This is a genomic window from Streptomyces sp. NBC_00286, from assembly GCF_036173125.1.
Lineage (GTDB): Bacteria > Actinomycetota > Actinomycetes > Streptomycetales > Streptomycetaceae > Streptomyces.
In genome coordinates this window covers 1,827,106-1,884,262 of sequence record NZ_CP108054.1, presented here as the reverse complement: position 1 = coordinate 1,884,262, position 57,157 = coordinate 1,827,106, and the positions used below count along the sequence as shown (strand labels likewise).

Below are 57,157 nucleotides of genomic sequence, written 5' to 3'. Positions count from 1 at the left end.
ACATCGGCCCCGACAACGTCTTGGGGACGTCGCCCTGGAAGCCGATGGAGTAGCGGGTACTCGGGGGCGCGGACGGGTACGTACGATCTTCGGACGCCTGCCCGGCAGTGAGGAGTCGCCCGTGTTCACGACCCGTCCCACCCTCCAGGGCACCTTCGGCATGGTGTCCTCCACGCACTGGTTCGCCTCGCAGTCGGCGATGGCCGTGCTGGAGGACGGCGGCAACGCGTACGACGCCGCCGTCGCCGCGGGCTTCGTACTGCACGTCGTCGAGCCCCACCTGAACGGGCCGGCGGGTGAGGTGCCGATCATCCTGGCCCCGGCGGGCGGCGAGGTCCGGGTGCTGTGCGGGCAGGGCGTGGCGCCGGCCGGGGCGAAAATCGCCCACTACAGGGGACTCGGTTTGGATCTCGTACCCGGTACGGGACCGCTCGCCGCCGCCGTTCCCGGAGCCTTCGACGCGTGGATGGTGCTCCTGCGGGACCACGGCACGAAGACCTTGGCGGACGTCCTGAAGTACGCCATCGGGTACGCGGAGGACGGGCACCCGCCCGTGGAGCGCGTCGGCGAGACCGTCGAAACCGTACGGGAGCTCTTCGAGACCGAGTGGACCTCGTCGGCCGAGGTGTATCTGCCGGGCGGCCGGGCGCCGTGGCCGGGCGAGCTGTTCCGGAATCCGGCGCTGGCCGCGACCTGGCGGCGGCTGATCACGGAGGCCTCCCGGGCGGGCGGTGACCGGGTCGCGCAGATCGAGGCCGCGCGGCAGATCTGGCGCGAGGGCTTCATCGCCGAGGCCCTGGTACGGCAGGCGGCGCGGGCCACCATGGACACCAGTGGCGAACGCCACGCGGGCACGCTGACGGCAGCCGACCTGGCCTCCTGGTCTGCGTCCTACGAGGCTCCGGTGACGTACGACTGGCGCGGCTGGACCCTGTGCAAGGCGGGCCCCTGGAGCCAAGGGCCGGTCCTCCTCCAGCAGTTGGCCCTGCTGCCGCCCGAGCTGCCGCGATACGGCTCCGCGGAGTACGTCCATCTGCTGATCGAGGGCTGCAAGCTCGCGATGGCCGACCGGGAGGCCTGGTACGGGGACGCGGCCGGCGTACCGGTGGGGGAGCTGCTGTCGGAGGAGTACAACGCCGGGCGGCGGGCGCTCGTCGGGGAGAAGGCCTCGTACGAGCTGCGGCCCGGGAGCCCTGGGGGACGTACTCCGCGGCTGAGCGGGCACGCGCGCGTGGTGGCCAGCGGGGAGGCGGCGTTCGATCCGCTCGCGACGCCGGGGGCGGGGGAGCCGACCGTGGCCAAGAGCCCAGGGTCGTCGCCCGTTCCCGGGGAGCCGGACGTCTCGGGGGACGGCGGTACCCGAGGCGACACCTGCCATCTCGATGTCGTCGACCGCTGGGGCAACATGGTCGCCGCCACGCCCAGCGGCGGCTGGCTGCAGTCCAACCCGGTCGTGCCGGAGCTGGGCTTCCCGCTCGGCACCCGGCTTCAGATGGCCTGGCTGGAGGAGGGGTTGCCCAACTCCCTTACGCCCGGCCGCCGTCCGCGTACGACGCTCACGCCGTCACTCGCGCTGCGGGGCGGGGTGCCGGTCATGGCGTTCGGTACACCCGGCGGGGACCAGCAGGACCAGTGGCAACTGCACTTCTTCCTGGCGGTCGCGCTGCGCTCCGAGGTGCGCGGCGGACTCGACCTCCAAGGCGCGATCGACGCCCCGAACTGGCACAACGACAGCTTCCCCGGCTCCTTCTACCCACGCGGCATGCGCCCCGGCAGCGTCACCGTCGAGTCCCGTATGGACCCGGCCGTCGTCGAGGAGCTGCGGCGCCGGGGTCACGACGTGCAGCTCGGCGAGGCTTGGTCCGAGGGGCGGCTGTGCGCGGTCGCACGGGACCCGGAGAGCGGGGTGCTGTCGGCGGCGGCGAATCCGCGGGGGATGCAGGGGTACGCGGTCGGACGCTGACCGGATGGCTTAGTGGTTGGGGTGTTCATGGCGATTCCACCCGGAGTGCACCGGCCGGGTGAGGATTGTCAGTGCCGCGTGCTCTCATGGAGTGGTGATCGAAGACAGCGAAACCATCGAAGAGTTTCTCGCGCACGGCACGTCCGACGTAGAGGAAGCGGTCCGCAAGGCGGCGGCGACGGAAATCATGCCGCGCTTCCGGCAGCTCGCCGCGCACGAGGTAGACGAGAAGACCGGCCCGCACGACCTGGTGACGGACGCCGACCGCAAGGCCGAGGAGTACCTCACGGCCACGCTCGGCGCCCTGCTGCCCGGCTCGGTCGTGGTCGGCGAGGAAGCGGTGCACGCCAACCCGCTGACGTACGAGGCGATCCAGGGCGAGGCACCGGTGTGGATCGTCGACCCGGTGGACGGGACACGGCAGTTCGTGCACGGGAACCCCGGCTTCTGCACCCTGGTCGCGCTCGCACTGGGCGGCCAGGTGCTCGCTTCCTGGACGTACGCTCCGGCGCTCGACCTGTTCGCCACGGCGATACGGGGCGGGGGCGCCGCTCTCGACGGAGTGCCCCTGCGCTCCGGTTCGCCCGCGCCGGACCGCCCGCTCGAAGTGGCCACGTCCCACCCCGACTTCACGACCGACGAAGAGAAGCGCGCCCTGCTGGGCCTGCGCACGGAGGGCGTGCGGACCCGGCCCTGCGGCTCCGCCGGGCTCGAGTATCTGGCCATTGCCCGCGGGGAGTTGGACGCCACCGGCTTCTCCTGGGAAGCCGCCTGGGACCACGCGGCGGGCCTGTTGCTGGTCGAGGAGGCGGGCGGTGCGCATCTGACCCGCGCGGGCGAGCCGTTCCGTATAACCGGGGGCAACGTCCTGCCGTTCACCGCGGCACGGGACGCGGCCACGGCTCAGCGGGTGGCGGCGCTGCTGGCGGACGGGGCCTGATCAGCGGGCAGTCTGACTCCGGCGGCCGCTTGACCGGCGGGTGGCCTGGCCCAGCGGCCGCTTGACCTGCGGGCGGCCTGACTCGCGGGCTGACTGACTCACGGGCGATCTGGCCTGCGGTCGGACTGCCCCGCGGGCGGTTGCCTGTGCTCAGGCCGCTGCCCGTACTCGGGCCGCTGCCCGTACTCGGGCCGCCGCCGGTACTCGGGCCGCTGCCCGCGCTCGGGCCGCCGCCAAGCACCCGGGCCGCAGGTCGCGTCGGATGGCCGGAGAAGTCCACCCGCGCCGGGGCTGCCACGGCCCCGGTGGATGGCCGGAGAAGTCCACCCAGCCCGGGCACTGTCACGGACCCGTCGGATGGCCGGAGACGACCACCCGCGCCCAGGGGCTGTCACCGCCCCGGCATATCCTGATCCCGAATGGCCATCGGCTGACAAAGGAGTCCGAAGGTGCCGTCGATGCTCGATGCGGTCGTGGTGGGTGCGGGGCCGAACGGACTGACCGCTGCCGTGGAGCTGGCCCGTCGCGGCTTCAGCGTGGCCGTCTTCGAGGCATGTGAGACGGTCGGTGGCGGCGCCCGCACCGAGGAGCTGACGCTGCCCGGCTTCCGGCACGACCCGTGCTCGGCCGCGCACCCGCTGGGCGTCAACTCGCCCGCGTTCAAGGCGATGCCGCTCGGTCGGTACGGACTGGAGTGGCTGCACCATGACCTGCCCATGGCGCACCCCTTCCCGGACGGCACGGCGGCCGTGCTGTCACGGTCCGTCGCCGAGACGGCCGCCTCCTTCGGGCCGCGAGATGCGGGGACGTACCGCAGGCTGGTCGACCCCTTCACCGGCAGATGGGACACGCTCGTCCGGGACTTCATGTCCCTGCCGCTCACCGCGCTGCCCCGCGACCCGGTCACCCTCGCCCGCTTCGGTCTCGTCGGTCTGCCGCCCTCGACCTGGCTGACGCGCAGATTCCACGACGAGCGGGCCAGGACGCTGTTCGCCGGTCTGGTCGCGCATGTCATGGCCCCGCTCGACGGCTTCGCCACCGGCGCCGTCGGTCTTGTCTTCGCGTTGGCCGCGCACGCGGGCGGCTGGCCCGTGGCGCGCGGCGGCTCCCAGTCGATCTCCGACGCGCTCGCCGCGTATCTGAAGGACCTCGGCGGCACCGTCCACACCGACTACGAGGTCAAGCGCCTCGACGACCTGCCGCCCGCGCGCGCGTACGTCTTCGACACCTCGCCCTCCGCCCTCAGCCGGATCGCGGGCTTCGGCCGGTACTACGAGCGCTACCGCTACGGGCCCGGCGTCTTCAAGATCGACTACGCGCTGGACGGACCCGTGCCCTGGGCGGCGGAGGAGGCCCGCCGCGCCGGGACGGTGCAGATCGGTGCGAACACGGCCGAGATCGGCGCAGCCCTGCGCGCGGCCTCGCGGGACGGCCGGGCGCCGGACGCACCGTTCCTGATCACCGTGCAGCCCAGCGTCGTCGACCCCTCCCGGGCGCCGGACGGCAAGCAGGTCTTCTGGGCGTACGGCCATGTGCCGAACGGCTGGACCGGCGACCTCACCGACGCGATCGAGCGCCAGCTCGAGCGGTTCGCGCCGGGCTTCCGCGACCGCGTACTGGCCCGTGCCACGGCAGGCCCACCCGAGATCGCCGCCCGCAACGCGAACTACGTGGGCGGTGACATCGCCTGCGGCGCGGCCTCCGGACTTCAACTGATGCTGCGGCCCCGGCTGTCCCTGGCCCCGTACAGCACACCGCATCCGGCCGTGTTCATCTGTTCCTCGGCCTCCCCACCGGGTCCGGGCGTGCACGGCATGTCGGGACACAACGCCGCCAAGGCCGTATGGAGGAGGCTGCGCCAGTCATGACCGTATGGAGGAGGTTGCGCGAGTCATGACCGCCATCGAACTCGTCCAGGGAGACATCACGCAGCAGTCCGTCGACGCCATCGTGAACGCCGCGAACTCCTCGCTGCTCGGCGGCGGAGGCGTGGACGGAGCCATCCACCGGCGCGGCGGCCCCGCCATCCTGGACGAGTGCCGCAAGCTCCGCGCTTCCCAGTACGGCAAAGGCCTGCCGACGGGACAGGCGGTCGCCACGACCGCGGGCGAACTCGACGCACGCTGGGTGATCCACACAGTCGGCCCGGTGTACAGCCAGAGCGAGGGCCGCTCCGACCTGCTCGCCTCCTGCTACCGGGAGTCCCTGCGGGGCGCCGACGAACTCGGCGCCCGTACGATCGCGTTCCCCGCGATCTCCACCGGCATCTACGGCTGGCCGATCGACGACGGTGCCCGGATCGCCATCGAGACGGTGCGGGCCACGCCCACGTCGGTCGAGGAGGCCAGATTCGTCCTCTTCGACGAGCGGTCCTACGAGGCGTTCGCCGCGCAGCTCCGCTGACGTAACCGGGGTTCGGTTTCTTGCGAACCGTGACTCGTATTCCTGATACCCGTATTGTCGTAAATGCTGCGACATTTCGGAATGGTGGACGGTCAGGAACGGGAACGGCGACGGGAGCGAGGTGGCGCGTGGTTCGGTCCGACGGGGAATCGATGCGGACGTGGCGTGCGGCAGGCGGCACTGCGTCCGCCCGTTCTCGTGAGCGGTTTCTGCAGGGTGAGCCGGTCGATTCGGGCGTACGAAAGTCGATCTTGGATTCATGGCAGCGCTGCAGGTCCCTGGGTCTCTCACCGGACCAGGCAGACCTTCCCTTCCGAGAGGACTTCGACCGGGACGGTCGGCTCGTCCGCGCTGCAGGTCCAGTTCTCGACCGGCTGCAGTCCATGTTCGCGGGCAGCGCGATGAACATCTCCGTCGCGGATGCGAGTGGCACGGTCCTTCTGCGCCGTTTCGGAGAGGAGGCCTTGGCCAGGAGCCTCCCGGCGATCCAGCGCGTCCCGGGGTTCGTGTTCGCCGAGCAGTTCGCCGCCACCAACGGCATCGGTCTCGCGTTGGCGGAGCGGCAACTCATCCGGGTCCACGGTGCCGAGCACTTCGCCGAGCGCTCGCAGGGGAGCGCCTGCCGTGCGATTCCCGTCCGCGACCCGCTCAGCGGGCGCATCGAAGGCGTCCTGTGCCTCGGCTATCCGCGCAGCGCCGAGGACCCGGCGCTCGTCACCGTGATACGCAAGGCGGCCCAAGCCATCGAGCGCCGACTGCTGGAGCAGAGTTCCGCGCGTGAGCGCGCTCTGCTGGGGGCCTACCTGAGCACCTGCGGCGATGCCGCCGCCGGCGTTCACCAAGGCGTCGGAGTGGACGAACTGGCCCGTGAGCTGCGCCTCCGTGACCAGGCGGTCCTCATGGAGAAGGCCACCGAGCTGATCTCCGGCGGGCAGCGTGCCGCCGTCGACGTGTCCCTCTCCGACGGCCGGAGTGTGACGCTGGTGAGCCGTCCGATGACGAGCGCCTCCGGAGTGGAAGGCATCGCCATCGAGGCCCTCTTCCGGGGCCCTCCACCGCGACAGGCACTCCCCGTCCCGCTCCGGGTCGACGAGCTGCTCGGGCCGCTCGGCCCTCACGCCGAGCCTGCCGGCAGCGCTGTCGTCGCGCCGTCCGCCGCGTACACTCCCGTCGCCCCGGCGCCCGGGCAGTACTCCGCCACTCCGCTGTCCGGGCAACGCCCCGACGCCGCATCCGGCACTCCGCTCGTCGGGCACCTCCCCGCCGCCGCTTCCGGCCAGGGCCCCACGGGCGGTCTGGTCTCCACGAGCGGCCACGGCCCCACGGACGGCCAGGGCGTCATGGCCGCCGCTACCGCTGCGGACGCGACGGACGGCCACCCCGAGTCCCAACCCCCCGCGAGAGGGCTCGTGCTGGTGGGCGAGCCGCACGTGGGGACGTACGCCCTGGCGGCGCGACGCCGCCTGGAGCTGCTGTCCGAGGCCAGCGCCCGTATCGGGACCACCCTGGATGTGCGCCGTACCGCCCAGGAGCTCGCCGAGACGGTGGTTCCGGCGCTGGCCGACTTCGTCACGATCGACCTGCCCGATGCCGTACTGCGCGGCGAGGAGTCCGCCGACCCCAGCGGTGATCTGCGCCGTACGGTGGTCCACGGCATCCGCGACGACGTTCCTTTCAGGCCGCTCGACAAGCGCGTCGACTTCGGCCCGACCGCGCCCCAACTGCGTTGTCTGACCAGCGGGCAGGCAGTGCTGGAACCCGACCTGAAGGCCGCCGCGGGCTGGCTCACCCAGGACCCAGAGCACACCGAGCAACTGCTGACCCACGTCCACTCCCTCATCGCGGTCCCCCTGGTCGCCCGTGGCGTCGTCCTGGGCGTCGCCGCCTTTTACCGCTCGCACGGCTCCGCCCCCTTCGGGGACGACGACCGCGCGCTGGCCCACGAACTCGCCACCCGCGCCGCGCTTTCCATGGACAACGCCCGGCGCTACACACGCGAACGCAATATGGTCCTCGCCCTGCAGCGGAGCCTGCTCCCGCAGGGTCTGCCCGATCAGGAAGCCGTCGAGGTCGCCCATCGTTATCTGCCCGCCGAATCCGATGTGGGCGGGGACTGGTACGACGTGATCCCCCTCTCCGGCACCCGTATCGGCCTCTTCGTCGGCGACGTCGTCGGCCACGGCATGCACTCCGCCGCCACCATGGGACGGCTGCGCACCGCCGCACGCAGCTTCGCCGAACTCGACTTCCCCCCGGACGAAGTCCTCACCCACCTCGACAACGTCGTGGGGCGCCTGGACCGCGAGGATCCCGCCGCCGACGGCGTCGGCATCATCGGCGCGACCTGCCTGTACGCCATCTACGACCCGACCTCGCAGCAGTGCGTCCTGGCCCGTGCCGGTCACCCTCCGCCCGCCCTGGTCCGCCCCGACGGCACCGTGTCCTTCCCCGACCTGCCCGCCGGGCCGCCTCTCGGCCTCGGCGGTCTGCCCTTCGAAACCGCCGAGATCCACCTCCCCGAGCACAGCCAGCTGGTCCTCTACACCGACGGACTCATCGAGGACCGGAACCGTGACATCGACGAGTCCCTCGACCGACTGCGCAAAGCCCTGGCCCACCCGGAGCGCACACCCGAGGAGACCTGCGAGGCGGTCCTCGACCTCGTGGCACCCGCCCACCCCGCCGACGACCTCGCACTTCTCGTCGCCCGCACCCACGCGCTGGACCCCCACCGGATCGCCCACTGGGACCTGCCCGCCGACCCGGCCCTCGTCAGCGACGTCCGCGCCGCCGCCGTCCGGCAGCTGGCCGACTGGGGACTCGACGAGGCCGCGTTCGTCGCGGAACTCCTGCTCAGCGAGCTGATCACCAACGCCATCCGCCACGGTTCCGGACCCATCCGGGTACGGCTGCTCCACGGTCCGAGCCTGATCTGCGAGGTCTACGACACCAGCAGCACCGCCCCGCATCTGCGCCGTGCGGCCACCACCGACGAGGGCGGCCGCGGCCTGTTCCTCGTCGCGCAGCTGGCACAGAGCTGGGGGACCCGCTACACCCCCGAGGGCAAGGTCATCTGGGCCGAATGCGGGATCGACGGCGCCTGAGGGCGTGTGTGCGGCGCTCCGGCTCAGCCCGTCAAATGCCTGAAATGTTGCCATTTACCTCGTTAGCATGCCTGATGAAAGTCGGGAAGAACCCGTCAGGCCGACCCCCGGGAGATGTTCCGTGCACGATGCTCCCGACGCCTCTGACAAGGCGGTCCCGCGCTCCGGCACGGAACCCCTGGTCCGTATCCGCGGGCTCGGCAAGCGGTTCGGCGGAACCCACGCGCTGGCCGAGGTCGATCTCGATGTCCACGCGGGCAGCGTTCTGGCCCTTCTGGGCCCCAACGGCGCCGGAAAGTCCACGCTCATCAAAGTGCTCGCCGGCGTCCACCACGCCGACGCGGGGCAGATCACCGTGGCCGGTCACCCGCTCGGCACCCACGCGGCCTCCAGCAGCATGTCCTTCATCCACCAGGACCTCGGTCTCGTGGAGTGGATGACGGTCGCCGAGAACATCGCCTTGAGCACCGGGTATCCGCGCCGCGCCGGATTGATCTCCTGGCGGCGGACCCGGGAGCGCTGCACCGACGCCCTGCGGATCGTCGCCGCACATCTCGACCCCGACGCACCGATCGCCCGGCTCGGCCCCGCAGAGCGTTCGCTGGTCGCCATCGCCCGAGCGCTGGCGGGACGGGCGAAGCTCATCGTCCTCGACGAGCCGACCGCCCGCCTCCCCGCCGCGGACTGCGCCCGGCTCTTCCGCGTACTGCACGCCCTGCGCGACCGGGGCCACGGCATCCTCTACGTCACCCATCGCCTCGACGAGGTGTACGAGGTCGCCGACACCTTCGCCGTCCTGCGCGACGGCCACCTCGTCAGCCACGGCCGGCTGGCGGACCGTAGCCCCGCCGGTCTGGTGCACGACATCGTCGGCGAGGAACTGACCTCCCCCAGACTCCGTCCGGGGGGACCCCCATCTCGCATCGCTCGCCGCGCCACGGGCCCCGCCGACGCCCCGGCCGTACTGACCCTCGACGGCGTACGGACGGTCGGCGCAGGCCCGGTCAGCCTGGAACTCAAGGCCGGGGAGGTCTTGGGCCTGGTGGGCCTCTCTGGCGCCGGGCACATGGACCTTGGCCGCGCCCTCGCCGGCTCGCGGCCCCTCCTCGGCGGGCGGGTGCTGCTCGACGGCCGGCGGTACAGCCCCCACAAGGTCGCCGACGCCGTCGCCCTCGGTGTCGGCTTCGTGACCGGCGACAGGCAGCAGGAGGGGTGCGCCACCGAGCTGACCGTACGGGAGAACCTCCTGGCCAACCCCCGCGCAGGCGGCCTGCCGGCGCTGCGCTGGATCAGGCCCCGCCGCGAACGCGCCGAGGCCGCCACCCTGATCGAACGGTTCTCGGTGCGTCCCCGCGACAGCGAGGCCCCCATCGCCACCCTCTCCGGCGGAAACCAGCAGAAGGTCATGATCGGCCGATGGCTGCGGGTGGGCCTGCGCCTGCTGATCCTCGAGGAGCCGACCGCGAGCGTGGACATCGGCGCCAAGGCCGCGATCTACGGCCTGCTCGACGAGGCGCTGGCCGCCGGCCTCGCGGTGCTGCTCATCTCCACCGATTTCGAGGAGGTCGCGGGCGTGTGCCGACGTGCCCTGGTCTTCGTCCGCGGGACTGTGACAGCCGAGCTGAGCGGCCCGGACCTCACCGTCGCGGGGCTCACCCGGGCAGCGTCGGCCATGCCCCCCTCGGGAACCTCCGGAAGCGCGACGACCTCATGACCGCCTCGCCCCCGTCCCCACCGCGCCGGCCGGGCCCGCTGAGCCGACTGGAGAGGCAGGGCGGGCACCTCATCGGCACGTACGGCCTCCTGGCCCTCACCGCCCTGCTCTTCCTGATCTTCTCCCTCACGCTGCCGCGTACCTTTCCCACCGGGGACACCGTCGACTCGATCCTGTCCACCCAGTCGATCCCGGCCGTCCTCGCGCTCGCCGCCATGGTCCCCATCGTGACCGGCGCGTTCGACCTCTCCATCGGCTACGGCCTCGGCCTGGCGCACGTCATGGTGCTGCAGCTCGTCGTCAATGCCGGGTGGCCCTGGCCGCTCGCCTGTCTCGCGGTGATCATCGGAGGGACGATGGTGGGTGTCCTCAACGGTGTCATCGTCGAGTTCGGCCGGATCGACTCCTTCATCGCCACCCTCGGGACCGGCAGCATGATGTACGCCGCGACCGGCTGGATCACCGGCGGAGGCAGGATCGTCCCCGGCCCGCAGGGCCTTCCGGCCGCTTTCACCGACCTCTTCGACTCCACGTTCCTCGGCCTTCCGGTCCCCGCCTTCTACGTGCTCGCCCTCGCGGTCGCCCTCTGGCTGGTGCTGGAGCGGTTGCCGCTCGGCCGGTACCTGTACGTCATCGGCTCCAACCCCCGCGCCGCCGACCTCGTCGGCATCCCGACCCGTAAGTACACCGTCTACGCGTTCGCCGCATCGGGACTGATCGTCGGCTTCGCCGGGGTGCTGCTCGCGACCCAACAGCAGATCGGCAATCCGAGCGTCGGCCTCGACTACCTGCTGCCCGCCTTCGCCGGCGCGCTCCTCGGCTCCACCGCGATCAAACCCGGCCGCCCCAACGCCCTGGGCACCGTCGTCGCCGTCACCGTCCTCGCCGTCGGCCTCACCGGCATCGGCCAGATGGGCGCCGAATTCTGGACGACCCCGCTGTTCTACGGCGGCACCCTGCTCATCGCCGTCGGCCTGGCCGGCTACTCCGCCCGCCGCCTGCGCACCGGCGCCATCGCGGCCCGCGATTCGCCCGCCGGGCCGCCCCCACCGCCGTACCCCCCGACCCAGGACGGCGGAACTACGGGCACCACTCCCTGACCCACGCCACGCCACCACCCCGTGACCCCGACCGCATCCTCCGCTCAACCCTCCGCGAGGAGTTCCCGTGCAACGCAACCGCAAGGCCACCCCCGGCGTCTTCACGGCTCGGTTCGCCTCCGCGGCCCTGTTGGCAGCGGCAACCGTCCTTGTGGGCTGCGAACGAGGCTCGTCGACGGGCGGGGAGGAGTCCGCGACGGGCAAGAGCGCCTGCCCCGCGGCCCACGCCAAGGCCCAGGCCGCCGTCAGACAGGCAGAGAAGACCGACGCCCCCTGGGACGGACCGACCAGCGGCCCCTCGGCGGAATCCGGCAAAACCATCGTCTACGTCGCCCAGACCATGACCAATCCCGGAGTGGCGGGCACCGCGAAGGGCGTGCGGGAAGCCGCACGGGTCATCGGCTGGAACGTACGGGTGATCGACGGCGGGGGCACCCCCGCCGGCATCCAGGCGGCCATGAGTGCGGCCGTGGCCCTCAGGCCCTCGGGCATCGTCATCGGCGGCTTCGACCCCGACTCGACCTCGCAGCAGGTCGCGCGGGCCAACGCGGCGGGCATCCCGCTCATCGGCTGGCACGCGGTAGCCGCGCCCGGCCCCAGCCAGCGGCCCAAACTCTTCACCAACGTCACCACCCGGGTCGAGGACGTGGCCCGCATCAGCGCGCAGTGGGTCATCTCGCGCTCCAACGGCCGTGCCGGGGTCGTACTCATCACCGACGCCTCGATCCCCTTCGCCAGGAACAAGTCCGACCTGATCAGCAAGGAGCTCGCCACCTGCTCGGGCGTGAAGCTGCTGTCGCAGGAGAACATCCCGATCCCGGACGCCAGCAGCCGCACCCCCCGGGAGATCTCCTCCCTCCTCGCCCGTTTCCAGAACGAGTGGACCTACTCCGTCGCCATCAACGACCTGTACTTCGCCGACGCGGCCCCCGCCTTCCGGGCGGCCGGCAAGAAAGGCTCCGGTCCACCCTTCAACATCGGCGCCGGCGACGGCGACCCCTCCGCCTTCCAGCGCATCAACAGCGAACAGTTCCAGGCCGCCACCGTCCCCGAGCCGCTGTCCCTGCAGGGCTGGCAGATCGTCGACGAGTTCAACCGCGCCTTCGCCGGCCGACCCGCCAGCGGATACGTGGCTCCCGTCCACCTCACCACGGCCGCCAACAGCGCGGGGGCCACGACCTGGGACCCGTCGGGTTACCGGGAGGCGTACCGGAAGATCTGGGGCAAGTAACGGCGGCATCGGAGTGCCCGTTTCTAGCAGGGGTGAGCCGGGCACTCGGATCTCGCTTCGTCCGAACCGGATGGGGAGGTGAGTCCCGTGCCAGGACGCGAGGAACTGCCGTCAACTCTGGACCGGTCGTCCAAGGACGCGCAGCGCACCTGGGTCAAGGCCCATGACTCCGCCGTCGAGCAGTACGGCGAGGGCGAGCGGGCGCACCGGGTCGCGTACTCAGCGCTCAAGCACAAGTACGAGAAGGTCGGCGATCACTGGGAGCGCAAGGAGCACCAGCGCAAAGGCCCCTCCGATCAGCTGGCGGCACGGCCGCGGCAGCAGGGCGGGCGCAGCGGCGAGGGCGTGGACGAGCAGGCCTCCAAGCAGCACCTGTACGACGTGGCCAAGCGACTCGGCGTCGAGGGACGGTCCCGTATGACGAAGCCCGAGCTGCTGGACGCGGTACGCAAGGCGAACCGTTCCAAGACCCGCGAGGCCCGCAGCTGAACCGACCGCGGTCCTGTCCACGCACCGGCGGCAGCGTCAGCCGTACACCAGTGGCAGCCTCAGCCGAACCGGGCCGCGAGACGCCGGTACAGTGCCGGTGCCGCGCCGTGCAGTCGCCCGGGCAGACGGAGCCAGCCCGGTACGTACACCTCGTCGCGGTCGCGGGTGATGGCATGCCAGACGGCCTCGGCGACGCGTTCGGCCGGTACGGGTCTGGGGCGCGAGCGTACGTAGGGAGCGCCGCGCCGGTCGAAGAACGGGGTGTCCACGACCCCGGGCATGACATGGCTGATCCCCACGCCCGTGCCGCGCAACTCGTAGCGGAGCGCCTCGGCGAAGGTGCCGAGGGCGGCCTTGGCGGCGGAGTAGACAGCCTCGTCACGCACCCCGAGGCTGCCAGCGACGGAGCCGATGAGCACCACGCGGCCGGTGCCCTGGCTGATCATGTCCGGCAGCAGGAGTCGTACGAGATGAACCGGCGCCAGTACGTCGACGGAGAACACCTCGTCGATGGCCCGCTGCGGCATGGTGTCGAAGGGTCCTGCCCAGCCGATGCCGGCGCCTGCCACCAACAGGTCCACCCGCCCGGCGGAGTCCAGGACGTACTCGGCGAGCCGTCGGTCCGCCCCCGGCTCGGCCAGATCTATCGGGAACGCGGCGGCCGAGGTGTCGTTGGCGCCCTGATCGAGGTCCTTGGCGACCTGCTCGAGCCGCGTACGGTCGCGTCCGTTGAGTACGAGGTGCCAGTTGCCCTCCGCCGCCAGCCGCCGTGCGACGGCGGCGCCGATGCCCGAGGACGCGCCCGTCACCAGGGCCACACTCGCTTTCGTCGCCGACGCGGCGGCGAGGTGCGGGGGAGTATCGGGGTCCGTACCGGCCGCGGTGGCTTCGGAGCCGGTGGGGGGTGAGTCGTGGGGCACGGTAGTCGTCCTCTGCAACCGGTGAAGCCATATGTCGGTTGGTGACGGGGTACTCCGGGCCCAGTGTACGAAGAGAGCGCCCTGTCCGCCCGGCCCGTGCACAGGGCAGTCGTACGCCACCGCCCGCGCCCACCTGCCCGTCCCTTTGGTAGGAAGCGCAGGCCAACGGGTACTACGAGTGCCATGGGCGATTCACTTTCCGGGCGTTCAGAACTTTCCGGACTTTCTCTCGCCGAGGCGTACGGGCTTCCCGGCGCCGGTCGGGCGCACGAACCCGTCCCCTCTGTCGCGGTCCTCGTCGAACTGCTCAGGAACGGTGCGTCCGGCGGTCACGTCAAGTGCTGGGAGCACTTCGCCGAAGCCGCGGCCCAGTACAGCGGGCCCGGTCCCGGTATCGACCTGACCGTGTACGTCCTCGGTGAGCGGGAGAGCGTGGAGCCGCTGTCGCCCCGCGTACGGTTCGTCGGCCTGCGGCCGGTGCTCAGCACGGCGGCCCTGATGCCCGCGGTCGGCGGAGTCGACATCGTCGATCTCGCCCCTTTCCACCCCCGGTTGGCCAGGCTGCTGCCCCGGCACGACGTCTGGCACCTCACGCACACCTTCGCCTTCGCCTCGACGGCGGCCCTCCTGGTCCGCCGCGCCGACCGGGCCACCACGTCCGTACGACCCGGGGTGGTCGGTTCGCTCCACACGGACGTCCCGGCCCTGGCGTCCGTGTACCTCAAGCAGATGCTCGGCAGGAACCCCGGCCTGGCGTGGATGGACGGCCGGTTCCCCGGTGGCGGTGCGCCAGCGGCGGTCGCCTGGCTGGCCCGGCGGCGGCGCGACCGGCTGATCCGGATGTGCGACCGGGTGCTGGTCGCCTCCCCGGACGACCGGACCGAGATCACCGCGCTGACGGACCCCGGCAGGGTCTCGCAACTGCGGCGCGGCATCGACCGCGAGCGGTTCCGGCCCGATCCCTGGGCCCGCGGCGCACTCGCCCGCGCCCACGGCGTTCCCGTGGACCGGCCGCTCATCCTGTTCGTGGGCCGCGTGGACGCCTCCAAGCGGGCGCTGCTGCTCGCCGAGTCGGTGGACCGGATGAGACGCCAGGGGCATGCCGTACATCTGCTGATGGTCGGCCCAGGCACCGACCGCGGCCGCGTCGCGGACCTGCTCGGCCCCGACGTGACGCTGCTCGCGCCGCAGCCCCAGGAGTGGCTGGCGCGGGTGTACGCCGGCTGCGACGTGTTCGCCTTCCCGTCCCGGACGGAGACCGTCGGCAATGTCGTCGCCGAGGCGATGGCCTGCCGCCTCCCCGTCGTGCTGCCGGCGGGCGCCCGGACCACGCAGTGGCTGGCCGGGCCTGGGCGGGACGGCTTGGTCGTACGGCACGACGACGCGGAGGGCTGGGCCCAGGTGCTGACCGAGCTGGTGACCCGGCCGGAGCTGCGCCGGGTGGTGGGGGAGCGGGCGGTCGCCACGGCGCGGCATCGGCATCCCACCTGGGCGCAGGTGTTCGCGGATGACCTGGTGCCGGTCTGGCGCGAGGCGCTTCGCTTGAGGGGCAGTTATGAAACCGCGGGCCCGGTGGGGGCTGGGCGCGCCCACGCGGCGGAGCCGCACGATGTCACGCCCCGTGCCCCTTACGGGGCGCTGTAGCGCGACGGACTTCGCCAAGGCCGCCGCCGGGAGCGCCAGCAGGCGCGTGCAGCGCGGGTGTGGCGCGGCACGACGACGCAGAGGCGTGGCGGAGGTGGGCTGGTGGGCGCTGGTCGCGTCCACGTGGCGGAGCCGGATCGTGTCACGCCCCGCGCCCCTAAAGAGGCGCCGTAGCGCACCGAACTTTGTCAGGTCGGCGCGCTACGGGTCAGCGCGGCACGACGACGCGGACGGGCGGGCGCAGGCGGACCGGTGGGGGCTGGTCGCTCCCCCACTCTCGGCTGCGCTCGAGCGGGGGGACCCCCATCGCGGCGAAGCCGCACGTGTCACTGCCCCGCGCCCTTTACGGGGCGCTGGACCGCACCGGACTTCACACCCGGCGTCGCCGATCACGCACTACGACCGGAGGTCCGTCGTGCGCTCAGCCGCCGCGCGCCCGCCCCCGGCACCGTCCGCGGTCGGCGGGCCGTGTGGCTCGCGCGGGTGCAGCGCGGCGATCAACGGTGACGAGTTGAGCCGTACGATCCCGAAGATCGTCAGGCACACGCCCAGGACCGTAAAGGCCGATGTGGGCCAGCCGTGGTGCAGTGTCTCGCCGAACAGCGTCGTGCCGGTCGCGATGGCCACGGCCGGTTCCGTCGCGTCGATGACCGTCATCGTGGCGGCCAGTGGGCCCGCCTGGAATGCGCTCTGGATCAGCAGTAGCCCGGTGAAACTGGCGATGACCAGCAGATACGTCTGCCAGGCCGTGAACAGGGACAGCAGGCCCCGTTCCATGTGGGCGACCGTGATGGTCAGCAGTACGGACTGGAAGCCCATCACCGCTCCGCCGGCCAGGGCCACGAGCGACGCCCGCCACGTACCGCCTACGAACCGGCGCGCCACCAGTGCGCAGAGCGTCACCCCGCACACCGAGCCCAGCGTCATCAGCCAGGGTCCGAGATCCGCGTCCGTCGAGCTGCCGCCGTGCGGACGGGCGGTGGACAGGGCGAGCGCCAGGCCGGCCGCCACGGAGAGGGTGCCGATCCACTCGCGGGCGCCCAGCCGTTTGCGGCTGAGCCGTGCGGACAGCGGTACCGCGAAGATCAGCTCGCAGACGATCAACGGCTGCACCAGGCTGAGCGGTGCGGACGACAGGGCCAGGGCCTGGAACCCGTACGCGACGAAGGCGAAGGTGATCCCGGACAGCCACAGCGGTCGCCGGACCAGATGGCGTAGCAGGGTCCAGGACAGCGCCTCCTCGGCGGGGCGGGCGCTGGCCGCCCGCTGCTGGAGTACTCCCGCCAGGGCGAAGCAGGCGCCCGCGGCGAGTGAGGCGAGGACGGCGACCGGCATACCGGGCCCTGTTCCGGAACTCGCGGCCGGTCAGTGCTGCGGCCCGGGCGGCTTGGCGTGGGCGGCCGGCCGGGTGTGGACGTACAGCTCGCGGCGGTCGCCGAGCTCGGCGTGCGGGGGCAGGGGGAGTTCGTAGCGGACCGGGCGGGCGTGGTCGGCGAGCTGGCGCTGCGGGTTGTAGACCCGGTTGAACTTCCACAGCATGCGGGCGAAGTTCGTCTGACCGTGGGCGAGGTTGCGGCCGAGGACCCGCGCCGCGCCGAAGGCGGTGCGCAGACCGAGGTGCTTCTTGTGCAGTACGGCCTGGGTGCGGACCAGCTCCCGGTAGAAGACGTCGAGCGGCAGTGCCGTGGGCACGACGGCGTGCTGGATGTCGAAGAGCCGGTAGTCGCGGGTGGTCAGCCGGCGTGACTCGGTGTGCCAGATCTCCGTACCCGGATACGGCGTCATCACCGTGAGGTGGACGATCTCCGGTACGGACAGCGCGAACTCGCGGACGATCCGGAAGCGTTCCTCGTCCCAGGCCGGGTCCACGATCAGGTTGATGGCGACGTTGATGCCGAGCTTGCGGGCCGTCTCCAGAGCGTGAAAGTTCTCGTCCGGACTGACCCGTTTGCGGTACAGCTCGAGGCCCTCCTCGTCGAGCGCCTCCATCCCGAGGAACATGTAGTTCAGCCCCAGCCGGGCCCACCGCTCGAAAACCTCCGTGTGGCGCAGCAGTACGTCGCTGCGGGTCTCCAGGTAGTAGCGCTTGCGGATCCGCCGGCGTTCCACCTCTGCGGCGATGGCGTCGCCGTGCTCCGGACGGATGAACGCGACGTCGTCGACGATGAACACGTTCGGCTCCCGGATCGACGCGAGCTCCTCGGCCGCCGCTTCCGGGGACGCCTTGCGGTAGCTGCGGCCGTAGAAGGTCCACGCCGAGCAGAACGAGCAGTCCCAGGGGCAGCCGCGGGTGAACTCGATGGAGGCGCACGGGTCGAGTTCCCCGATGAAGTACCGGCGGCGGTGACGCATCAGGTCGCGGGCCGGGCGCGGCGCGTCGATGCCGTGCAGCAGCCGCGGCGCGGGCCCGTGGCCGTTCGCGGTGACCACGCCCGGGACGCCGTCCACGCCGCCGTCGCGGACCGCTTCGAGCAGCGGCGCCATGACCGGTTCGCCCTCGCCGCGGACCACCGCGTCTACGGCGCCCGCCGCCTGGGTGAGTACGTCCTCGGCGACGAAGGAGACGCTGTGGCCGCCGAAGAAGACGAAACAGCCGGGTACGGCCTGTTTCGTCCGCTGGGCGATCTCGATGGCCTCCGGGATGTTGGCGAGGTAGTTCAGCGAGATGCCGAGAGCTTCCGGCTGGAAGGACGCCAGTTCCGACCGCAGATCCGCGTGGTCGAGTACCTGGAGGTCCACCACTCGTACCTGATGACCTGCGTCGCGGGCGGCGCCGGCCACTCGTTCAAGACCGAGTGGTTCCAGCCTCAGGAAGATCTCCGAGTACAGCAGGGCGCTGGGGTGGACGAGCAGTAGGCGCATGGGTCACCTCGAGATGGAGACGGCTGCCGCAGTTCAAACAATGCCAGCGCCTCCGGCTTTCGGCTCCTTGACGTACCCCGATCCACCACCCCCGTAGGCGCCCCCGCAACCGCCCAGCCCGCCGAAGACCGTTCGCGGCAGGCCACTGACAGGCAGTCCTGGACGCAGGACTCACCATGGCTCAGTGAATAGGAACGGTGAGAGCGATGCCACAGCAGAAAGCAGCGCGACGGGCGTCAGCTCATCCGGCTGGTCGTGTTCCGGAAGACTGAGCGTGCCGCCGAGGACGGTGAAGCAGAACAGCGCGGTGGCCGCAGGCGTCGCGCACGCGTCGCGGCCGGCGGCAGCCCCAGCTACATGTCGCATTCTCGCCAGCCACCGCCATGACCATGGCCGATGCTGGAAGGCATGCAGAACGGGACGCACAACGAGACGTACAGCGGGACACTGCGCGCCATGCACACCGACACCGAGCGCTGTGTCCGCGCCGTCCAGTCGAAGGACGCCCGCTTCGACGGCTGGTTCTATACGGCGGTCCTGACCACCCGGATCTACTGCCGGCCCAGCTGCCCGGTCGTGCCGCCGAAGCCGGAGAACATGACGTTCTACCCGAGCGCGGCGGCCTGTCAGCAAGCCGGGTTCCGGGCCTGCAAGCGGTGCCGCCCCGACACCACCCCCGGCTCGCCCGAATGGAACCAGCGCGCCGACGTCGTCGCCCGCGCGATGCGGCTGATCGGCGACGGAGTCGTGGACCGCGAGGGCGTCCCCGGACTCGCGACCCGGCTCGGCTACAGCACCCGGCAGATCGAACGCCAGCTCCTCGCCGAACTGGGCGCGGGCCCGCTCGCCCTGGCCCGCGCCCAACGCGCCCAGACCGCCCGCATCCTCATCGAGACGACCCCGGTCCCGATGGCCGACATCGCCTTCGCGGCGGGCTTCTCCTCCATCCGCACCTTCAACGACACGGTCCGCGAGGTCTTCGCCCTCTCCCCGAGCGAACTACGCGCCCGGGCCCCCAAGAACCGCGCCAACTCACCCGGTACGCCAGGGGTGTTGGCGCTCCGCCTCCCCTTCCGGGCCCCGCTCAACCCCGACAACCTCTTCGGCCACCTCGCCGCCACCGCCGTACCCGGCGTCGAGGAATGGCGCGACGGCGCGTACCGCCGCACCCTGCGCCTGCCGTACGGCCACGGCGTCGTCGCACTCACCCCGAAGTCCGACCACATCGCCTGCCGGCTCAGCCTCAGCGACATGCGCGACCTGACCGTCGCCATCAGCCGCTGCCGCCGCATGCTCGACCTCGACGCCGACCCGGTCGCGGTCGACGACCAGTTGCGTACGGATCCACTGCTCGCCCCGCTCGTCGACAAGGCGCCGGGCCGACGGGTGCCGCGTACCGTCGACGAAGCCGAGTTCGCGATCCGCGCCGTACTCGGCCAGCAGGTGTCCACGGCCGCCGCCCGCACGCACGCCGCACGCCTGGTCACGGCACATGGTGAGGCGATCGACGACCCCGAAGGCGGCCTCACGCACCTCTTCCCCTCCGCCCAGGCACTGGCCGAGCTCGACCCCGCCTCACTCGCGATGCCGGCCGGCCGGCGCACCACCCTCACCACGCTCGTCCGTCAACTCGCCGACGGTTCCCTCCACTTGGGCGTCGAGAGCGACTGGGCGGAAACCCGCGCCCGGCTGCTCGAACTCCCCGGCTTCGGGCCGTGGACCGTCGACGTCATCGCGATGCGCGCCCTCGGCGACCCCGACGCCTTCCTGCCCACCGACCTCGGAGTCCGGTACGCCGCCCGGGAGTTGGGCCTGCCCTCCACGCCCGCCGCGCTCACGGACCGCGCCGCGGCCTGGCGGCCCTGGAGGGCGTACGCCGTCCAGTACCTCTGGGCGACCGGCGACCACCCGATCAACTTCCTTCCCGTATAAGCCAGTACGGGCCCGTACCAACTACTCAGATTCGGCAAAGGACTTTCCGTGAAACAGCACACCGTGATCGACAGCCCCTATGGCCCCCTCACCCTCGTAGCCACCGACAGCGTCCTGTCCGGCCTCTACATGACCGACCAGCGCCACCGCCCACCGGAGGAGACCTTCGGCGCCCCCGACGACACGCCTTTCGGCGAGGCGATCGACCAGCTGAAGGCCTATTTCGCGGGCGAGTTGAAGGAGTTCGACGTGCCCATGTGCCTCGACGGAACACCGTTCCAGCGCACGGTCTGGGACCAACTCCGCCGCATCCCTTATGGCGAGACCCGCTCGTACGGCGAACTGGCCGACGCCATCGGCAACCCCAAGGCCTCCCGCGCGGTAGGCCTCGCCAACGGCAGAAACCCCCTCGGCATCATCGTCCCCTGCCACCGAGTGGTCGGCGCGAACGGCAGCCTCACCGGCTACGGCGGCGGCCTGGACCGCAAGAAGCGCCTGCTGGACTTCGAACGGGGTACGGCCCTCTTCTAACCCGCGATCTTGTCAAGCAGCTCCGGCAGGGCCGTCCCGACCGGCTCCCGTACGACTTCATCTGCCTGGTCGTCGTACGGGGTCGGCTCGGCGTTGACGATGATCAGCCGCGCCCCGTGGTCGGCGGCGAGGCCGGCGAGCCCCGCCGCGGGCTGCACCTGGAGGCTGGTACCGACGGCGATGAACAGCTGGCAGGCCTTGGTGATGGCGATCGCCTCGCCGAGGACCGCGGGGTCGAGCCGCTCGCCGAACATCACCGTCGCCGACTTCAGGATCCCGCCGCACTCCAGGCACGGCGGATCCTCCTCGCCCGCCGCGACCCGCGCCAGGGCGTCCTCCATCGGGGCCTTCGCCTGACAGCCCGTACACACCACGGTCCGTGCGGTGCCGTGCAGTTCGAGCACCTTGCGAGCCGGCATCCCGGCCAGTTGATGCAGCCCGTCCACGTTCTGCGTGATCACCCGCACCGGCACCCCGGCCCGCTCAAGATCGGCCACCGCCCGGTGTGCGGCGTTCGGCTCGGCCTGGAGCGTGCGGTTCTTCCGCCGCATCTGCCACGACCGGCGCCGGATCTCCGGATCGGCCATGTAGTACTCGTACGTCACGAGTTTCTGGGCCTCCGGATCCCGCTGCCACAGCCCGTTCGGGCCGCGGTAGTCGGGGATTCCGGAGTCGGTGCTGATACCGGCCCCGCTGAGAATCGCGACAAGAGGCTTCTCCATGAGGCGAGCGTAAGCAGGCCCGTCCGGGTGGAGCCAACGGATATCGCCGCGGCGCCGTCAGGGCGTCGGCACTCCGTACGTACGGTCGTAATGGTGGGCCACCAGGTGCCCGGCGCCGTCGCAGGCGAACTGCCAGTCGTGGACGCCGGTCTCCAGGCCGTCGCTGAAGTTCCACAGGAGTCTGCCCCGGGCGGCGTCGATCGCGTAGAAGCCGTCGCCGTTCCGGAAGGCGGGGACGTAGACCTCCTGGGGGCCCGCGACGATCGGGTGCTCGGTGTTGAGGCGCGGGGTCCGGCAGAACCAGCGCTTGGAGCCGTTCGCCGCGTTGAAGGCGTACACACCGGAGGGGTCCGTGCCGGTGGCGTAGACCGTGTTTCCGGCGACACCGAGGGAGGCGAACTGCCCGCGTTCGGCGCGCACGTTCCAGCGGGTCCGGCCGGTGGCGAGGTGGAGCGCCATGAGTTCCTTGCCGACGGCGAAGACCGTTCGGCCAAGGACCGCAAGACCCGGCCGGAGGTCGTAGCCGACGGGATGCCTCCACCGGACACGGCTGTCGACGGTGCCGGTGTCGCGGGCCGTCACATTGCGGAACCCGTCGGCGTAGATGAAGTTGCCGGGGAAGACGACCGGTTCCAGTGGGACGCCGACGTCCTCGGGGCTGATGGGCGTGATGAGGGTCCGGCCCGCCTCGAGGTCGATGCCGAAGACCGTGTCCGTGGACGTCGCGACCCCCTGCTCGTCGGACCGGCGCTGGAATCGCAGACCGAAGACGACGACATCGCGGTCGCTGACCTTGCCGGACAGCGTGTCGAACCGGAAATCCGCTCCGAAGTCGTACGTGAAACGCTCCGTGCCCTTGTCCAGGTCGACCCCGATCACCGTCGAGCCCTCGCCCAGCGCGACCGCGGCGCCGAGGATCTGAACGACCGGGGTGGGCGACTGGCTGATGCCCCGGTAGACCCACTTGGGCCGCGTACCGTCCTTGAGATCGAGACAGACCATGTTTCCCGGTCGGGTCTTCACCAGCGCCGTACCGCCCCGGAACACCGGCGGTGCCTGAAGCAGCGGATCACTGCGATACGTCCACAGCGGACGCGGAGCCGGCCCGAGCGGCTCCACGGCCTGCTTCTCCGCCTTGTCACCTCGCGTGATCAGCAGGGCGGTGCTCACGACGGCGGCCGTGGCGCCCGTCGACGCGGCGAGAATCGCGCGCCGGGAGAGCCCGCGTCGCGCACGCGCTTGGCGGTGCATAGGGGGAGGGCAAGGCTCTGGTTCCCGGGGTCGGGGGATGGCGGGTGCCTCGGCCATGTGATCGGCATCGTAGGCGTGGCCTGGAGGTGGCGTCGCCGCGATGGAGGGCGCCCCATACCGGCCGTAAGCGCGTGGCGCCGGGCCGTTGTGGTGGGCGGAGACCGGGATCCGGTCGCGCGATGGGAAGCGCGACCGGGTGTCGAGTGCCCTCAAGGCCGCCGTACGCCGGGCGATCGACGCAGCCACCGGCGCGGGCAGCCAGCCGCGCTCCAGCGTCTGCTCCACTCCGCTGGGCGCACAGGCCGCGTACAACCGCTCCGGAGAGATCCGAAGATGCGGATCCTTGGCGAGACACAGGTTGATGATCTCGTCCAGCGGCTTGGGTACGCCCGTCAGGTCGGGCGCGTTGTGCACCACCTGGTAGAGCAGCGTGGCCGCCGCGGTGCCGCTGAACGGCGCATGTCCGGAGGCGGCGTACGTGAGCACCGATCCGAGGGAGAACACGTCCGCCGCCGGCCCGATCGGAGCGCCCGTCGCCTGCTCGGGGCACATGTACTCCAGGGACCCGAAGATCACTCCGGAGCGGGTGAGGTCATAGCCGTCGCTGGCGCGGACGATGCCGAAGTCGATGACGCGCGGACCGTCGGCGGCGAGCAGCACGTTGGACGGCTTGAGGTCGCGGTGCACCAAGCCCGCCCTGTGCACGTCGAGCAGCGCCTCCGCGGCGCAGGCTCCCAGCACCAGCACCGACGGAACCGGCAACGGACCGTGCTCGACGACCGCCTCTTCCAGGGTCGGACCCGGTATGTAGGGGGTGGCCAGCCAGGGCGTGGCGGCATCCGGATCGGCGTCCAGCAGGGGCACCGTGTATCTGCCGCTGACCGCTTGCGCGGCGGCCACCTCACGACGGAAACGGATACGGAAGGTCCGGTCCGCGAGCTTCTCGGGCCGGATGACCTTGACCGCAACCGCTTGCCCGTACGGGGAGGTGGCCAGATAGACCTGCCCCATGCCCCCCGCGCCGAGCCGCGCCTGAAGGTGGTAGGGACCTAGCTCCTCGGGATCGTCTGGGTCCAGTGGTTCCATGACCTCAGCTGCCTGTTCTCGGGGCATGCGCAGGGGTGCCCCAGCTCCGGGACGAGGTGTGCGGAGGGGGAGGATCGCCCGCACACTTGAAAGTTAGAATAGGGGCCGGAGTGACAACTGGGGACCATTTTCAGGAAGTTGTTGTTCCGAATCGGTCAGCGTCGGTCGTTCAAGCCACCCGATGGCCGTTCTCCAGCTCGGCAGTCCCCGACCCGTCCGCGAGGGCGTCGAGGGCGGCCAGCACCCGCCGCCCCGTGGCACTCGGCAGGTACTCGCCGACTTCCTCGCGCGCCACGAGGCGCCAGGACAGCAGCTCCTCCTCCTGAAGCCGGATCGCCTTGAACTGGTCCTGGCGCAGCACACCGCCGTCGTACAGATACGCCACGATCGGCGGACGCCCGGGCCCCGGCACCCAGTCCACCGCGAGCAGCCGGCCGATCTCCAGGTCCAGGCCGATCTCCTCCGCCGTCTCCCGGCGGGCGCCCTGCCGCGGAGTCTCACCGTCGTCGGACTCGACGGTTCCGCCGGGCAGCGCCCACCCCTCGCGGTAGTTGGGCTCGACGAGCAACACACGCCCGTCGGCATCGCGGATGAGGGCGGCGGCGCCGGCGAGGACACGGGGGAGACCGGCGATGTACGTGGCGTAGTCAGGAGGAAGGGTCATTGAGGCAGCGTAACGAGGCGTTCACGCGCCCAGCTCCGCCAACCGCACCGTCCGCTCCGCCAGTTCACTGATCCGTACGCCGTCGAAACCGAACACTGCGCTGCGGACCCTGTCCTCCAGGGGCTCCGTCCACTGCGGGGGGATCGCGGCGGCGCCGCCCAGCACGCCCGCGACCGAGCCCGCGGTCGCGCCGTTCGAGTCCGTGTCGAGGCCGCCTCGGACGGTGAGCGCGATCGTCCGCGTGAAGTCGCCGTCCCCGTACAGGAGTCCGGCGGTCAGCACCGCGGCGTTCGGGATGACGTGGATCCAGCCGAGCCCGGAGGTCTCCTCGGCGAGGGTGCTGAGCGTGTCCTCCCACGGCAGCCGCGACTCGTGGAGCGAGAGCACACGGCGCACGGTGCGGGACAGCCGGCTGCTCGCCGGGATCACCATCAGTGCGGTGTCCAGGGCGGACCGTACGGTCGGCGCGGTGAAGGCGGCCGCCACCAGTGCCGCCGCCCACATCGCGCCGTACACGCCGTTGGAGGTGTGCGAGAGGACGGCGTCGCGGCGGGCGAGGGAGGCCGCGCGGCGGGGGTCGCCCGGGCTCGTCCAGCCGTAGACGTCGGCGCGGATGAGGGCGCCGATCCACTCCTGATAGGGGTTGTCGTGCGTCGCGGTCAGCGGCGGCTTCAGACCGTCCGCGAGGTTCCGGTACGCGGCGCGCTCCGCCGTGAACGTCTGCAGATACGGCAGCCGCAGCAGCCACAGCTCGCCGACCTGCTCCGTACTGAAGCCGAAGCCGTACGTCTCCAGGAGGTCCAGGCCGAGGATCGCGTAGTCCACGTCGTCGTCCCGGCAACTGCCGTGGATCCGGCCGCGTACGCACTCACGCCACTCGGGCCGCAGCTCCAGCTCGACGCCCGGCTCGACGGGCTCGGGCAGATAGTCCGTGAGCGGCAGCGCGTCGGCCTGCCGCAGATAGCGGTCGATGCGGTCCCGCGTCCAGTGGTCGCCCTGCTCGACCGGTTTGCCGAGCATGTTGCCCGCGATCCGGCCCAGCCAGCCCCCGAGAACGCGGTCCGCGACGTCAACACCGGCAGAGGTCATACGTCCGGTCTACCGAATTCCCGCCCGTCCTGCCTGGTTTTGTGCCGATCCCGTCCCCGCACCACATGAGAGTCTCGTCGGGTTTTATTCGTATTGCGGGTTGGGAGTTCCATGAGTTCCGCGCGTTCCATTCAGTCCCTGCGTTCCGTGCAGTGGCAGGGCCGTACGTCCGGCCTGGCGGTCGCCGTCGCCGTCGCCGTCGCCGCCCTGTCCGCCATGGCGGCGGCCCCCGCCCACGCCGCGCCCGGCGATCCGCTGGTCACGACCGGCGACGTCGGCAACGTCCGGATGGGCGACAACGACACCCTGGAGGACGTGCTGGAGCACATCAGCATCGCGCCCGGCGGCAAGGGGACGCTGACGCACCAGATGTACGACTCGCCGGGCGCCGCGACGGCCGAGTGACCGCTGTTCACGCAGGCGCTGTCCGGGGTGCGGGATTCCGCCTGGGCAGCGCCGCCTGAGCCGGTTAGGGTCACAGCGGCGCGACTGCCTTGCACAGGTCAAGGCCCGGAGAGCAAGGGGAGTACAGGTGGCGGACGCTGCAGTGAACCGGAGCCGGGGGCGTACCCAGCGGGTGCTCATCGCCGCGGACAAGTTCAAGGGCTCGCTCACGGCCGTGGAGGTCGCGCAACGGGTGACGGCCGGGCTGCACCGGGTCGCGCCGCGCGTCGAGGTCGAGGCACTGCCGGTGGCCGACGGCGGCGACGGCACGGTGGACGCAGCGGTCGCGGCCGGGTTCGAGCGGCGTGAGGTACGGGTCGCCGGGCCGCTCGGCGACGAGGTCACTGCCGCGTACGCGCTGCGCGGCGAGACGGCGGTGGTGGAGATGGCCGAGGCCAGCGGCCTGCAACGGCTGCCGCTGGGCGTCCTCGCCCCGCTCACCGCGTCCACGTACGGGTCCGGAGAGCTGCTTCGGGCCGCCCTGGACGCCGGCGCACGCACCATCGTCTTCGGCGTGGGCGGCAGCGCGACGACGGACGGCGGCGCGGGGATGCTGGCCGCGCTAGGCGCCCGCTTCCTGGACAAGGACGGCGAGCCTCTGCCTCCCGGCGGCGGCCCCCTGCGGGACCTCGCCACGGCCGACCTCTCCGGCCTCGACCCTCGTCTCGCCTCGGTCGACGTCGTCCTCGCGAGCGACGTGGACAATCCGCTGACCGGCCCGAAGGGCGCGCCCGCGGTGTACGGCCCGCAGAAGGGCGCCTCTCCGGACGACGTGGCGGCCCTGGACGCCTCCCTCACACACTTCTCCGAGGTTCTGGAAAAGTCGATCGGAGACAGAGCCGCGGCCTACGCCGCGGCACCCGGCGCCGGGGCCGCAGGCGGCATCGGATACGGAGCTCTAGTCGGCCTCGGCGCGACCTTCCGCCCCGGCATCGACGTGATGCTCGACGTCCTCGGCTTCACGACCGCCCTGGAACGCGCCACGCTGGTCATCACCGGCGAGGGCTCCCTCGACGAACAGACCCTCCACGGCAAGGCCCCCGCCGGAGTCGCCGCGGTAGCCCGCGCCGCCAACAAGGAGGTCATCGCGGTCTGCGGCCGCCTAGCCCTGCCTCCAGAGTCCCTAGGCCGAGCAGGCATCCGCCGCGCGTACGCCCTGACGGACGTAGAGCCGGACGTGACGCGCTGCATCGCAGAGGCGGGCCCGCTCTTGGAGGACGTGGCGGAACGAATCGCGCGGGACTTCCTAATCTGAAGCTTGCGCGGCCTTGATGACGGACGGTGCGGCCCCGCGCCCCGTAAGGGGCGCGGGGAACTGCGAAACAGGCCACGACGAGCCCGCAGTTTCTGATACGACCTGGCGCCCGTAAGGGGCGCGGGGAACTGCGCGACAAGCCACGACGAGCCCGCAGTTTCTGATACGACCTGGCGCCCGTAAGGGGCGCGGGGAACTGCGCGACAAGCCACGACGAGCCCGCAGTTTCTGATACGACCTGGCGCCCGTAAGAGGCGCGGGGAACTGCGCGACAAGCCACAACGAACGCGCACCTTCTGATACGGCCTCGCGCCCCCCGGCGCTTATGGCGCGCGGGGGCCGCACCGGTTCGCCGAGACCGCCCGGCGCCCTGGACAGACGGGTGGGCCCGGGCCACATGGCCCGGGCCCACCCGTCTGTCCGTTCTTGCCTGCCGCTTAAGGCAGTTGCGCAGCCCGCGCCTCACGCCGGTTGCCGCGGAAGTTGTTCACCCTCCGAGCCGTAGCGAAGAGGGGAATCACCGCGCCCATGACCAGCTGCAGCGCGCAGCCCGTCTGGAGGAGGAGCTGCCCGCCGGGGGCGTCGAAGGCCCAGGACGTCAGCAACCCCATGCTGAGGACGATCCACGAGAGCATCGCCACCGCGAGACGCCCCCGCGGCTTCGGGTACTCGACGCGGCTCACCATCAGCCACGCCGTGCCCAGGATCGCCATGAGCGTGGCGACGAAGGGCAGCTCAAGCAGCACGATCGACACCACGGTCAGCGCACCGAACGGCGACGGCATGCCCTGGAACGTGCCGTCCTTCACCGTCACACACGAGAATCTGGCGAGCCGCAGCACGACCGCCAGCAGGACCACGATGGCCCCCACCGCCGCCACTCGCTGCTGCGCGTCGTCCGCGACCATGCCGTAGACGAGGACGAAGTACGCGGGTGCCAGACCGAAGCTGATCAGGTCCGAGAGATTGTCGAGCTCCGCGCCCATGGGGGAGGAGCGCAGCTTGCGGGCCACAAGGCCGTCGAAGAGGTCGAAGACCGCCGCGCACAGCATCAGGATCACGGCCGTGGCCGCGCTGTTCCGGGCCATGCCCGTCTCCTGGCTACCCGTGAGGTGCGGGATCAGGATGCCGGTGGTGGTGAAGTACACCGCCATGAAGCCACAGGTGGCGTTGCCGAGGGTGAGGGTGTCCGCTATTGAGAGGCGGAGAGAGAGGGGCATCTCCTCCTCTTCGTCCACCTCATCGGCCCCGGGCACCCAGCTGGTGCCGGCCTGAGTCTCAGGATCAACCACGGTCAATGCGAGTCACCCCAGCCACCGTCTTCTGACCGACCTCCACCGCGACCTCGACGCCCTCGGGGAGGTAGATGTCGACGCGCGAGCCGAAGCGGATCAGGCCAATGCGGTCCCCCTGCTCGACCTTGGTGCCCTGCGGAACGTACGGGACGATGCGTCGCGCGACCGCACCGGCGATCTGGATCATCTCGATGTCGCCGAGCTCCGTGTCGAAGTGCCAGACGACGCGCTCGTTGTTCTCGCTCTCCTTGTTGAACGCCGGAACGAAGCCGCCGGGGATGTGCTCGACCGACGTGACCGTGCCGGAGAGCGGGGCGCGGTTCACATGGACGTTCAGCGGGCTCATGAAGATGGCGACGCGGGTGCGGCCGTCCTTCCACGGCATGATGCTCTGCACCACTCCGTCGGCGGGCGAGATGACCCGGCCCTGGGCGATCTCGCGCTCGGGGTCGCGGAAGAACCACAGCATGCCCGCCGCGAGCGCGGTGGCGGGTACGGCCACGGCCTTGGCGGCGCCGGACTTGCGCGCGCGTACCAGGCTGAGGGCTGCGGTGGCGACGGTCGGGAGGAGCCACGGCGATGCTCCGCGCGCGAGGCGTGCGCCGACCAGGCTGTCGCGAGGTGCAGAGTTTGGGCTGTGGGGCATGGATGACCTTCGTAGCGGATGATGCCGCGCTGCAGGAGGGGGACGGCGGCTTCCTGGGATCGTACCGGTCGCGGGCCACAACTGGGCAAGCCAGGAAGCCGAGTCAACGGCCGAAGGGTGTTGACGGGGTGTGATGTTCACCTCGAGCAAAACACCCCAATCGGACGTCTAACCCTGGAATCGATACTCTTCGAGCAGCCGACGCCCGATGATCATTTTCTGGATCTCGGCCGTACCTTCGCCGATCAGCAGCATCGGAGCCTCACGGTAGAGGCGCTCGATCTCGTACTCCTTCGAGAAGCCGTAGCCGCCATGGATCCGGAACGCGTCCTCCACGACTTCCTTGCAGTATTCGGAGGCGAGGTACTTCGCCATCCCTGCCTCGAGGTCGTTTCGCTCCCCTGAGTCCTTTTTGCGAGCTGCATTCACCATCATCGCATGAGCGGCCTCGACCTTGGTGGCCATCTCGGCCAGCTTGAACTGAATCGCCTGGTGCTGGGCGATCGGCTTGCCGAAAGTGTGACGCTGCTGGGCATACGAGACACCGAGCTCGAACGCACGCTGAGCGACGCCACAGCCACGCGCCGCCACATTGACGCGGCCGACTTCGACACCGTCCATCATTTGGTAAAAACCGCGGCCGGTGACTCCGCCGAGCACGCGATTGGCCGGAATGCGCAGGCCATCCATGATCAGCTCGGTGGTGTCGACGCCCTTGTAGCCCATCTTGTCGATCTTCCCGGGGATGGTGAGGCCGGGCCGGACCTCACCGAAGCCGGGCTCCTTCTCGACCAGGAAGGTCGTCATCGACTTGTGGGGCGCGGTGCCCTGCGGGTGTCCTTCATCACTTTTCACGAGGACGGCCACGAGCGTCGACGTACCGCCGTTCGTCAGCCACATCTTCTGGCCGTTCAGGACGTACTCCTCGCCGTCCTTGACCGCCTTCGACGTGATCGCCGATACGTCCGAGCCGAGCGCCGGCTCCGACATGGAGAACGCACCGCGGATCTCGCCCGCCGCCATCCGCGGCAGGAAGTACTCCTTCTGCTCGTCCGTGCCGTGCTGCTTGAGCATGTACGCCACGATGAAGTGCGTGTTGATGATGCCGGAGACGGACATCCAGCCGCGCGCGATCTCCTCGACGCAGAGGGCGTACGTCAGGAGGGACTCGCCCAGACCCCCGTACTCCTCGGGGATCATCAGCCCGAAGAGGCCCAACTCCTTGAGGCCGTCGACGATCTGCTGCGGGTACTCGTCGCGGTGCTCCAGCTCGGTCGCGACCGGGATGATCTCCTTGTCCACGAAGTCCCGGACGGTGGACAGGATCTCCTGCTGAATGTCGGTCAGACCGGCGGTCTGGGCGAGTCGCGCCATGGCTACTTCTCCTGCTCCTTGAGCTGGGGCCGGCCGGGCTGCTCGCCGCCGCGCTCCTTGATGTACGTCTCGGTGGGAACCATCACCTTGCGGCGGAACACGCAGACCAGCGTGCCGTCCTGCTTGTAACCCTTTGTCTCGACGTAAACGATTCCGCGGTCCGACTTGGACTTGGACGGCGTCTTGTCGAGGACGGTCGTCTCGCCGTAGATCGTGTCGCCGTGGAAGGTCGGCGCGACATGACGGAGGGACTCGATCTCCAGGTTCGCGATCGCCTTCCCGGACACGTCCGGTACGGACATGCCGAGCAACAGGGAGTAGATGTAGTTCCCGACGACGACGTTCTTCCCGAAGTCCGTCGTGTTCTCCGCATAGTTGGCGTCCATGTGGAGGGGGTGGTGGTTCATCGTCAGGAGACAGAAGAGGTGGTCGTCGTACTCCGTGACCGTCTTCCCGGGCCAGTGCTTGTAGACGTCCCCGACGGTGAACTCTTCGTAGGTGCGGCCGAACTGCATGGTGTCTTACGCCTCCGGGGCCTCGAACTTGGACGTACGGGTCATGCCGGCCGCCCGGCCCTTGCCCGAGATCACGAGCGCCATCTTGCGGCTGGCCTCGTCGATCATCTCGTCGCCGAGCATCGCGGAGCCCTTCTTGCCGCCCGCCTCTGACGTGTAGTAGTCGTACGCGTCCAGGATCAGCTCGGCGTGGTCGAAGTCCTCCTGGGAGGGCGAGAAGATCTCGTTGGACGCCTCGACCTGACCCGGGTGCAGCACCCATTTGCCGTCGAAACCGAGGGCGGCGGCCCGCCCGGCGACCTCGCGGTAGCCGTCGATGTTGCGGATCTGCAGGTAGGGGCCGTCGATCGCCTGGAGGTTGTTGGCGCGGGCGGCCATCAGGATCTTCATCAGGATGTAGTGGTAGGCGTCCGCCGGGTAGCCGGGCGGCTGCTCGCCCACGACCAGCGACTTCATGTTGATCGATGCCATGAAGTCGGCCGGGCCGAAGATGATCGTCTCGACGCGTGGGGACGCCTGGGCGATCTCATTGACGTTGTTGAGACCCTGGGCGTTCTCGATCTGCGCCTCGATGCCGATCTTGCCGACCTCGAAGCCCATCGTCTTCTCGATCTGCGTGAGGAGAAGATCCAGGGCCACTATCTGCTGGGCGTCCTGCACCTTCGGCAGCATGATGCAGTCGAGGTTCGGACCCGCGCCTTCGACCACCGTCACGACATCGCGGTACGTCCACTCCGTAGTCCAGTCGTTGACGCGCACGACCCGCGTCTTGCCCGTCCAGTCGCCCTCGTTGAGGAACTTGACGATGGTGTGCCGCGCCTCGGGCTTGGCGAGCGGCGCGCACGCGTCCTCCAGGTCCAGGAAGACCTGGTCGGCCGGGAGGCCCTGTGCCTTCTCCAGGAAGCGGGGGTTGCTTCCCGGCACGGCGAGGCAGGAGCGCCGCGGGCGAAGGCGGTTGACCTGGGGAACAGGGCTGGTCATGCGGGGACCTCCAGGGGGTCGAGCTTGTTCGCGGTCCGGATCTCGTCGACGATGCGGCCGATGATTCCGGTGATGTCGAAGTCCTTCGGGGTGAAGACGGCGGCGACTCCGGCGGCCCTCAGCTGTTCGGCGTCTCCGTTCGGGATGATGCCACCCGCGATCACCGGGATGTCTGTGGCTCCTGCCACACGCAGCCGCTCCAGCACGTCAGGTACGAGCTGCGCATGCGAGCCGGACAGGATGGACAGGCCGACCGCGTGCACGTCCTCCGCGAGGGCCGCGTCCACGATCTCCTCGGGCGTGAGCCGGATGCCCTGGTACACCACTTCGAAGCCGGCGTCACGGGCCCGTACGGCGATCTGCTCGGCGCCGTTGGAGTGCCCGTCCAGACCCGGCTTGCCCACCAGGAAGCGCAGCTTGCCGACGCCCAGGTCACGGGCGGTCACATCGACCCTGCGGCGCACCTCGGCGAGCGCGGTACCCTCCTGCCCGGCGACCGCGAGGGGCGCGGACGAGACGCCGGTGGGCGCCCGGAACTCGCCGAACACCTCGCGCAAGGCCCCGGACCATTCGCCGGTGGTGACCCCCGCACGGGCGCACTCCAGCGTGGCGTCCATCAGGCTGCCGGTCCCGGCCGCCGTCTCCTTCAGCCGCTCCAGCGCCGTTCCCGCGCGCGCCTCATCGCGCGCGGCACGCCACTCACCCAGGGCCCGTACGACCCGCTCCTCGACCGTCGGATCGGCCGTGTGGATCGCCGTGTCCAGGTCGGCCGTCAGCGGGTTCGGCTCGGTCGTCTCGAAGATGTTGACGCCGACGATCTTCTCTTGACCGGACTCGATACGGGCCCGGCGCTCGGCATGCGAGGAGACGAGCTGCGACTTCAGGTAGCCCGACTCGACGGCCGCCATCGCGCCGCCCAGCTCCTGGATGTGGTCGATCTCAGCGAGCGAGTCCTCGACGAGCTTGGCGACCTTCGCCTCGATGACATGCGAGCCCTCGAAGATGTCCTCGTACTCGAGCAGGTCGCTCTCATACGCGAGCACCTGCTGCATACGCAGCGACCACTGCTGGTCCCAGGGGCGGGGGAGGCCCAAGGCCTCGTTCCAGGCCGGGAGTTGTACGGCACGCGCGCGTGCGTCCTTCGAGAGGGTCACGGCCAGCATCTCGAGCACGATCCGCTGGACGTTGTTCTCCGGCTGGGCCTCCGTCAGGCCGAGGGAGTTGACCTGGACGCCGTACCGGAAGCGCCGGTGCTTGGGGTTCTCGATCCCGTACCGCTCGCGCGTGATCTTGTCCCAGATCCGGCCGAACGCCCGCATCTTGCACATCTCCTCGATGAAGCGGACGCCCGCGTTCACGAAGAAGGAGATGCGCGCGACGACGTCGCCCATGCGCTCCTGCGGCACCTGGCCGGAGTCGCGGACGGCGTCGAGTACCGCGATCGCCGTCGACATCGCGTACGCGATCTCCTGGACCGGAGTGGCTCCGGCCTCCTGGAGGTGGTAGCTGCAGATGTTGATCGGGTTCCACTTGGGGATGTGGGACACCGTGTACGCGATCATGTCCGTCGTCAGACGCAGGGAAGGCACCGGCGGGAACACATGCGTGCCCCGCGACAGATACTCCTTCACGATGTCGTTCTGCGTCGTCCCCTGAAGCTTGGTGATGGCCTCCTTGTCGAGACCTTGCTCCTCGGCGACGACCTGGTAGAGCGCCAGCAGCCACATGGCCGTGGCGTTGATCGTCATCGAGGTGTTCATCTGCTCCAGGGGGATGTCCTGGAGCAGTCGGCGCATGTCACCGACGTGCGAGACGGGGACCCCGACGCGGCCGACCTCGCCGCGGGCGAGGATGTGGTCCGGGTCGTAGCCGGTCTGCGTCGGCAGGTCGAAGGCGATGGACAGACCGGTCTGGCCCTTGGCGAGATTGCGCCGGTACAGCTCGTTGGACGCCTCAGCAGTGGAGTGACCGGCGTACGTCCGCATCAACCAAGGCCGGTCCCGTTCTTTGGGCGCCTGCGGCGTGCCCTGTGCCGCAGGCGCTGTTTTGCGCGGCTCTGTCATGTCACACGTTCCGGAAGCGGTTGATGGCGTCGATGTGCTTGGCGCGCTTCTCTTCGTCGCGCACGCCCAGGCCCTCGCGGGGCGCCAGTGCCAGCACGCCCACCTTGCCCTGGTGGAGGTTGCGGTGCACGTCGTAGGCGGCCTGCCCGGTCTCCTCCAGGGAGTACACCTTGGAGAGCGTCGGGTGGATCTTGCCCTTCGCGATGAGCCGGTTGGCCTCCCAGGCCTCGCGGTAGTTGGCGAAGTGCGAGCCGATGATGCGCTTCAGGGACATCCACAGGTAGCGGTTGTCGTACTCGTGGTTGTAGCCCGATGTCGAGGCGCAGGTGACGATCGTGCCGCCCTTGCGGGTGACGTAAACGCTTGCGCCGAAGGTCTCGCGGCCTGGGTGCTCGAAGACGATGTCGACGTCCTCACCGCCGGTGAGCTCCCGGATGCGCTTGCCGAAGCGCTTCCACTCGCGCGGGTCCTGGGTGTGCTCGTCCTTCCAGAACTTGTAGTCCTCCGCGGTGCGGTCGATGATCGCCTCGGCGCCCATCGCCCGGCAGATGTCGGCCTTCTGCGGCGAGGACACGACACAGATGGGGTTGGCGCCGCCCGCGAGCGCGAACTGCGTGGCGTACGAGCCGAGTCCACCGCTCGCGCCCCAGATCAGGACGTTGTCGCCCTGCTTCATGTCGGCGCCGTTGCGGGACACCAGCTGCCGGTACGCGGTCGAGTTCACCAGCCCCGGAGCGGCGGCCTCCTCCCAGCTGAGGTGATCCGGCTTCGGCATCAGCTGGTTGGACTTGACGAGGGCGATCTCGGCGAGACCGCCGAAGTTGGTCTCGAAGCCCCAGATGCGCTGCTCGGGGTCGAGCATCGTGTCGTTGTGGCCGTCGCTCGACTCCAGCTCCACGCTCAGGCAGTGTGCGACGACCTCGTCACCGGGCTGCCAGGCGTTGACGCCGGGACCGGTGCGCAGGACGACGCCCGCGAGGTCGGAGCCGATGATGTGGTACGGCAGGTCATGGCGCTTGGTGAGCTCGCTGAGCCGGCCGTAGCGCTCCAGGAACCCGAAGGTCGACAGCGGCTCGAAGATCGAGGTCCACACCGAGTTGTAGTTGACCGAGGAGGCCATCACGGCCACCAGGGCCTCGCCGGGGCCGAGTTCGGGCACCGGCACGTCGTCCAGGTGGATCGACTTGCGGGGGTCCTTCTCGCGGGTGGTGAGCCCGGCGAACATCTCCGTCTCGTCCTTGTGCACGGTGATCGCGCGGTACGACTCGGGGAGCGGCAGGGCGGCGAAGTCGGCGGACGTGGCGGTCTGCGACTGAATCGCGTCCAGGATTTCCTTCACGGTGTTGCCTCCGGCGAAGCGAGCGCTCAGGGGAGCGCTTGAGGGTTACGTCGGGGTGGTTGCTGCTTTTGTGAGGCGTGCCGTCGGTTCGGCGAAGGTGGTGCTGGCAGCGCTTTGTGGCGCGGAAGGTTGCCTGTGACGCAGGCGTCGGGCGCGCAAACCCGGGGAGGTTTGCGGGGACAGCCGGCGTACGAAAAAGCTCTGCACGCCGGCCGCCCGACTTACTCCAACGTATGGCACGGCGTGTCACCTGGCAAGGCACGCAGTGCCAAGAATTTCCCTCATTTGAAATTGCGCGTTAACAAATGAGCGATGATCGATCAGATAGGGGTAGCTCGCCGTCGCCGAACGGTGAGGGCTTCGCCGAACGGTGAGGGATTCGCCGAGCGTGCTTAGGACCGGTGTGCGTGCTTAAGGCCGGTGCGTGCTTACGACCGTTCCCGCAGCGCCTGCTCGATCGTCTTCATGACCTCGTCGAGCGGGGCGTCCGTCCTGGCCACCGTGACCAGCACCTCGCCCTGTGAGGCGACCGAGGCCGCGCCCGAGCGGGGCCCGCTGTCCCGCCCCGCCCCGATGCCCGAGCCGAAGGTCTTCCGGACGATGGCGAACGCGTGGTCCAGCTGCGCCTCGACGTCGCCCTGTCCGCCGGCCCGCAGCCAGCGCCGCAGTACGTGGTTGTGCGCCGTGACCACGGCCGAGGCGGCGACCTCCGCGAGCAGCGGATCGTCGTTCGCGTCGTCGTCGTGCGCGTGCTCGTCGAAGTGCCCCAGCAAATAGCGCGTGAACAGCCGCTCGTAGCGCGCCACCGAGGCGATCTCCGCCTCCCGCAGCGTCGGCACCTCACGCGTCAGCTTGTAACGCGACACCGAGATCTCCGGCCGGGCCGCGTACATCTTCATGACTTCCTTGATGCCGCGGCACACGGTGTCGAGCGGATGCTCGTGCGCCGGCGCGGCATTGAGCACCGCCTCGGCCCGGATCAGGGTGTCGTCGTGATCGGGAAAGATCGCCTCTTCCTTGGAACGGAAGTGCCGGAAGAAGGTACGCCGGGCGACCCCGGCCGCCGCGGCGATCTCGTCGACGGTCGTCGCCTCGTAGCCCTTGGTCGCGAACAGTTCCATCGCCGCGGCCGCCAACTCCCGGCGCATCTTGAGCCGTTGGGCGGCGGCACGGTTGCCCGCGGCACTCTCCGGAGCGTCGGGCGTGGCTGGTGTACGGGAGGACTTGACCGGCTGGGACATGCCCCGAACGTACTGCATTCGTGGAGCGGGGCGCTCAAGATCCCCTCTCCCCCCGCCCTCGGCGGGGGGAGAGGAGCCGGCCCGGTCGAACAGTCCGCCCCAGTCCGCGCGGTCCGTGAACCAGTCGCCGGGCCGCCGCTCAGCGCCGCGCATATTCGCGGAAGCCGCGGCCGGTCTTGCGGCCGAGGCAGCCCGCGGCGACCAGGTGCTCGAGCAGCGGCGCCGGGGCGAGACCCGGGTCGCGGAACTCGCGGTGCAGGACCTTCTCGATGGCCAGCGACACATCCAGGCCGACCACGTCGAGGAGCTCGAAGGGCCCCATCGGGTAGCCGCCGCCGAGCTTCATCGCGGCGTCTATGTCGTCGAGCGAGGCGTAGTGCTCCTGGACCATCTTGATCGCGTTGTTCAGGTACGGGAACAGCAGCGCGTTCACGATGAAGCCCGCGCGGTCGCCGCAGTCCACCGGGTGCTTCCGGATCTTCGTGCACAGCTCGCGGACCGAGGCGTGCACATCGTCCGCGGTCAGGACGGTGCGGACGACCTCGACCAGCTTCATCGCCGGGGCCGGGTTGAAGAAGTGCATGCCGATCACGTCCTGCGGGCGCGAGGTGGCGCGGGCGCAGGCGACGACGGGCAGCGAGGAGGTCGTGGTGGCCAGGATCGCGCCCGGCTTGCAGACCTTGTCGAACACCGCGAACAGCTGCTGCTTGATCTCCAGGTCCTCGGCGACCGCCTCCAGTGCCAGATCGACCTCGGCGAAGGCGTCGTACGAACCCGCCGGAGTGATCCGCTCCAGCGTCTCGGCGGCGGCCTCGGCGGTCATCCGTCCCTTGTCGACAGAGCGCGAAAGTGATTTGCCGATACGGGCCTTGGCCGCCTGCGCCTTCTCCTCGCTGCGCGCGGCGAGCACGACCTCGTACCCGGCCTTCGCGAAGACCTCGGCTATGCCGGACGCCATGGTGCCGGAGCCGGCGACGCCGACCGAGCTGACGGGGCGGCCAGGGGTCTCGGGGCCCGAGGAGAGCGGCGTCAGCGCGTCCCGCACGACGGTTCCGCTGCCCGGAGCGTCGTACGTGTAGAAGCCGCGGCCCGACTTGCGGCCGGTCAGGCCCGCCTCGCTGAGCTGCCTGAGGATGGGCGCGGGCGCGTGCAGCCGGTCGTGCGAGGCGGCGTACATGGCCTCCAGGACCGTACGCGCGGTGTCGACGCCGATGAGGTCGAGCAGTTCCAGCGGGCCCATGGGCAGTCCGCAGCCCAGCTTCATCGCGGCGTCGATGTCCTCGCGGCTCGCGTACTTCGCCTCGTACATCGCGGCCGCCTGGTTGAGGTAGCCGAACAGCAGACCGTCGGCGACGAAGCCGGGGCGGTCGCCGACGGCGACGGGCTCCTTGCCGAGTTCGAGGGCGAGATCCGTGACGGCGGCGACGGCGGTCGGCGAGGTCAGCACGGAGGAGACGACCTCGACCAGCTTCATCGCGGGCGCCGGGTTGAAGAAATGCAGCCCGAGAACGCGCTCGGGACGGGCCGAGTCGGCGGCGAGCCGGGTGACCGAGAGGGCGTTGGTGCCGGTCGCCAGGATTGTCCCCGGGCGCACGATGCCGTCGAGCTCGCGGAAGATCTGCCGCTTGATCTCGTACGACTCCGGGGCCACCTCGATCACCAGGTCGGCGTCGGCCGCCGCGCGCAGATCGGTGGAGGTGCGCAGGCGGCCGAGGACCTCCTGGCGCTCCTGCTCGGTGAGCCGCTCGCGCTCAACGGCACGGGCGGTCGCGGCCTCCAGCGCGGTGTGGGCGCGGGCGGTGGCGGCCTCGCTGATGTCGATGCCGATGACCTCGCGGCCGGCCCGGGCGAGGACCTCGGCGATGCCGGTGCCCATCGTGCCGAGGCCGACCACGGCGACGGTGTTGATCTGGGACAGAGGGGTGTCGGACTGGGGAGAGGCCATCGCGGGACTCCAGGGATGAGTGACGACTGAGGGACGCATCCGGATACGCCGACAGGCGCACACAGTGCGGAAGTTGTGCGGGTGTGGGACCGGGCTACGAAGCGCACACGCCCGGTGCCGTCCGCGGGCGAGACGCGCAAGCCCACGAAGCGGTGAAAGACCGACCGGCTCTGTCCCGGAGCCGAGTCGTACTGAGGTACTCGAAGTACCGAACCGACCGACACTCACGGCGGCTGCGTCACCAGGCCACCGCAAGCAGGTGTGCGAGTGGGTAACTCGCTCGATTGAGCTTAACTCGCGGGTAACGAGCGCGCCAGTGTGCGGAAGAGTCGAGGTTATGTGATGTACGTCGCGGATAGGCTCGCGCCATGGACGAAGAGTTGCGGTCGCTCACCGGGCGGTTACGGCTTGAGGTGGGGGCCGGGGAGGTATTCGCGTACGAACGTCTGGTCGCGACCGGTGATCTCGATGAGCTGGCCGGTGTGCTTACCGCGCCGCAGCAGCCGTTGTGGGCGCGGGAGTTGGCGGCGTTTCGGTTGGGGGTTGCGGGGGATCGGCGGGCCTTTGAGACGCTCGTGCTGTTGCTGAATCATCGGGATCCGCAGCGGTGTGCGTCCGCTGCGTATGCGCTGGCGCGGCTTGGCGATCCGCGTACCGCGCGGGCTGCGGCTGCTCTTGCCACCAATGAGTTGCGGGTTGCTTATGCGCTTTATCCGGTGCGGTTGTTGGTGGAGTTGCGGGCTCCTGAGGCTGTGCCTGCGTTGATAACTACGTTGGCTCGGCGGTTTCGGGCTCATGATCCGTATCGGCGGGTGGCGCTTGCTTGTGTGGAGGGGTTGGGGGTGTTGGGGGATGAGCGGGCTCGGGCGATTTTGAACGAGGCGTTGGCGCATCCGCTGTTGGCTGAGGCGGCTGCGGGGGCGCTTAAGCGGTTGCCTGTGCAGCGGGCTCCTCGGTAACGCGCGGGTGCGTTGGGCGGGGTTTTCGCCCCCGCCGCCCCTACCCATTCCCGTCCACATGGGGCTCCGCCCCTAGTCCCCGTAGGTCCGGGTGGGTGGGGTGATTGCGTGCGCTGTGGGTGCGTTGTGGCTGGTCGCGCAGTTCCCCGCGCCCCTAAAGGGGCGCTGGTCGAGCCGTTGATTGATACACGGCCGCGTTGCTTACGGGGCCCAGCGCGCTGGGCCTGTCGCGTCAGCCGTTGCCCAGCGTCCTGATGTAGCGCACCTCCGGTACCGTCGCGCCGCCGACCTCCCACGGCTCCTCCGTGCCGTCCGGGGTGAAGCCTGCTTGTTCGTAGAAGTGGCGGGCCCGGGCGTTTTCCTTGAGTACCCACAAGAACAGTCGGGGGTGGCCTGCTGTGGTGCAGCGGGTCGTGGACTCTTGTAGCAGTGCGCGGCCCACTCCGTGGGACAGGTGCTTCGGGTGGACGTAGATCGCGTACAACTCGGCGTCCTGCGTGGGGAGTTCGGCGTCTCGGTATGGGCCGTGGCAGGACCAGCCGGCTACCTCCCCGTGCCGCTCCGCTACCAGGTTCACGACTCCCTTGCCTGCCTGCTCGAAGTGGGAGCGGCGGCGGGCTGTCTCGGTCGTGACGTCCAGGTCGTCCAGGTAGGGCTGGGGGAGCAGGCCCTTGTAGGCGTGTTGCCAGCCGCGTATGCGGATCGCGGCTACTTGCTCGCAGTCGGCGAGGGTCATTTCGCGGATGTGGATCATTCGGGGAGTATCGCGTATGCCTCTATCTCCATCAGCAACTCCGGGCGTACCAGGGCTGCGACCTGTACGGCTGTCGATGCCGGGAGGCGGCCGGAGGGTATGTGGGCGTCGCGGGCCGCTCGGACTGCCGGCATGTGGGCCATGTCTGTGACGTAGTAGGTCAGTTTGATGACGTCGTCGAACGTCGCACCTGCGGCGGACAGGCAGCGGCGCAGATTCTCGAAGGTTTGGCGGCCCTGGGCCTCGGGGTCGTTCTCGCCGACCAGCTTGCCGTTCTCGTCCAGTGCCACCTGGCCCGAGATCGCCGCGAAGCGGCCCGTGCCCATGACGACATGGGCGTACGAGGAGGCGGGGGCGACCCCGTCGGGGGCGGGGATGCGGGTCAGTTCGGTGCTCATGGATCCATCGTGGACCATGGCACTGACATCGCCCCCGACGGGCAGTCGCTGCCTGCGGTTCACATGCCAGGCTCAGCCTCGGAAGCCCAGCAGGCCGTGCAGTTTCGCGCCGCGTGACGCCGAGTCGTCCTGTGCTGTCAGCGGCTTGGGGTCCGGCAGGGCCTCGCATACCGCGTCGGCCTCGCCGTCGCTGCGGGGGACCTTGCCAGTGGAGAGGTAGGTCGCCAGGTGCTTGTCCAGGCAGGTGTTTCCGGCGAGTGTGATGCCGTGGTTTCCGCCGTCCTGCTCGACTACCAGGCTTGAGTCGCGCAGCAGGTGATGGACCGTGACACCGCCTTCGTACGGGGTGGCCGCGTCGTCGGTCGCCTGGAACAGCAGGGCCGGCGGCAGTGAGTCGTTGCCGACGTCGACCGGGTCGAGCGAATCCGTCGGCCAGAACGCGCACGGTGCGTTGTACCAGGCGTTGCTCCAGGTCATGAAGGGCGCCTTCTTGTGCACCTTCCAGTTGTCGTGGCGCCACTGGTTCCAGTCGCCGGGCCAGGGCGCGTCACGGCACTCCACAGCGGTGTAGATGCTGTAGCCGTTGTCGCCCGCCGCGTCGACGGCGGCGAAGTTCTGGTACACCTCGACCAGCGGATCGTCGTCCTTGTCGTTCACATAGGCCGCGAACGCCTCGGCGAGATACGGCCAGTAGCCGTTGTAGTAGCCGCCGGGGAGGAAGGTGTCCTCGAGTTCGGAGGCGCCCACCGTGTTGTCCGCGGGCTTCTTCGCCAGTGCCGCCCGCATCGAGTACCACTTGGCCTCGATCTTGTCGGGATCGGTGCCGAGCTTGTACGTCGCGTCGTACTTGGCGACCCATGCCATGAACGCCTTGTGGCGGCTGTCGAAGGCGTAGTCCTGATCGAGGTTGTCGTCGTACCAGACACCGGTCGGGTCGACGATCGAGTCGAGCACCAGGCGTCGTACGCGCTCGGGGTAGAGCTTCGCGTAGACGGCGCCCAGGTAGGTGCCGTACGAGTAACCGAAGTAATTGATCTTCTTCGCGCCGAGTGCGCGCCGGATGGCGTCCATGTCTTGGACCGCGCTCACCGTGTCGATGTACGGCAGCACGTCCGCGTACTTCTTGCCGCACTCCTCGGCGAAGGCCTGGGCCCGGTCGAGGTTGGCCTTCTCCAGGGCGGGGGTGCGCGGCACGGAGTCGGGGCGTACGGGTGCGAAGTGCCCGGGCCGGCAGTCCAGCGCGGGCCTGCTGTCGCCGACGCCGCGCGGGTCGAAGCCGATGACGTCGTACTGCGCCGCCACTTCCTTCGGCAGCGAGGAGGCGACGAACCCGGCGAGCGTGAGACCGCTGCCGCCGGGGCCGCCCGGGTTGACGAGGAGCGGCCCTTGGTAGGTCTTCGAGGTGTGGGGGATGCGTGACAGAGCGATCGTGATGCGTTCGCTGTATGGGTTCGAGTGGTCGAGCCGCACTTTGAGGGACGCGCACTGGAGCGTCGGATAGTCCTCGGTGCCGCACTTCTTCCAGGCGAGCTTGGCCGCGCCGACGGACCGGGTGGTGCGCTCTGCGGTCGTGGCACCCGCCTTCGCGTCGGCCGGAAGCGCGGTCATCAACCCGGCCAGCACGGCGGCGGCACCGCACAGAGCGGTTGCTCTCTTCTTCATCAAGGCCTCCCAGGACGGAGGAGTTCGAGCCGTGCGCATCACGGCCCGCCCCGCATCGTCCCGGAATTGACCCTCGGGAAGGACAGGTTCTGCAAAGAGTTGACACTATTGGGCAGCACGATGCCGCCGGATGCCGGGCAAAGGTGCTGGTCGGAGCAGGGAAACGTCGGTCAGAGCAGAGTGAGTTGAGTGGGCGTCGGCACGGCTGGCTCCGGCTCGGGCTGAGGGTCGGGGATTCGGCGCGGCATCCCTGCGGGTGTGGGGCCGATGCCGTACTCCTGGGCCAGTTCGTGCACCTGACGGGTGATCCGGCGCTGGTACCACTTCGGGGCGTACGCCCCCTCCGCGTACAGCCGCTCGTAACGGCGTACCAGATGCGGGTGATGGTGCCCCAGCCAGCTCATGAACCACTCACGCGCGCCCGGCCGCAGATGCAGCACGAGCGGGGTCACCGAGGTCGCTCCGGAGGCCGCGATCGCCCGTACGGTGGCGCGGAGTTGGGAGGGGTGGTCGCTCAGGAAGGGGATCACGGGGGCCATCAGTACGCCGCAGCCGATGCCGTTCTCGTTGAGGGTGCGCACCACGTCCAGGCGGCGTTCGGGTGCGGGGGTGCCCGGCTCGACGGTCCGCCACAGCTCGGGGTCGGTGAAGCCCACGGAGACGGATATCCCGACTTCCGTGACGGCGGCGGACTGCTTCAGGAGGTCGAGGTCGCGCAGGATCAGGGTGCCCTTCGTCAGGATCGAGAAGGGGTTCGCGTGGTCGCGCAGGGCGCCGATGATGCCGGGCATCAACTGGTAGCGGCCTTCCGCGCGTTGGTAGCAGTCGACGTTCGTGCCCATCGCGATGTGCTCGCCGTGCCAGCGTCGCGAGCCCAGCTGACGGCGCAGCAGCTCCGGTGCGTTCACCTTCACCACGATCTGGCTGTCGAAGCCGAGGCCCGTGTCGAGGTCCAGATAGCTGTGGGACTTGCGGGCGAAGCAGTAGACGCACGCGTGTGAGCAGCCTCGATACGGGTTGATCGTCCACTCGAAGGGCATGCGCGAGGCGCCCGGCACCCGGTTCACGATCGACCGGGCCCGGATCTCGTGGAAGGTGATCCCGCGGAACTCAGGAGTGTCGAAGGTGCGGGTGGTAACCGCGTCCGCGCCGAACAGCGCGGGGTTCTCCGGCGGATTGCCGCCGGACTCCACGGTGAGGTTTTCCCAGCGCATGAGGCCTCCTCGGTAGCACTGACCACAGAATAGAACACTTGTTCCCTTGATCGTGCGACCTCAACATGACCTGCGTGTCCGTCACTGTTTCTGCACCCCTTGAGGGACCCCGATTTGGGCGGTTCGGCCGCCTGGTGGTTGGCTTGCCGCGAACCCCCGAGTTTCCAAGTGCTGGAGGAACCAATGGCGCAGGTCGAGGCCACCACGGAGCGAGTCGTAGCCGCACAGCCGGACGACGTTTTCGACGCCCTGGCCGACTACAGCGGCACGCGCGGGAAGATTCTTTCCGAGCACTTCAGCGAGTACGAGGTCCGCGAGGGCGGTGACGGCGAGGGCACCCTCGTCCACTGGAAGCTCCAGGCCACCAGCAAGCGCATCCGTGACTGCCTGCTCGAGGTGACCGAGCCCACCGACGGCGAACTCGTCGAGAAGGACCGCAACTCCTCGATGGTCACCACCTGGCGCGTCACCCCGGCCGGCGAGGGCGCGGCCCGCGTCGTCGTCACCACCGTCTGGAACGGCGCCGGCGGCATCGGCGGCTTCTTCGAGAAGACCTTCGCTCCCAAGGGCCTCGCGCGCATCTACGACACGGTCCTCGCGAAGCTGGCCGCCGAGGTCGAGAAGTAGACCGAGCAACAAGCAACGGTGCGGGGCGCGTTGGGGCGCCCCGCACCGTTTTGCGTGGACGCACTATGAGAGCCGCCAGGCTGACGGGTTACACCAAGTAACCCGTTGTCGCGCACTGACATGGCGCCCGGTCGCGCTCCGTCGCGTACGCCGGAGCAATTCCCGGATTGCCACACATGGCAACCGTACGCACCCGTACCGTGGTGGGTGCGGCACAGATCTTGCGGGACCGTGGGGAGAAGGGGCCTGGCCATGGACCGTGGCACCGATGGAGGTGCGGCTTCAGGCGGCGGAGCCGGGAACGGCGCCGTGGTGGGCCGCATCCCGCTGGCCGTGGTCGTCGTCGACCGCGAGGGTCTGGTCTCCCACTGGAGCCAGGGCGCCCGGCGGTTGTTCGGGACTCCCAAGGATGAGGCGGTGGGCCGCCCCGCCGCCGATCTGCTGCCCGTCTCCGGCGCCCTGACCGAGGACGACGAGAACACGCCGTACGGGGCGTATGCGGCATACGACGGATTAGGGCCCGACCTCGGATCGTCCCTCAATGGGCGGCTGTCCTACCCGGCGGCGGGCCGCGCGCGGCTCTCGGTGCCGGGCTCCGACCGGGCCGACGTCCTGTGGTGGGCGTATCCCCTGGTGGGCCCCGGGCGGGAACGGTTGCTCGTGCTGGCCGCCGATGCCGACAGCACGGGCCGCGACTACGCCTCCGACGCCGAGGACAGCGCGCCCGTCGAACGCATCGCGCCGGGCTTCGCGCTGCACACCGACTTCCCTGGTGCCGAGGACCTCGCCCGCAGGCTGCCCGAGATCTTGCCCAGCATGAGCGTCGGCGAGAGCGCCCGCATCGTCGGGCAGGTTCTCGAACTGGGCTATCCCGTCCTGGAGTTCAGCCAGAACGAACGGGTGCCCGTCACGCCCGACTGGGGTGTGCCACGGCGCGTCGAGCGGATGGCGCGCCGCGAGCGTGCGGCTCGGGCGGCGGCGTCCGGCCAGCCCGCGCCCCCGGATCTGGAGGACGACGGCGAGGACCTCGAGTACGCGGCGGTGCGTGAGCGTCTGGAGTTCCTCAACGAGGTCAGCGGGCGCATCGGCAGCTCGCTCGACCTGTCCCGCACCATCGTCGAGGTCAGCAAGGCCGTGGTGCCGCGCTTCACCGACGTCGCCGGGACGTACCTGCGCGAACAGGTGGTCGCCGGTGAGGGCTTCCCCGACGGTGTGCCCGACACGACCACCATGTGGCACCGCGTCGCCGTGGAACACACCGACGAGCCGGGCCGCTGGGACGATGTCGTACCGGTCGGCGAGGCCATGCCGTTCCCGGCGCACACGCCGTTCTTCCAGTGCATGACCACCGGCGAACCCGTCCTCGTGCCGCGCATCAGCGAGCAGATGGGCCACATGATCGCCGCGCAGTTCGAGAAGCGCGACATCCGGCCCCTCATCACCGGCCGCTCCATGCTGGTCGTACCGCTGAAGGCTCGCAATGTGGTCCTCGGGTTCATGATCCTGCTGCGCCACCCGGAGCGCGTCGAGTTCAACGACATGGACCGGGTGACGGGTGCCGAACTCGCCGCCCGCGCCGGGCTCGTGCTCGACAACGCTCGCATGTACACGTACCAGGAGAGCGTCGCCGAGACCCTCCAGGACAGCATGCTGCCGCATATCGCGCGCCGTATGTCCGGCTGCGACATCGCCACCCGCTATCTGCCGGGTACGTTGCTGGGGCGGGTCGGCGGCGACTGGTTCGACTCGGTGAAGCTGCCCGGCTCACGGACCGCGCTCGTCGTCGGCGATGTGATGGGGCACGGGCTCAACTCCGTCGCGATGATGGGCCAGTTGCGCACCGCCGTACAGACCATGGCGGGCCTCGATCTGCCACCTGCCCAACTCCTGCGGAACCTCGACGACTTGGCGCAGCGGCTCGGTGAGCACTATCTCGCGACCTGTCTGTACGCCGTGTACGACCCGATCGCGAGCGAGCTCCAGATCGCCAACGCGGGCCATGTTCCACCCGTGTTGGTCCGCGCCGAGGACGGCCGCAGCGAGCTGCTCGATCTGCCGACGGGGGCGCCCATCGGGGTCGGCGGGGTGCCCTTCGAGACCGTACGGGTGCGGGTGTCACCCGGCGACCGACTGGTCATGTGCACGGATGGCCTGGTGGAGGTGCGCGGCGAGGACATCGGCGTCGGGCTCGCCATGCTGTGTGAGTCCGCCGCGCATCCGGCGGCGTCTATGGATGACGCCTGCGACACCATCATCCGGGCCCTGGCCGAGACCTTTTCGAAAGCGGGGCGCGGCGGGCGTAAGGACGATGTGGCGTTGCTGATGGCGCGGCTTGGTGGCATCGATGCCGGGGATGTCGCTACGTGGCGGCTCGCGTCCGAGCCGATCGAGGTCAGCCGGGCTCGGGCTGTGGTTCGTGAACAGCTTCACGAGTGGGGGCTCAACTCGCCTGGTGATCAAGCGGAGTTGATGGTGGGCGAGCTGGTCACCAACGCCGTACGGCACGCTCGGAGTCGGCGGATCGAGTTGCGGCTGGTTCGCGGGGACACGTTGCTGTGCGAGGTGGATGACGAGGATCCCACGCTGCCGACACTCCTCAGTACGGGGGCGAACGACGAGTTCGGGCGGGGCCTGCGGGTGGTGAGCAGGCTGGCTCGCGAGTGGGGGAGCAGTCGTACGGCTGCCGGGAAGACCGTGTGGTTCGAGATGACGCTGCCGTGAAAGGTACGAAAGGTGTGCCCCGCGTGCTTGTCGGCGCACTCCGGGCGCGGTAGACCGATCTGGCCCGCCCGTTTTGGTGGGCGCTGTCGCATCCTGGGGAGCGGGCATGAGCGTGACTACTCGGTACAGGGACGCGTGGGACGGGTTCTGGCGGGAGGCTTCCGGTGAACCGGGGGCCGTTCTGTGGGATGCGGAGCCCGGGCTCACCGTTGGGGTTCATCTTCCGCTGTTCGAACCGCACTTGGTCGCGCCGGGGTTGCCGATTGTGGACCTTGGGTGCGGTAACGGGACTCAGACGCGGTTTCTTGCCGATCGGTATCCGCACGTTGTCGGGGCCGATTTGTCCGCCGCCGCCCTCGATCACGCTCGGCGGGCGGATCGGGCGGGGCAGGCCTCGTATCGGCTGCTTGATGCGGCTGAGAAGAGTGAGGCGGAGACGTTGCATGCCGAGCTGGGGGACGTGAACGTGTATATGCGGGGGGTGCTTCATCAGTGTGAGGTCGGGGATCGGCAGCCGGTTGTCGATGGGGTTGCCGCGCTGGTGGGGGAGCGGGGGCGGGCTTTTCTCGTTGAGCTCGCCGAGGCTGCGGGGGTCGTGCTGCGGGGGCTTGCTCAGCGTCCGGAGGGCCCGCCGGCCAAGCTTGCGCCCGTTTTCCGGCATGGCATCGCGCCGGGTGAGGTGGCCGATGACGCGGTGCCGGAGTATCTGCGGGCCGCTGGGCTCACCGTCTTTGCCAGTGGTGAGCTGCCGCTCGTCACCACGGAGTTCCAGGGGGACGGTACGCGGATTGAGTTGCCGTCCAAGTGGGTGGTGGCGGGGCGGGGTTGAGTGTGCGGGTGGGGTTTTCTTTCCCCAAGCCCGCCCTTTCCCGGAAGCGGGAACTATGCCCCCGGGCCCCCAAGGGGGGTGGGGGGGGGTGACAGGTCGTGTCTCGGCTGCGGGTGCGTCGTGGCTGGTCGCGCAGTTCCCCGCGCCCCTACGGGGCGCCCCCACACCTCTTTCCGGGCGCACCGCTCTGGCTCCGATCCGGTTCCGGGTGGCCATCGCGGCGGCGTAATCTCGATGAATGAAGTCCACCATCACGGACATCCAGGCTGTGCCTTTGGACAGTGGCCTCAAGTGCAGTGTGCACAGCGAAGGCAGCGCGAACTGCAGCGATTGGGTCTATGCGATCGTGACGTACGACGACGCAGGGTCCACGGGCAACAAGCGGAATGTCTGCCGGAAGTGGCATGACAGCGACCCTGACGCGGTTGCATGGCGTCGGACACGGCAGGGTGAGGATCACAACATGGTTGTGTCCCGGACAGGGTCGGCTGCAGGATCGGTGACTGGCATCGCTGTTTCGGGTGTCGTACACGGCGACATTAATGTGGTCGGTCACGATGGCTCAGATGAAGAGCATTCCAGCCTGGCGGAGCGGCGGCAGAAGTTCCATTTCGACTTCTTGAACCACACGCTCAAGCAGGCTGAGTGGACGTTCCGGCTGAGCGTGTGGTTCATGACCGGTGGTGCCGTGATCATCCTTGCGGGGGGTGTGTTGGCACTGGTTCATGCCGGGAACCCAGACCTCAGTTACCTACCGCTGGTGACAAGTCTGACCGGCGCGCTGATCACGGTCGGGGGCGGAGCGCTTGCTCTGCACTCGAAGCGCACGATGGTCAACTTGACCAAGGCCGCTGAGGACAACGAGAGCAAGATCGACATCGATCACAAGCTCGAAATCGCGACCACCTTCATCGACCGCGTCGAAGACTCTGAGGCAAAGGATCGCCTCAACTCGGCTGCTGCCCTGAAGGCTTTGGGTATGGAAGCGGCACCGGAGACGATGGTCAATCGGTTGCTCCCTGAGCAAGCTAAGGAGATCGAGCCGGGCGACTCCGCGCGTTGAACAGCACGAGGCCACGGGCGGTATCTCCCGTGGCCTCGTGTGTGCTCCCCGGGTCTGGGAGGCCGGGACGGGGTCTCCTCCATTCCGGGACCCCACGGAAGCCCGCGACGACCTATGCGGCGGCAGGCGGCTCCTGGGACTCGTCCACCGGGAGCGCCGGGGGCGGGGTGTCGGCCCTCCTGAATGTGTCCCACGCATCCCGTGCTCGGGTGGCGGAATGCAGGACATCCGGGATCTGGTCGAGCAGCCCCTTCAGAGCGAAGAGGAAGATCGAAGCCACGCCAGCGACAGCGAGAATGACGATGATGGCGGTGCCGTCCACCGATCCTTACCTTCCCTGTCATGGGTCGGATCGGGTGCGCAGGCAGCCTCGATCCGAACCCTACGGTTCGGACCGAGACACCTGTTACGCGGGACGTACGAGGCGCAAAAGTGTTCTCGGGCGGATCAACACTGGAGTCGACCCAGGTTAAGCAGTAATGCAGTGCTTGGGGAGGTCATGGCCCAGCTATCACGGCTTGGTACGTCCGAACCCCCATATGCTCATTTCCAGGGGGTTCTCAAGCTCCAGCCAGGTGCCTGTCCTGGTTCCCGAGACATTCGGGTCGCCCAGGTGCGGAGGGTCCACTTCGTGGTCCTCGCGCACGAGAGTACCGCAAACCTCAGAGCTATGTGGGTGCACAAGTAAGCCCCACCTCGGTCGAATTGAGGTGGGGCTCAAGTGCTGGTCAGGTGGAGTCCAGTTCCCCTAACAGGAGTTCGTCACCAGCGGGGAAGCGCGCCGTGCCGCCCTCCTCCCAGGTGACGACGACGGCTAACCCGCCCATCGGACCTAGGGCGGTCGTCGCCTCCTTGACGGTGCGCCACTCGCCCTTGTAGCCGATCACGTCGCCCGGGGTGATGAGGACCGCACGCTTGGTGAGGACGCTTAACGGTTCTCTACGGACTGGATACGGGCCAAAGGCGTTTCCCATTCCGTGCCACCCCCCTTGGGGCGCAAGTACGCCGTCTGGCTGACGAGCTTCCTGCCCTCCTTGGTGTGCTCCTCGATCAGGCCGACGAGTTCGCCGGTCCGGTCATGCTTCGTGTCCTCGACGAGTGTTCCGTGCGGGTACGGCAGTTCGCCGTGACTCAGCATCGTCGGTGGCTTCTCATGTGTCTGTGCCATGACCCCTCGTCCCACCTGGGCATACGTCTGTCACTCAAGACAACTGCCGCCGTGCAAACCGAACTTGCACACCTCTTGCACAACACCAGGGCGCATGAGTGGCCACGGTGGGACGATGGGACGTAACGGAAGTCGAGCGGGGAAGACGCACAGTATGAGCGCGACCAACATTCCCGGACCCGGTGCGAACGTGGCCGTCTGCCGCAAGGCGCGCGGCCTCAGCCAGGTTGCCCTTGCCCGGCGGGCAGGCGTGTCCGTCTCGCTGCTCAGCAAGATCGAGGTAGGCGACCGCGCGCTGACCCAGGGCATCGCCGCAGCCCTCGCCCAAGCCATGCGGATGACCCTTGACGAGCTGCTGGGCACGGCCCCGGTCGAGGGTGCCGACGAGAACAGCCTTACGGCCCTCAACTACGCCATCCGCCGGTTCGACATCCCCGACGCGCCACCGCCTCACCCTGAGGACCTGCCGCGCGAGCTGGCCGAGCTGAACGAGCACCGCTACCGCACCGAGCTGTCAGCCGTGTTGCAGAAGACCCCGGGCGTGCTGATCCGCACGACCAACTTCGCGCACGCCACTCAGTCGCCCGACGCCTGGACGCGCGTTGCCGACACGTACAGCGTGGTCTACTGGCTGGCCGCCCGGCACCGCTGGATGCACCTTGCCGAACTGGCCGTGATGAAGCAGCGGTTGGCCGCCGAGCGAGCGAACCCGGTAGCTGCCACGGTGGCCGCCCGAGACGAGGCCGGGACCTTCCTCAACTCGGGTGACTTCGCAGGTGGGTTGGCCATCGTGGACCGCGCCATCGTTGAGGCCGAGTCCAACCTTGAGGGGCGCGACCGTGCGTTCGGTCTGGGCATTCTGCACCTGCGCGGGCTCACGCTGGCCGGTCGGCTCAAGGACAGGGGCACTTCTGAGGAGCACATCAGGGCGGCTTGGCGGACGGCCGAGGAGTACGGCGAGGACGCCGACGAACACGGCATCCACTTCGGGCCGGACCAGACGGCCACCCATGTCATCTCGACGTTCTCCGACATGGACCAGCACCGGCGCGCGCTGGACACTGCCGACGACCTGATCCGAGGTGGCACGGACCTTCCGGCCACCCGCATCGGCCCCCTGCACATGAACCTCGGCCGGTCGCACCTCGCCCTCGGCGACCGTGACTCCGCCCTCGAATCGCTCGAAGAGGCTTGGGACATTGCGCCGGAGATGGCCCGGGTGCACCCGACAAGCCAAGAGCTGATGCGCGTGCTCACCTCACTGCACCGCCGCAGCAACCCCCGTCTCACGCGGCTGGCCAAGCGCGCTGGCGTGCCCTTCTGACCCTCAGTGGCGACGCTGAGATGTGGGCGCGAGTGTCGCCGCTTCGCGCAAGGCAGCTGCGAGGTGTTCATCAGCGGCCTTGGACTTCTCGATTGCCTGAGTGGCGGTGGCCATCGCCGCGTTGATGTTCCGCTCCCTTCTCGGCCTGTCGCTCTCCGCACCGGAATCTGATAGCGCGAGTCGCACTCCCTGAATCCCGAGCAGCGATTTCAGAAACGCTTGATTCGACTCGCGGTATGCCTGCACCAGCTCAGGCGTGGTGTAGAGCGTCAGCTTGGTGACAACCAATCGGTAGGGCTCGTCCTGGTGCCCCGGGTCGAGATCCGCAGGGCTCACCCCGCCGGGCAACTCTCTACGCCCCCAAGCGACGTCGCGGGTGTTGCCGAGGGCGAGCATCTTGCGGTGCGCTTCCTCGATCGCGTCGGCGCGTCGCTCCCAGATCTTGAACTCGCTCTCACGGTCGCGGGTTGCTCGCTGGGTGATGCTGGCCGACATGAGAGTGCCCACCGTGCCGATGACGGCCCCCAGCAACCCGGCACCGGTACTGATCAGGGCGAGGGCAACCGGTGTGATCGTCACAGCATGAGCGTAGGCACGGACGCGCCAGCGTGGGGCCGTATCTCGAAGGTCCCGGATGTGAGGCGAGCCCTCCGGGACCTTCGAGAGCGTTCAGAGCACGCCGAGCGACGTGAGCACCACCAGGCACAGCGTCAGGGAACCGCCGAACACGCCGCCTCCGTACAGGAACGATGGTCCTTTTGGGCTGCTCGGCTTGTGGATGACGAGGGCCGCCACGATGCCGATGATGATGGAGACCAAGGCGCAGATGACGACCAGGAGCACCTTGACACCGAGAGAGAGATTCAACGGTCCGAGTACCTTTTCCGGTGATCAGACCTTCGGCACGCAGCGCTCAGTCTGATCACCACGTGTGAAACGTGTGATCTTGACTGAGGCCGTGCCGACGTCAGGCTCTCGGTGCCTTTCCAGGGCGCACTTAGGACGCCTTCACCCTCTTACTCTGCGCCTCTCTGCGCCTTGCTTCTGGCTCGACGTCCCGAGGAAGCATGCTCGGGATCGCTGGACGTTTCTGCGGCCCATTTCCCTAACCGCGACTCAGTCCAAGCTGGTCCATCAACTGAGGACGGCCAGCTATTCAACTTCACGGAGGCGTCGGGTACTCCGCTCGCAGCACGGGCAACCGTACCTGAAACACCAGGCGTTGGGTGACCAGGCGGCCACGGTGGCCGCCCCAGGGGCTCTCGTGCGGGCGGGTGCGAGGGGCCGCCGGAGACCCCACCGGGGGGCGCTGCTGGGTATGGCCGCACCCGCAGGTCGGATCGGGGAGGGCCGGGCGTCATGTTGAGACCCCGGGTGCTCGCCGACCTAGCTTCCCGTGATCGATCTCAATACTTCTCGTGACTGGTGCGCAGGGGTCGCCGACTCTCACGGACCTTGCTCCACACGCAAATTGCACGGGCCTGAAATCCTGTGCTCTCCTGGGGGCCAGGCGTGAGAACCGCCGAACCACCGCATGCGCTCCGGGCGCGTGATGCTCGACGCGATGTTCCACAAGGCGCGCACGGGCGTCCTGTGGGAGCAGTTTCCCAAGCGGTTCGGCCTCTGGAAGGGCATCCACTCCCGTTACAAGACCTGGCGGAACTGCGGGGTGTGGGACGAGATCATGGCCGCCTTGCCCAACACGGGCCAGCCCGTGTGGACCCCGCCCCTGGTGCCGCCGCTGCGAGTTGAGGGACGTGAAGGCCCGCGCGCCTTCACGAACGCCGACATCCAGGAAGAAGAGGTGTCCGGAGAAACAGGTGTCCCCGGCGGCCCCCTCACGAGCGCTGCACCCTTGGCTCGTCCAGCGATATGTGACATGGTACTGGAGTGAGTGCGTTTCTGACCTGCGATGTTGTCGTCGTTGGGGCTGGGATGGTGGGGGCCGCCTGTGCCCTGTACGCGGCTCGGGCTGGGCTTGGTGTTGTGCTTGCGGACCGTGGGCCCGTGGCCTCGGGTACGACCGGGGCCGGTGAGGGGAATCTGCTCGTTTCCGACAAGGAGCCTGGGCCTGAGCTTGAACTTGCTCTGTTGTCGGGGCGGTTGTGGGGTGAGCTCGCCGGTGAGCCCGGTATCGCTGCGGCTGTTGAGTACGACCTCAAGGGCGGGCTCGTTGTTGCCTCCTCGGCGGAGGGGCTCGTGGCTCTGGAAGGGCTCGTTGATGGGCAGCGGGCGGCCGGGGTCGAGGCCGTGGCGGTTGAGGCGGATCAACTCCACGACGTAGAGCCGAAGTTGGCGAAGGGGCTCGCGGGTGGGGTGCTGTATCCGCAGGACGCCCAGGTCATGCCTACCCTCGCCGCTGCCCATGTCGTACGGCTCGCGCGGGCCGCGGGTGCCTCGTTGCGGACGGGGTGTGCGGTCACCGAGGTGTTGCGTACGGGGGCGGGGGCCGTGCGGGGAGTGCGTACCTCTGAGGGGGAGATTCATGCGCCCGCCGTCGTGAACGCTGCCGGGACCTGGGGTGGGGAGTTGGCCGCGCTTGCCGGTACCTCGCTGCCCGTCCTGCCTCGGCGCGGCTTCGTCCTCGTCACCGAGCCGTTGCCGCCTCGTACGGTGCGGCACAAGGTGTACGCCGCGGACTATGTGGCCGACGTGGCCAGTGACTCGGCGGCGTTGCAGACCTCGTCGGTGGTCGAAGGGACGGCTGCCGGGCCGGTGCTGATCGGGTCCAGCCGGGAACGGGTCGGGTTCGACCGGTCCTTCTCGTTGCCGGTCGCGCGGGCGCTGGCGGCGGGGGCTACACGGTTGTTCCCGTTCCTGGAGGGGGTGCGGGCGATGCGCGCCTACCTCGGGTTTCGTCCGTACATGCCCGACCATCTGCCCGCGATCGGGCCGGACGCTCGGGTGCCGGGGCTCTTGCATGCGTGCGGGCATGAAGGGGCTGGGATCGGACTCGCCACGGGGACCGGGCACTTGATCGCTGAGGTGCTGAGTGGGAAGACCTCGGATCTCGACCTCGACCTCAGTCCGTTTCGTCCCGACCGTTTTCCCGAGGAGGGCCTGTGAGATCTCCGCTGGAACTGGTGGTGGCGCGGCCGGGGCCCGCCTTCACCGTCACCTTCGATGACCGGGAGATCACCGTCCTGCCGGGGCAGACGATCGCCGCCGCGCTCTGGGCGGCGGGCATCACGTCGTGGCGTACGACGCGGGGGAGTGGTGAGCCCCGCGGTGTCTTCTGTGGGATCGGGGTCTGCTTCGACTGTCTGGTGACCGTCAACGGGCGGGCGAACCAGCGCGCTTGTCTGGTGCGGGCGGAGGCCGGCGATGTGATCCGTACACAGGAAGGGACGGGGCATCGTGGCCAACGGCAGCAGCATGGCTGAGGGGTCGCCGCCGCATGTCGCGGTGGTTGGGGCGGGGCCTGCGGGGCTGGCGGCCGCGCTTGCCGCTGCCGCGCGGGGTGTACGTGTGAGTCTGATCGACTCCGCGGGGGAGGCGGGCGGGCAGTTCTACCGGCAGCCTGCCGCCGCGCTCGGCGCCCGTCGGCCCCAGGTCCTGCACCATCAGTGGCGTACCTGGGAACGGCTGCGGGTCGGCCTTGCCGCGCACGTCGCGGAGGGCCGCGTCACGCATCTGACGGACCACCACGTGTGGTTCGTGGAAGGGCAGTCCGACGGCTTCACCGTGCACGCCCTCCTCGGCCCCGAGCAGGAGCGGCCCGTCGCCGTGGGTGCCGATGCCGTGCTGCTCGCCACCGGTGGGTACGAGAAGGTCCTGCCGTTCCCCGGGTGGACCCTCCCCGGAGTGGTCACCGCGGGCGGGGCGCAGGCCATGCTCAAGGGTGGGCTTGTGTTGCCGGGGCGTACGGTCGTGGTGGCGGGGACCGGGCCGTTGCTGATGCCGGTGGCGGCCGGGCTCGCGGCGGCCGGGGCGGAGGTCGCCGCGCTCGTCGAGGCCGCCGATCCCAGGACTCTCGCGCGGCACGCCAGAGCGCTGGCCGTTCATCCCGCCAAGCTTGCCGAAGGTGCCCGGTACGCCGCCGAGTTGGCCCGGCGGCGGGTGAGGGTCCACGTCCGGCACACCGTCGTCGCCGCGCACGGCAGCGAGCGGGTCGAGGCCGTGACCGTCGCCGCTCTCGACGGGAACGGGCGTGTCCGGCCCGGCAGTGAGCGGCGTATCGCGTGCGACACGCTCGCCGTCGGGCACGGCATGCTGCCGCACACCGACCTCGCCGAGGCGCTCGGCTGCCGGCTCGACGGGACGGGCGTCGCCGTCGACGAGGAGCAGCGCACCGATGTGCCGGGCGTCTGGGCGGCCGGGGAGACCACCGGGATCGGCGGCGCCGTACTGTCGCTCGCCGAGGGGAGAATCGCCGGACTCTCGATCGCCGCCCGGCTCAACTCCCGTACTCCCGACGCGCGTTCGTACGAGGCTGCCGCCAAGGCCCGTAGGGCGCTGCGGGAGTTCTTCGCCGTCCTCGACACCGTCTACGCCCCGCCCGCCCACTGGACCGAGCAGGTCGCCGACGACACCGTCGTCTGCCGCTGCGAGGAGGTGCCCGCCTCCGCGATCCGGCAGGCCGCGGGCGAGCTCGGCGCCGGTGACGTACGCACCGTGAAGCTGCTGACCAGGGCCGGGATGGGCTGGTGCCAAGGCCGGATGTGCGGACCCGCGGTGGCGGGGCTCGCGGGGTGCGAGTTCCAGCCCTCGCGACGGCCGTTCGCCCGGCCCGTACCGCTCGGCGTGCTGGCACGGGCCGGGGACACCGACTCCGCAGACGAGACCAACGACATGGACGACACAGACCACCAGTGACATGTCAACCTCTACCGATCGGATGGGACCGCTCATGACCGACACCCCCGGCACCCCCGGCAGCGAGGTCACCGCCGTCGCCGAGAACGGCCCCTGGCGCGGCATCCTCGTAGCCACCGCCCTGCCCCTCGACGACGATCTCTCCGTGAACTACGACAAGTTCGCCGAGCACTGCGCCTGGCTCGTCGAGAACGGCTGCGACGGAGTCGTACCGAACGGCTCCCTCGGCGAGTACCAGGTGCTCACCCCGGAGGAGCGCGCCAAGGTCGTCGAGACGGCCGTCGCAGCGATCGGCGGCGAGCGCGTGATGCCGGGGGTCGCCGCCTACGGGTCCGCCGAGTCCCGCCGCTGGGCCGAGCAGGCGCGCGACGCCGGCTGCCGCGCCGTGATGCTGCTGCCGCCCAACGCCTACCGCGCCGACGAACGCTCGGTTCTCGCCCACTACGCCGAGGTCGCGCAGGCGGGGCTGCCCATCGTGGCGTACAACAACCCCATCGACACCAAGGTGGACCTCGTACCGGAACTGCTCGCGAAGCTGCACGGCGAGGGGTACATCCAGGGGGTCAAGGAGTTCTCCGGTGATGTCCGGCGCGCCTACCGGCTGGCCGAACTCGCCCCAGAACTCGACCTGTTGATAGGCGCCGACGATGTGCTGCTCGAGCTGGCGATCGCGGGCGCGAAGGGCTGGGTGGCCGGTTATCCGAACGCGCTGCCCCGAGCCAGTGTCGATCTCTACCGGGCCGCGGTGGCGGGTGATCTCGACACCGCGTTGCCCCTCTACCGGCAGTTGCACCCGCTGCTGCGCTGGGACTCGAAGGTCGAGTTCGTGCAGGCCATCAAGCTGTCCATGGACATCGCGGGGCGGCACGGCGGTCCGGTA

Annotated in this window: 51 protein-coding genes (2 of these 51 running past the window's edge); 26 read left to right on the top strand and 25 right to left on the bottom strand. The window is 69.6% G+C overall.

Annotation, left to right across the window (positions count from 1 at the left end; translation table 11 throughout):
• From OHT21_RS08550 to OHT21_RS08505, 10 genes are all read left to right on the top strand, one after another.
• Positions 1-53, top strand: the 3' portion of a protein-coding gene (locus OHT21_RS08550) for a DUF4232 domain-containing protein (protein WP_328767651.1). 568 nt of this gene lie to the left of the window's left edge; only the last 53 of its 621 coding nucleotides appear in the window; its start codon lies off the left edge, out of view; its stop codon occupies positions 51-53.
• Between the two features lie 68 nt (positions 54-121).
• Positions 122-1,963 carry a gamma-glutamyltransferase family protein gene (locus tag OHT21_RS08545; protein ID WP_328767650.1) on the top strand — a complete coding sequence of 614 codons (1,842 nt, stop codon included), beginning with the start codon at positions 122-124 and terminating at the stop codon, positions 1,961-1,963.
• Between the two features lie 94 nt (positions 1,964-2,057).
• The gene (locus OHT21_RS08540) at positions 2,058-2,903 is read left to right on the top strand and encodes an inositol monophosphatase family protein (protein WP_328767649.1); all 846 of its coding nucleotides are present in this window, start codon (positions 2,058-2,060) and stop codon (positions 2,901-2,903) included.
• A 458-nt stretch (positions 2,904-3,361) separates the two neighbouring features.
• Positions 3,362-4,771 (top strand): phytoene desaturase family protein, encoded by a 1,410-nt coding sequence (locus OHT21_RS08535; protein ID WP_328774001.1) that lies wholly within the window; start codon positions 3,362-3,364, stop codon positions 4,769-4,771.
• A 25-nt stretch (positions 4,772-4,796) separates the two neighbouring features.
• Positions 4,797-5,306, top strand: coding sequence for an O-acetyl-ADP-ribose deacetylase (locus OHT21_RS08530; RefSeq protein WP_328767648.1), 510 nt, complete (start codon positions 4,797-4,799; stop codon positions 5,304-5,306).
• Positions 5,307-5,434: 128 nt separating this feature from the next.
• Positions 5,435-8,410 carry a SpoIIE family protein phosphatase gene (locus OHT21_RS08525; protein WP_328767647.1) on the top strand — a complete coding sequence of 992 codons (2,976 nt, stop codon included), beginning with the start codon at positions 5,435-5,437 and terminating at the stop codon, positions 8,408-8,410.
• A 121-nt stretch (positions 8,411-8,531) separates the two neighbouring features.
• Positions 8,532-10,124 carry a sugar ABC transporter ATP-binding protein gene (locus tag OHT21_RS08520; RefSeq protein ID WP_328767646.1) on the top strand — a complete coding sequence of 531 codons (1,593 nt, stop codon included), beginning with the start codon at positions 8,532-8,534 and terminating at the stop codon, positions 10,122-10,124.
• Positions 10,121-11,224, top strand: a complete 1,104-nt coding sequence (locus OHT21_RS08515; RefSeq protein ID WP_328767645.1) for an ABC transporter permease — start codon at positions 10,121-10,123, stop codon at positions 11,222-11,224. Before OHT21_RS08520 ends, OHT21_RS08515 begins: the two co-directional genes overlap by 4 nt.
• Positions 11,225-11,291: 67 nt before the next feature.
• On the top strand, positions 11,292-12,455 hold the full coding sequence (locus OHT21_RS08510) for a substrate-binding domain-containing protein (RefSeq protein WP_328767644.1): 1,164 nt from the start codon (positions 11,292-11,294) through the stop codon (positions 12,453-12,455).
• An 87-nt stretch (positions 12,456-12,542) separates the two neighbouring features.
• Positions 12,543-12,944 (top strand): ChaB family protein, encoded by a 402-nt coding sequence (locus tag OHT21_RS08505; protein ID WP_328767643.1) that lies wholly within the window; start codon positions 12,543-12,545, stop codon positions 12,942-12,944.
• Positions 12,945-13,003: 59 nt separating this feature from the next.
• Here the strand turns inward: OHT21_RS08505 and OHT21_RS08500 are convergent, their stop codons facing one another.
• Positions 13,004-13,864, bottom strand: a complete 861-nt coding sequence (locus tag OHT21_RS08500) for an SDR family NAD(P)-dependent oxidoreductase (protein ID WP_328767642.1) — start codon at positions 13,862-13,864, stop codon at positions 13,004-13,006.
• 183 nt (positions 13,865-14,047) lie between these two features.
• Between OHT21_RS08500 and OHT21_RS08495 the strand changes: the two genes are divergently transcribed.
• Positions 14,048-15,508, top strand: coding sequence for a glycosyltransferase (locus OHT21_RS08495; protein ID WP_328767641.1), 1,461 nt, complete (start codon positions 14,048-14,050; stop codon positions 15,506-15,508).
• Positions 15,509-15,904: 396 nt separating this feature from the next.
• On the opposite strand, the gene OHT21_RS08490 is transcribed toward OHT21_RS08495, so the two are convergent.
• Positions 15,905-16,843: a DMT family transporter gene (locus OHT21_RS08490; protein ID WP_328767640.1), complete on the bottom strand. Its 939-nt coding sequence runs from the start codon at positions 16,841-16,843 to the stop codon at positions 15,905-15,907.
• Between the two features lie 30 nt (positions 16,844-16,873).
• Positions 16,874-18,370 carry a hopanoid C-3 methylase HpnR gene (hpnR, locus tag OHT21_RS08485; protein ID WP_328767639.1) on the bottom strand — a complete coding sequence of 499 codons (1,497 nt, stop codon included), beginning with the start codon at positions 18,368-18,370 and terminating at the stop codon, positions 16,874-16,876.
• A 456-nt stretch (positions 18,371-18,826) separates the two neighbouring features.
• Between hpnR and OHT21_RS08480 the strand changes: the two genes are divergently transcribed.
• A complete protein-coding gene (locus OHT21_RS08480; RefSeq protein WP_328774000.1) occupies positions 18,827-20,302 on the top strand; it encodes an AlkA N-terminal domain-containing protein in 1,476 nt (491 codons plus the stop codon).
• 48 nt (positions 20,303-20,350) lie between these two features.
• Positions 20,351-20,833: a methylated-DNA--[protein]-cysteine S-methyltransferase gene (locus OHT21_RS08475; protein WP_328767638.1), complete on the top strand. Its 483-nt coding sequence runs from the start codon at positions 20,351-20,353 to the stop codon at positions 20,831-20,833.
• Here OHT21_RS08475 and OHT21_RS08470 read toward each other — a convergent pair.
• The 4 genes from OHT21_RS08470 to OHT21_RS08455 form a co-directional block, all read right to left on the bottom strand.
• Entirely contained in the window at positions 20,830-21,555 is a 726-nt protein-coding gene (locus OHT21_RS08470) for an SIR2 family NAD-dependent protein deacylase (RefSeq protein WP_328767637.1), read from the bottom strand. The two genes, OHT21_RS08475 and OHT21_RS08470, sit on opposite strands and share 4 nt — an antisense overlap.
• 57 nt (positions 21,556-21,612) lie before the next feature.
• Positions 21,613-23,892, bottom strand: a complete 2,280-nt coding sequence (locus OHT21_RS08465) for a serine/threonine-protein kinase (RefSeq protein WP_328767636.1) — start codon at positions 23,890-23,892, stop codon at positions 21,613-21,615.
• Positions 23,893-24,061: 169 nt separating this feature from the next.
• Positions 24,062-24,556 carry an NUDIX hydrolase gene (locus tag OHT21_RS08460; protein WP_328767635.1) on the bottom strand — a complete coding sequence of 165 codons (495 nt, stop codon included), beginning with the start codon at positions 24,554-24,556 and terminating at the stop codon, positions 24,062-24,064.
• 21 nt (positions 24,557-24,577) lie between these two features.
• Positions 24,578-25,645, bottom strand: coding sequence for an ADP-ribosylglycohydrolase family protein (locus OHT21_RS08455; RefSeq protein ID WP_328767634.1), 1,068 nt, complete (start codon positions 25,643-25,645; stop codon positions 24,578-24,580).
• Between the two features lie 111 nt (positions 25,646-25,756).
• Between OHT21_RS08455 and OHT21_RS08450 the strand changes: the two genes are divergently transcribed.
• Both OHT21_RS08450 and OHT21_RS08445 read left to right on the top strand, forming a co-directional pair.
• The gene (locus OHT21_RS08450) at positions 25,757-26,050 is read left to right on the top strand and encodes a hypothetical protein (RefSeq protein ID WP_328767633.1); all 294 of its coding nucleotides are present in this window, start codon (positions 25,757-25,759) and stop codon (positions 26,048-26,050) included.
• A 172-nt stretch (positions 26,051-26,222) separates the two neighbouring features.
• Positions 26,223-27,344, top strand: coding sequence for a glycerate kinase (locus OHT21_RS08445; protein ID WP_328773999.1), 1,122 nt, complete (start codon positions 26,223-26,225; stop codon positions 27,342-27,344).
• Positions 27,345-27,781: 437 nt separating this feature from the next.
• Here OHT21_RS08445 and pssA read toward each other — a convergent pair whose 3' ends face one another.
• The 9 genes from pssA to OHT21_RS08400 all read right to left on the bottom strand — a co-directional run bounded on the left by pssA (position 27,782) and on the right by OHT21_RS08400 (position 38,743).
• Entirely contained in the window at positions 27,782-28,600 is an 819-nt protein-coding gene (gene pssA, locus OHT21_RS08440; protein ID WP_328773998.1) for a CDP-diacylglycerol--serine O-phosphatidyltransferase, read from the bottom strand.
• Between the two features lie 28 nt (positions 28,601-28,628).
• Entirely contained in the window at positions 28,629-29,285 is a 657-nt protein-coding gene (locus OHT21_RS08435; protein WP_328767632.1) for a phosphatidylserine decarboxylase, read from the bottom strand.
• Between the two features lie 168 nt (positions 29,286-29,453).
• Entirely contained in the window at positions 29,454-30,659 is a 1,206-nt protein-coding gene (locus tag OHT21_RS08430) for an acyl-CoA dehydrogenase family protein (protein WP_328767631.1), read from the bottom strand.
• A 2-nt stretch (positions 30,660-30,661) separates the two neighbouring features.
• Entirely contained in the window at positions 30,662-31,174 is a 513-nt protein-coding gene (locus OHT21_RS08425) for a MaoC family dehydratase (protein WP_328767630.1), read from the bottom strand.
• A 6-nt stretch (positions 31,175-31,180) separates the two neighbouring features.
• Complete coding sequence (locus OHT21_RS08420) at positions 31,181-32,155, bottom strand: HpcH/HpaI aldolase/citrate lyase family protein (protein WP_328767629.1); 975 nt, start codon at positions 32,153-32,155, stop codon at positions 31,181-31,183.
• Positions 32,152-34,218: a protein meaA gene (locus OHT21_RS08415; RefSeq protein ID WP_328767628.1), complete on the bottom strand. Its 2,067-nt coding sequence runs from the start codon at positions 34,216-34,218 to the stop codon at positions 32,152-32,154. Before OHT21_RS08415 ends, OHT21_RS08420 begins: the two co-directional genes overlap by 4 nt.
• Position 34,219: 1 nt before the next feature.
• A complete protein-coding gene (gene ccrA, locus OHT21_RS08410; RefSeq protein ID WP_328767627.1) occupies positions 34,220-35,557 on the bottom strand; it encodes a crotonyl-CoA carboxylase/reductase in 1,338 nt (445 codons plus the stop codon).
• 428 nt (positions 35,558-35,985) lie between these two features.
• On the bottom strand, positions 35,986-36,798 hold the full coding sequence (locus OHT21_RS08405; RefSeq protein WP_328767626.1) for a TetR family transcriptional regulator: 813 nt from the start codon (positions 36,796-36,798) through the stop codon (positions 35,986-35,988).
• Between the two features lie 139 nt (positions 36,799-36,937).
• Positions 36,938-38,743, bottom strand: a complete 1,806-nt coding sequence (locus OHT21_RS08400) for a 3-hydroxyacyl-CoA dehydrogenase family protein (protein WP_328767625.1) — start codon at positions 38,741-38,743, stop codon at positions 36,938-36,940.
• Positions 38,744-39,111: 368 nt separating this feature from the next.
• On the opposite strand from OHT21_RS08400, the gene OHT21_RS08395 reads away from it, so the two are divergent.
• Complete coding sequence (locus OHT21_RS08395; protein WP_328767624.1) at positions 39,112-39,702, top strand: adenylosuccinate lyase; 591 nt, start codon at positions 39,112-39,114, stop codon at positions 39,700-39,702.
• A 232-nt stretch (positions 39,703-39,934) separates the two neighbouring features.
• Here OHT21_RS08395 and OHT21_RS08390 read toward each other — a convergent pair whose 3' ends face one another.
• From OHT21_RS08390 to OHT21_RS08375, 4 genes are all read right to left on the bottom strand, one after another.
• Positions 39,935-40,456: a GNAT family N-acetyltransferase gene (locus tag OHT21_RS08390; RefSeq protein ID WP_328767623.1), complete on the bottom strand. Its 522-nt coding sequence runs from the start codon at positions 40,454-40,456 to the stop codon at positions 39,935-39,937.
• The gene (locus tag OHT21_RS08385) at positions 40,453-40,854 is read right to left on the bottom strand and encodes a RidA family protein (protein ID WP_328767622.1); all 402 of its coding nucleotides are present in this window, start codon (positions 40,852-40,854) and stop codon (positions 40,453-40,455) included. The genes OHT21_RS08390 and OHT21_RS08385 overlap by 4 nt, the downstream gene beginning before the upstream one ends.
• A gap of 72 nt (positions 40,855-40,926) precedes the next feature.
• Positions 40,927-42,516: an alpha/beta hydrolase gene (locus tag OHT21_RS08380; protein ID WP_328767621.1), complete on the bottom strand. Its 1,590-nt coding sequence runs from the start codon at positions 42,514-42,516 to the stop codon at positions 40,927-40,929.
• Between the two features lie 170 nt (positions 42,517-42,686).
• Entirely contained in the window at positions 42,687-43,730 is a 1,044-nt protein-coding gene (locus OHT21_RS08375) for an Rv2578c family radical SAM protein (protein WP_328767620.1), read from the bottom strand.
• 183 nt (positions 43,731-43,913) lie between these two features.
• On the opposite strand from OHT21_RS08375, the gene OHT21_RS08370 reads away from it, so the two are divergent.
• From OHT21_RS08370 to OHT21_RS08355, 4 genes are all read left to right on the top strand, one after another.
• Positions 43,914-44,357 carry an SRPBCC family protein gene (locus tag OHT21_RS08370; protein ID WP_328767619.1) on the top strand — a complete coding sequence of 148 codons (444 nt, stop codon included), beginning with the start codon at positions 43,914-43,916 and terminating at the stop codon, positions 44,355-44,357.
• A 252-nt stretch (positions 44,358-44,609) separates the two neighbouring features.
• Positions 44,610-47,078 carry an ATP-binding SpoIIE family protein phosphatase gene (locus OHT21_RS08365; RefSeq protein ID WP_328767618.1) on the top strand — a complete coding sequence of 823 codons (2,469 nt, stop codon included), beginning with the start codon at positions 44,610-44,612 and terminating at the stop codon, positions 47,076-47,078.
• Between the two features lie 106 nt (positions 47,079-47,184).
• A complete protein-coding gene (locus OHT21_RS08360; RefSeq protein ID WP_328767617.1) occupies positions 47,185-47,907 on the top strand; it encodes a class I SAM-dependent methyltransferase in 723 nt (240 codons plus the stop codon).
• A gap of 238 nt (positions 47,908-48,145) precedes the next feature.
• Positions 48,146-48,970 carry a TRADD-N-associated membrane domain-containing protein gene (locus OHT21_RS08355; RefSeq protein ID WP_328767616.1) on the top strand — a complete coding sequence of 275 codons (825 nt, stop codon included), beginning with the start codon at positions 48,146-48,148 and terminating at the stop codon, positions 48,968-48,970.
• 112 nt (positions 48,971-49,082) lie between these two features.
• On the opposite strand, the gene OHT21_RS08350 is transcribed toward OHT21_RS08355, so the two are convergent.
• From OHT21_RS08350 to OHT21_RS08340, 3 genes are all read right to left on the bottom strand, one after another.
• Positions 49,083-49,292, bottom strand: a complete 210-nt coding sequence (locus OHT21_RS08350) for a hypothetical protein (RefSeq protein WP_328767615.1) — start codon at positions 49,290-49,292, stop codon at positions 49,083-49,085.
• Between the two features lie 406 nt (positions 49,293-49,698).
• Positions 49,699-49,857 (bottom strand): hypothetical protein, encoded by a 159-nt coding sequence (locus OHT21_RS08345; RefSeq protein WP_328767614.1) that lies wholly within the window; start codon positions 49,855-49,857, stop codon positions 49,699-49,701.
• Between the two features lie 41 nt (positions 49,858-49,898).
• Positions 49,899-50,138 carry a hypothetical protein gene (locus OHT21_RS08340; protein ID WP_328767613.1) on the bottom strand — a complete coding sequence of 80 codons (240 nt, stop codon included), beginning with the start codon at positions 50,136-50,138 and terminating at the stop codon, positions 49,899-49,901.
• 154 nt (positions 50,139-50,292) lie between these two features.
• Here OHT21_RS08340 and OHT21_RS08335 point away from each other — a divergent pair, with 154 nt between their 5' ends.
• Complete coding sequence (locus OHT21_RS08335) at positions 50,293-51,462, top strand: helix-turn-helix domain-containing protein (RefSeq protein ID WP_328767612.1); 1,170 nt, start codon at positions 50,293-50,295, stop codon at positions 51,460-51,462.
• A 3-nt stretch (positions 51,463-51,465) separates the two neighbouring features.
• On the opposite strand, the gene OHT21_RS08330 is transcribed toward OHT21_RS08335, so the two are convergent.
• Both OHT21_RS08330 and OHT21_RS08325 read right to left on the bottom strand, forming a co-directional pair.
• The gene (locus tag OHT21_RS08330; protein ID WP_328767611.1) at positions 51,466-52,041 is read right to left on the bottom strand and encodes a hypothetical protein; all 576 of its coding nucleotides are present in this window, start codon (positions 52,039-52,041) and stop codon (positions 51,466-51,468) included.
• 90 nt (positions 52,042-52,131) lie between these two features.
• The gene (locus tag OHT21_RS08325) at positions 52,132-52,329 is read right to left on the bottom strand and encodes a hypothetical protein (protein ID WP_328767610.1); all 198 of its coding nucleotides are present in this window, start codon (positions 52,327-52,329) and stop codon (positions 52,132-52,134) included.
• 667 nt (positions 52,330-52,996) lie between these two features.
• Between OHT21_RS08325 and OHT21_RS08320 the strand changes: the two genes are divergently transcribed.
• The 5 genes in view from OHT21_RS08320 to OHT21_RS08300 are tightly spaced (at most 34 nt apart) and all read left to right on the top strand, a layout consistent with a single transcriptional unit that may run on beyond the window.
• Positions 52,997-53,356, top strand: a complete 360-nt coding sequence (locus OHT21_RS08320; RefSeq protein WP_328767609.1) for a transposase — start codon at positions 52,997-52,999, stop codon at positions 53,354-53,356.
• The gene (locus tag OHT21_RS08315) at positions 53,353-54,528 is read left to right on the top strand and encodes an NAD(P)/FAD-dependent oxidoreductase (RefSeq protein WP_328767608.1); all 1,176 of its coding nucleotides are present in this window, start codon (positions 53,353-53,355) and stop codon (positions 54,526-54,528) included. Before OHT21_RS08320 ends, OHT21_RS08315 begins: the two co-directional genes overlap by 4 nt.
• On the top strand, positions 54,525-54,845 hold the full coding sequence (locus tag OHT21_RS08310; protein WP_328767607.1) for a (2Fe-2S)-binding protein: 321 nt from the start codon (positions 54,525-54,527) through the stop codon (positions 54,843-54,845). Before OHT21_RS08315 ends, OHT21_RS08310 begins: the two co-directional genes overlap by 4 nt.
• Complete coding sequence (locus OHT21_RS08305) at positions 54,838-56,277, top strand: FAD-dependent oxidoreductase (RefSeq protein WP_328773997.1); 1,440 nt, start codon at positions 54,838-54,840, stop codon at positions 56,275-56,277. The genes OHT21_RS08310 and OHT21_RS08305 overlap by 8 nt, the downstream gene beginning before the upstream one ends.
• 34 nt (positions 56,278-56,311) lie before the next feature.
• Positions 56,312-57,157 carry the 5' portion of a dihydrodipicolinate synthase family protein gene (locus OHT21_RS08300; protein WP_328767606.1) on the top strand. 87 nt of this gene lie beyond the right edge of the window, so the window shows 846 of its 933 coding nt (coding positions 1-846); its start codon is at positions 56,312-56,314; the stop codon falls past the right edge of the window.

Bases quoted from the DNA above. Each gene is read 5' to 3' on its own strand.
- OHT21_RS08535 (WP_328774001.1), top strand. From the start codon at position 3,362: ATGCTCGATGCGGTCGTGGTGGGTGCGGGGCCGAACGGACTGACCGCT.
- OHT21_RS08530 (WP_328767648.1), top strand. From the start codon at position 4,797: ATGACCGCCATCGAACTCGTCCAGGGAGACATCACGCAGCAGTCCGTC.
- OHT21_RS08515 (WP_328767645.1), top strand. From the start codon at position 10,121: ATGACCGCCTCGCCCCCGTCCCCACCGCGCCGGCCGGGCCCGCTGAGC.
- OHT21_RS08495 (WP_328767641.1), top strand. From the start codon at position 14,048: ATGGGCGATTCACTTTCCGGGCGTTCAGAACTTTCCGGACTTTCTCTC.
- OHT21_RS08490 (WP_328767640.1), bottom strand. From the start codon at position 16,843: ATGCCGGTCGCCGTCCTCGCCTCACTCGCCGCGGGCGCCTGCTTCGCC.
- hpnR (WP_328767639.1), bottom strand. From the start codon at position 18,370: ATGCGCCTACTGCTCGTCCACCCCAGCGCCCTGCTGTACTCGGAGATC.
- OHT21_RS08480 (WP_328774000.1), top strand. From the start codon at position 18,827: ATGCACACCGACACCGAGCGCTGTGTCCGCGCCGTCCAGTCGAAGGAC.
- OHT21_RS08470 (WP_328767637.1), bottom strand. From the start codon at position 21,555: ATGGAGAAGCCTCTTGTCGCGATTCTCAGCGGGGCCGGTATCAGCACC.
- OHT21_RS08465 (WP_328767636.1), bottom strand. From the start codon at position 23,892: ATGGAACCACTGGACCCAGACGATCCCGAGGAGCTAGGTCCCTACCAC.
- OHT21_RS08460 (WP_328767635.1), bottom strand. From the start codon at position 24,556: ATGACCCTTCCTCCTGACTACGCCACGTACATCGCCGGTCTCCCCCGT.
- OHT21_RS08455 (WP_328767634.1), bottom strand. From the start codon at position 25,645: ATGACCTCTGCCGGTGTTGACGTCGCGGACCGCGTTCTCGGGGGCTGG.
- OHT21_RS08450 (WP_328767633.1), top strand. From the start codon at position 25,757: ATGAGTTCCGCGCGTTCCATTCAGTCCCTGCGTTCCGTGCAGTGGCAG.
- OHT21_RS08435 (WP_328767632.1), bottom strand. From the start codon at position 29,285: ATGCCCCACAGCCCAAACTCTGCACCTCGCGACAGCCTGGTCGGCGCA.
- OHT21_RS08430 (WP_328767631.1), bottom strand. From the start codon at position 30,659: ATGGCGCGACTCGCCCAGACCGCCGGTCTGACCGACATTCAGCAGGAG.
- OHT21_RS08425 (WP_328767630.1), bottom strand. From the start codon at position 31,174: ATGCAGTTCGGCCGCACCTACGAAGAGTTCACCGTCGGGGACGTCTAC.
- OHT21_RS08420 (WP_328767629.1), bottom strand. From the start codon at position 32,155: ATGACCAGCCCTGTTCCCCAGGTCAACCGCCTTCGCCCGCGGCGCTCC.
- OHT21_RS08415 (WP_328767628.1), bottom strand. From the start codon at position 34,218: ATGACAGAGCCGCGCAAAACAGCGCCTGCGGCACAGGGCACGCCGCAG.
- OHT21_RS08405 (WP_328767626.1), bottom strand. From the start codon at position 36,798: ATGTCCCAGCCGGTCAAGTCCTCCCGTACACCAGCCACGCCCGACGCT.
- OHT21_RS08400 (WP_328767625.1), bottom strand. From the start codon at position 38,743: ATGGCCTCTCCCCAGTCCGACACCCCTCTGTCCCAGATCAACACCGTC.
- OHT21_RS08395 (WP_328767624.1), top strand. From the start codon at position 39,112: ATGGACGAAGAGTTGCGGTCGCTCACCGGGCGGTTACGGCTTGAGGTG.
- OHT21_RS08390 (WP_328767623.1), bottom strand. From the start codon at position 40,456: ATGATCCACATCCGCGAAATGACCCTCGCCGACTGCGAGCAAGTAGCC.
- OHT21_RS08385 (WP_328767622.1), bottom strand. From the start codon at position 40,854: ATGAGCACCGAACTGACCCGCATCCCCGCCCCCGACGGGGTCGCCCCC.
- OHT21_RS08380 (WP_328767621.1), bottom strand. From the start codon at position 42,516: ATGAAGAAGAGAGCAACCGCTCTGTGCGGTGCCGCCGCCGTGCTGGCC.
- OHT21_RS08375 (WP_328767620.1), bottom strand. From the start codon at position 43,730: ATGCGCTGGGAAAACCTCACCGTGGAGTCCGGCGGCAATCCGCCGGAG.
- OHT21_RS08370 (WP_328767619.1), top strand. From the start codon at position 43,914: ATGGCGCAGGTCGAGGCCACCACGGAGCGAGTCGTAGCCGCACAGCCG.
- OHT21_RS08365 (WP_328767618.1), top strand. From the start codon at position 44,610: ATGGACCGTGGCACCGATGGAGGTGCGGCTTCAGGCGGCGGAGCCGGG.
- OHT21_RS08360 (WP_328767617.1), top strand. From the start codon at position 47,185: ATGAGCGTGACTACTCGGTACAGGGACGCGTGGGACGGGTTCTGGCGG.
- OHT21_RS08355 (WP_328767616.1), top strand. From the start codon at position 48,146: ATGAAGTCCACCATCACGGACATCCAGGCTGTGCCTTTGGACAGTGGC.
- OHT21_RS08340 (WP_328767613.1), bottom strand. From the start codon at position 50,138: ATGGCACAGACACATGAGAAGCCACCGACGATGCTGAGTCACGGCGAA.
- OHT21_RS08335 (WP_328767612.1), top strand. From the start codon at position 50,293: ATGAGCGCGACCAACATTCCCGGACCCGGTGCGAACGTGGCCGTCTGC.
- OHT21_RS08320 (WP_328767609.1), top strand. From the start codon at position 52,997: ATGCGCTCCGGGCGCGTGATGCTCGACGCGATGTTCCACAAGGCGCGC.
- OHT21_RS08305 (WP_328773997.1), top strand. From the start codon at position 54,838: ATGGCTGAGGGGTCGCCGCCGCATGTCGCGGTGGTTGGGGCGGGGCCT.